This window comes from Zhongshania sp. (assembly GCF_041623545.1).
GTDB lineage: Bacteria > Pseudomonadota > Gammaproteobacteria > Pseudomonadales > Spongiibacteraceae > Spongiibacter.
The window spans coordinates 1-45134 of record NZ_JBFJWS010000011.1 but is presented as its reverse complement, the minus strand read 5'-3'; the positions used below and the strand labels follow the sequence as shown (position 1 = coordinate 45134).

Genomic DNA, 45134 nt, shown 5'->3' with positions numbered 1-45134 from the left:
GGCGACCATAGAGACATGGTACCACCTGATCCCATCCCGAACTCAGAAGTGAAACGTGTCATCGCCGATGGTAGTTTGGGGTTTCCCCATGCGAGAGTAGGTCATCGCCAGGCTTCTAAATAAAACAAAACCCCAGTAGAGCAATCTACTGGGGTTTTGTTTTATTTAGGACGCGAGAAGCGTCTCTCACTAAATACCGGGCTCATGCGACGCAGCCTGTACCGCAGGTACGGCGGAGGTGCGATGTAGCGCAGCGGAGGCGTCCCGAAGGGATTGGAAGCACTGCTTCCAACACAAAGTAGGTCATCATTACGCACCGCACTCAATTAACAACCGCAGACTGCTGTAAGTCTTTTTAACGCCCGCACTACCCCCAACCGCGCCACGCTAGACGGGAGACGGAAGACGCAAAAGATAAAACCAACACCAAGCCGAGCGATCTTCTAATTTCACAAAAAAAAAAGCCCCAGTAGGAAACCTACTGGGGCTTTTAAGTCTTGGCGTTCACCGCCTCCCGTCTAGCGTCTCCCAGACACCTAGCGTTCAACGTCTCGCTTCGAGCGTCTCCCGCTTTAAAATCAAATCCCGCCGAGACACATATACTTAATTTCCATATAGTCTTCGATACCGTATTTAGAACCCTCACGACCGAAGCCCGATTCTTTAATGCCACCGAAGGGTGCCATTTCGTTTGAAATTAAGCCTTCGTTGATGCCGACAATGCCGTACTCGAGGGCTTCGCCAAAACGCCATACTCGACTGATATCGTTGGTGTAGAAATAAGATGCAAGGCCGAACTCGGTATCGTTTGCCGCTGCGAGGACTTCTTCTTCCGTATCGAAAATTGTAATCGCGGCAACTGGGCCAAAGATTTCTTCCCGACTAATTTGCATATTGTTTTTTACGCCGCTTATTAATGTTGGCGGATAAAAATGTGTGTCTGTGTCACCTGGATTAGTGTTGACCTTGGCAACGTACTTTACGCTGGCTCCGTTAGCCACCGCCTCGTCGACTAAGGAGGCAACTTTAGCGACAGCTTTGGTGGTGATTAAAGGGCCGATATTAACGCCGTCGGCGGTGCCGTTGCCAGTGTTGAGCGATTCCATGGCGGCAGTTAATTTCTCGACAAATGTATCGTGGATGTCGCGCTGAACATAAATCCGGTTTGTGCAAACGCAGGTTTGCCCAGCATTGCGGAATTTGGAGGTCATTAAGCCCTTGATAGCCAGATCTAAATTGGCGTCGTTGAAAATAATAAAGGGGGCGTTACCACCTAACTCCATCGACGTCTTTTTGACGGTACCAGCACATTGCTCCAGCAGGGTTTTACCAACCTGGGTTGAGCCGGTAAAACTTAGCTTGCTGACTAATGGGCTACTCGTCATGACTTTGCCAATGGTAGGCGAGCTACTGCTGCAAATTATATTAAAAACACCGGCAGGTATACCTGCTTCCTCGGCAAGAACGGCTAATGCGAGTGCAGAAAGTGGAGTTTCTTTTGCGGGTTTGGCAACAAAGGTGCAACCAGCCGCTAGTGCAGGTGCAGCTTTACGAGCCAGCATTGCATTGGGGAAGTTCCACGGCGTAATCGACGCGACAACGCCGATAGGCTGCTTGATGACAAATAAACGCTGAGAGTTATTTGGCGGCGCGATGATGTCACCGTAAACACGTTTGGCTTCTTCAGCGAACCACTCTATATAGCTGGCGCCGTAAGCGATTTCGCCTTTGGCTTCGGCCAGAGGTTTGCCTTGCTCGGTTGTAAGTATCAGTGCAAGGTCGTCCTGATTTGCCATAATTAAATCAAACCAACGGCGCAATAATTTGGATCGTTCTTTTACCGTTAATGCCGCCCATGCCGGCTGCGCTTTGTGGGCTGCTGCAATTGCGTGTTCGGCGTCAATTGCATTGAGATCCGCGACGTCAATAATTCCTTTGCCAGTGGCCGGATTGTTTACAGTGAAGGCATGGTTATTCTCCGCAGAATGCCAGATACCACCAAAATAAGATTCGCTTCTAAGAAGTTTGGGATTGCGAAGTTGCATAGCAATTGCCTTTCTAAGTCATTTTATATTCAGATGCACATCCTACTGCCAGCTGGCCGCATATTCAATCGCGGCACTGTAATTACAGGCCCTGGCGCTCTATTTCGGATAAATAAACTGTTCGAAATATCGAATGGATTGTCGAGGTCGATTTATATTACCGGCTCAGTCATGTCATATAACTGAAATAGTCTCTTCATATATCTGTCACTAAATCTCCCTAAGATACGACCCATTAATACAATCCAAGAAAACCTTAGAGTCTATTCCGGAGATTAGTTTTTATGAAAAAGATATTCGCATTGACGGCCATGTCATCCGCTTTACTGCTTGCAGCTTGTGGTGGCGGGGATATTAATTTGAGCCCAACCAATATAAATAATAGTGTTGATAATAGTACGAATAATGGCGGTAATGGTGGATCAAACCCGTGCGCTTCGTATGTTGAAGCTGGTCAAACCTACCAAGGTCAAGTCGTTGGCGCAGACTGTTTTTATCCCGCAAGTTTTGTTAGCTCAACAAATCCTATTACTGCAGCGACTGTAAAGTTTCAAACAATCGCTGGTGTCCATGAATTTGCTGATAGCCTTTTTATTGGTGAAGACGTAGATGCCCAAGCAGCTGCCGCTGGAACCCGTATCCCGCAAGAAGGTGAAGGCACCAAATTAATCATCGATGCGGGTGTAACAATGGTGTTCAAGCGCCCCGAAAGCTATATACGTATTGCGCGGGGTTCGCAAATTTTTGCTGAAGGTACATCTGGCTCCCCAATTACATTTACTGCCGATGAAGATATTGATGGTGTAGCAACAGAGGATGATCGCGGCCTGTGGGGCGGCTTGCAAATTAACGGTAACGGTAAAACCAATAAATGCCATGACGGTACACCAACAGGCTCTGGTACCGGCACAGTAAGTGATTTTGTTGCCACTGCTAACAATGTGCACAACTGCAACCAAGAGGCAGAAGGCCAGCCTGCTACTTACGGTGGTAATAATAATGCGGAAAATTCAGGTGTCCTAAAATATGTGGTGGTTAAGCACGCTGGTTTCGAAGTTATCGATGGTAATGAACTCAACGCCGTGACCTTAAACGGCGTTGGTAGTGGTACGACCATCAGTCATGTCCAAGTTTACACCACCAAAGATGATGGTTTTGAAATGTTTGGTGGTGCGGTGAACTTAGATCACATCGTTGTAGTGAATGCCGGTGATGATTCTATCGACTATTCAGAAGGCTACAACGGTAAAATTCAATACGCGGTCGTCGTACACACTTCTGGCGCTAACCGTTGTATCGAAGGTGATAATACCGGTGAGGGACGTGGTGACGCGATAACGCCAACAACGAATCTTATTATCTCTAATATGACCTGTGTCACTTCTAGTATTAAATCGAATGCTGGGGTTAACTCCACTTCAAAAGGTGATTCGGAAGGTCCCTTATTCCGCGAAGGTGTTTACTTCCAAATGTACAACTCTATCGTCACATCAAACGCTGCCGGCATGGCCAGCCAGGAGTGCTTAGAGCTGGATGATACCGAAGGTCCACAGACTATAGATGCTGCCCAAGCCGGAATTAGCAAAGCAAAAAGCAATGTGATCGCTTGCAGTGAAGCTACTAAGGTTAGCACTAGCACCAATGTTGGATTTGACTTAGTGAACTGGCTTGCTGGCGGCGGAATTAATGCGGCTACACCTGCTAATGACAATGAGAAAAACTTCATTATCACTGGTGCTGATCTACCAGCCCAAAGCTTGATCGTCGGCGGTGTTGGTACTCGAGGCTACAAAACAGCGGCAACAATCACCAACGGAGCGGGTACACCGGTATTTGATCAAGCGGCTGACTTGACGGATGTGTCGGCTATTGATGCCTATTTTACAGCGCCTACCTACCTAGGTGGTGCGAATGCAGGTGACGATTGGTTGGCTGGCTGGACAGTTGGCTTGACTGCGCCGCTGAACCCCTAAGTAGTTCTTTTCAACACCCTTATTGTGATGGGGAGGTAGGCTCGCCCTCGGCGGCCTACCAACAGATAGCGCTTGAACGCCCTCGAAGAGCAGGGCATTTATCAGAGCACTTAGGATTATGACTATGTTAATTAAACGATTTTCGCGGACGCCGCTGGCAATAGCTGTTGCCTTGGTGACCAGCGGTTTTACAAGCGCAGCATTGGCTCAGGACGCTGATGGCGATAGCGCTGAAATGTTTTCGCCATCGACCTTAGAGGAAGTGGTGGTGGTTGGCCGTTTACAAAGTGTCGCTGCCTCCTTAGTTGATGAGCGTTTAGAACTTCCTTATTCAGCGGATTTTCTGGGCTTTGAAGCAATTTCCCGCGCCGGTGATAGCGACGTCGGTTCCGCGCTGCGCCGCGTGACCGGTGTTACCTTGATTGATAATAAGTTTATTTATATTCGCGGCTTAGGTGAGCGATATAGTAATGTCACAGTGAACGGCGCAGCGGTACCATCGCCAGACTTGGCTCGGAGTGTAATTCCTCTCGATTTATTTCCCGCTAGTATTGTTGAATCACTGAAAGTGCAAAAATCATGGGGTCCTGATTTACCCGCTAACTTTGGTGGTGGAGCGATCGATATTCGTACCCGTAATGTCCCATCTGGGCCGGTGGCTGCGATTAGTATTGGCACCGGTTTTAATAGCGAAAGTGATGATGGTTTGGGCTATCCAGACGGCGGGTCTAGTGCGATGCCGAGTGCCTTGCGGTCAGCGATAAATCGCTACCAAGGTGACTTGTCGCAAACGAATATTTATGACGTTGAAAATAAATCCGGTAATGCAATCACTCGTAACCAAGCGGAAGAAATTCAGCGCAATTTAATACTGTCATTAAATCGGGATGTAGCGATATCAAAGGGGAGTTTAGATCCTGATCGCGATATTAAAGTAGATCTTGGCAACGCCTGGGATGTTACTGATGAGCTGGTTGTGGGTGCTTCAATAAGTGGTGCTTACGACGAAGAGTTCCGCAATAAGAATCAAACGAAACGCAGTATCGGCAGCCCGGAAACCAGTTTTGCTGATGTAGAGCGCACGGTGCATGAAGAGCGAACTACCTTGGCATTGGTGCTCGGCGCGGAATATCAGCAAGATCAAACTGTGCAATTGAGTCACTACGTGATTCAAAACGATGCAGATGAAGCGCGTATTACCACGAGTTTTAGTAATAACAACCCTGTGGTAGATAATCGTCCCGATCGCAAATATGCGACGCGAATGGAAGAGCGTGAGTTGGTGTTAAGCCAAATAAAAGGCAGTCATCGCTTTGGTGAATTCTCACCGCTGGCGGATTTGGAAATGCTGAGCTTTGACTGGTTTTATTCCGATGCAAAAGCAACAACTGATATCCCTAATGCAACCAGCTTTACGGGTTCACTCGATCGGACGACGGCGGAGCCAACACCCTATATCTCGGCTTCTTCAACGGCGGGGCAATTTGAGTTCTTGTCGCTGGAGGATAGTGTTGAAAGCTGGGGTGGTAAGTTCGCCCTGCCAGTGGATCTTTCAGGGCGGGAATTGAGGCTTTCAGCGGGCTGGTGGAACTCTGAAAAAGCCCGAGAATACTACGGTTATACCGCTAATGTTGGCACCTCCTCAACAGTTGGTACACCGGCAACAGTGTTTACTGATGCTCGTATTAGCGATTTGACTAATAATTTTGACCTTACCATGGGTTCCGGTTTCGGTAACGAAAGCTATATTGCCGCACAGAAAATTGGCGCGGTATTTGGCGAGGCAGATTTTCGCCTAAGTGAAGAGTGGCGTTTAACAGCCGGTGCGCGTTGGGAAGAGTATCAGCAAGCGGTATTGCCCGTGAATTTGCTGGATTATACTGGGGTGTTTAACCAGCAGCTCATTGAAGCGCTGAAAGATCCAAAGCAGACCTTTGCTGTGCAAAATGATGATATTTATTCCAGCGCGGCCCTCACATACTCGGGTGTAGACCTATTAGCTGCCAACGAGTTTCAATTGCGCTTTAGTGTGAGTGAAACAGTGGTGCGTCCTGATTTACGGGAGTTGGCCGATGTCGCTTATATTGATCCAGAATTGAGTGTGCGTGTGTTTGGTAATCCGAACTTAAAGTCCACACAAGTGCGGAACTATGACTTACGCAGTGAGTTCTATTACGACGGTGGCGATAACTTTACGCTCTCCCTTTTCTATAAAGATCTAGAATTACCTATCGAGCAAGTTGAGGGCGCAGGCTCCGATGACGACACGGTGTTACGGTATATCAATGGCGATTCTGGCGAAGTCTACGGTATCGAGTTTGAGGGCCTAAAAACCTTGCCCGCAGGCTTATTCTTGTCGGGTAATGTCACTTTGAGTGATTCTGAAATCACCATAACCAGCAATAATGAAGTGACCAATACTGAACGTCAGCTCACGGGACATTCTAAATATGTTGTTAATGCTTCATTAGGCTACGATTCGCCCAATGAACAGCACAGCGCCTCATTACTTTATAATGTTTCAGGTGAGCGGATTTTCTTTGCGGGAACGTCCGGAAATGATGACGCCTTTGAACAGCCATTTGGATCTTTGGATCTAATTTATAATTACTATCCCTCTGAAAATATTTCTCTTAAAGTCAAGTTTGGCAATGTCCTTAATGCTAAGCGTGAGTTTGAGCAGAAAAACAGTAGTGGCGACAATGTGGTTATATTGCAACAGGATGTGGGTACTAGCTTTGGCTTGAGTCTGAGCTGGAAGTATTGATCCTATACTTTAATAATAAGTGGTATAGCTAAAAAAGACGTCCAAGTGGCGTCTTTTTTTGTTTAGCTGTTACTGTTTGATTTTATTTTAAGCCTCGCCGCTTTGTCGGCGTAATCCGCTGCTAGCTCGCGCTTGCCTTGGCGAAAATAGATTAATGATGCAAAGCGGTAAAAGCGATACTCGTCTTTTTGTAACGAAATTGCTTGTTTAATCGCTTCTAATGCTTTTCCATAATCGCCACTTTCATACTCTGATTTGGCCCGAGTATAGTGCCAGAAAGGGTTTTTCTTGCGAAAGTTGTTCGCTACTTGTTCTAGCGCTCGCGCTTTTTCAATATTGCCTTGCTCTCGGTAAAGTCTGCCTAGGTTGCTAATGGCTACTTGGTCATTGTTATCCAAGTGCAGTGCTTGTCGATAGGCGGTCTCTGCTTCGTCACGCTGGCCAAGACGGCGAAACAAGGTGCCTAAATTTCCCCAAATATGGCCGGCCTGTGGGTTCAAATAGAGCGCGCGGCGAAAATAACGCATTGCTTCGCTATTTTGCCCTTTATTGAGAAGCTCGGCACCACGGTTATTATAATGTTGTGCGGCAGCCTCTTGCTCGCTGAGTCTTTTCTGCGGGTAGTGGTATTCGTAATTGTCTACACTTAAGTCGACGACTTCGTGACCGTCATCACCAAAATCAACCACGACATTAATGTGTTTGTAAAATACCATACTATTGTCGCTGACCATGTCCCAGCTTGGAGGGATAGTCACTTCATTGTAATAAGCATTTAGATTTGCCTCCCTTGCTAAGGCGATAAATAAGGAGCTTAGCGATAGGCAATTGCCTTTTCGCGCGTAAAAGGTTTCGGTGGCGTTGAGGGTAATGCCAGGGTCGTAGCTTAGACCGAGTTGGGATGGTCTCACCATACTGTCTAAAAGATAGCTTAACCGCGCGCGTGGGCTTAATGCAGCGGGCACATTTTCTTCGATGAAATAACGCATGTCGGCGTCAATGGCGAGGATGTTTTCCTCTGGTGACAGTTTAACGCCTTGTCGCGACCCGCTGTTTAACAAAGCTGCGCTGGCTTCTGGTGGTGGCGGGCTTATCTGTAATCGCTGCGTGGTTTGTGGACTAGCACAACCTGCGGCAATGAGAATGACACAAGTGCTTAAAAGCGCGAAAGTATTGGTAGAGTAGGGGTGTCTTATTCGCATGAACATACTTCACATCTGTTTATTATTCCGCAGTACAGGAGTAATTTAGCATGCGGCGGCGTTAAATGCTGTGCAGCGATTGGCTAAATTGCCTATTGCCGAAATATCGAGCGATATTAGGCTTTAAAAACTGCTTGCTCACATCGGAAACTATCCATGAGTGGTATTTCTTATGTATAGCGTTTGTACATCGTACTATTGTATTGGCATAGCGAGGACTATATATGCACGCTTTACCCCATCATTACAGTGTAACGGTTGAGGCTAGCCCCGAAGGCTCGCTAAAAGCTTGCTCAGCGCATTTGCCCTCACTTGCGGTTGACGCGCCGACACAATTCGGCGGTCCAGGGGATCAGTGGTCACCTGAGGAGTTGCTGATGGCTGCTGCGGCGAATTGTTTTGTGCTTTCTTTCCGCACCGTGGCGGCTCTGGCAAAGTTGAATTGGATTTCCATTGAATGCAGTAGTGTTGGGGAGCTAGATAAAGTCGATCGAAATATGTTGTTTACCAAAATTACGACGTCGGTAAAGTTGCTTATATCGGATCCGGCGGGGAAGTCAAAAGCTGAGACGCTGCTGCGAAAAGCAGAAAAAATTTGTATTGTCAGTAATTCACTGATGGCGGAAAAATGCTTGGAAATGACTGTGGTTAGTGAGTGACTCGAACGTGGCGAATGATATGGGGGCCGTGGCGAGGTATTTAGCAGAAATCAAAAATGGCACATTAGTATTGTGGTGTTATTTGATTTGGTATTTAACCACTGTGTTATTTTATTTTGATCCCGCCCCTACAATTTGGGTCAACGCGCTGGGAATAAGCGCCATCATTGGTGTGGGTTTGTCCTTGAGCGTTACATCAAAAGGCGGGCGCTGGCAAACTTTTCGGCTTTTTATGATGCCGTTTGGCGTGTCGAGTTTTTCTGCCTTAATTAAAGGGCAGGGTTTTATGTTTGTTTTTTCTCCCGTGTTAATTGAGCTGCTGACCGGTTTTGGACTTTGTGCTTTGTTTGTGGCGCTAGTGGCTTATTTTCGCTGTAAGTTGTCGAGGCTTATGCGGGAGTAAGGGTATTGCGTCGAATGTTGAGGGCGAATAGGGCGCTCACAGATTTGTGGTATTGATTCGTCAATGTGCCGGCAATAGATTCTGCTTGCAACGGACAGCTGACCTTCAGCATTTTCCAGGCCTGTAGTGGGGCGTTTTCTTTAAGAGCGTGGTTTTTCGGTGGCCTATGTTAAGCCGATAACCCCCCCCCCTAAGTTATTGTTAATAAAATATATTGTGGGGTTTGGTGCTGGTGTTCGCGATCTCCTTACTAACCATCATTGTTGACCAAGAAGGATGCCTTGTAGTAGCCTGTAGCGTACTCAAGTGCGAACATTGATGGCTGCGTTTGCGGCGAATTACGCCAATTCCGTCAATATTTGTGCATTCAAATAACGATATTTACCGATATGTAGCCTCATTAACTGTTTTAAGGCTTAGGAGTGTAAAAGCTTTAGCGGTTCTAGTGTGGCAGCAAATTGGTATGTGTATTTTTCGGAGCCACCTCACGATGAATTTCGATCTTTCCGCAGATCAGCGGATGATGTGCGAGACCTTCGCACGCTTCCTGAATGAGCAGAGCAGCATGTTGCGTGTGCGCGCAGCGGCAGACAATGGTGGTTTTGACAAGGCCATGTGGCAAGGCCTAGCCGAACTGGGAGCCTTTTCTTTGCGGGTTCCCGAAGACCTTGGTGGTCTCGGCTTGGGGGTCATGGATGCCATTGTATTAATGGAAGAAGCGGGCCGCACCCTAGCCTCCGGCCCAGTTGCAGAGACCTTGGCCGCATCGCGTATTTTGGCAGTGCTGGCGGCTGAGTCTCAGGCAGAGCTATTAGAGCGCGTAGTAATGGGCGAGGCGGTGATTAGTCTCGCGCTGCGTGACGTGGCTGAACAAGCTACCCAGTGGGTATCTGGGGGCGCAGTGGCCAACGCGGTAATCGCCCGCAAAGCGGGAAAAATTGTATTAATCAACTTGCCAGAGAGTGAGCAGCGCGGTGAAGCTAGCTTGGCGTCAACACCGATTGCAGAATTAAGACTCGATGGTGAAGACGCCATTGTGTTGGCAGATAATGCCGAAGGCTTGGCGGTATTTGCCCAAGGTTTGGAAGAGTGGAAATTATTCACTGCTGCGGCCCTGTCTGGGTTGTCCCGCGAAGCAGTGCGACTGGCGTCGGAGTATGCTTGCGAGCGCGAAGCTTTTGGGCAGCCAATTGGCGCATATCAGGCTATTTCCCATCCACTTGCGGATTTAATCGTCGAGATCGATGGTGGTAAATTTCTGGTTTGGAAGGCGATTCACGATATTAAGCACGGCGCCGATGATGCCGCCGCCCAAGTGTCTATGGCCTTCTATTGGAATGCCGACACGGCTGCCCGAGCAGTGACTCAGTCCCTGCACACCTTTGGTGGTTACGGTTTGGCCACCGAATATGATATTCATCTTTATAATTTGCGCGCGAAAGCCTGGCCTTTGGTCGCGGGTGATCCAAATCTATTCTTAGAAGAAGCCGGTCGGCGCTTGTTTAATGGCGAAACGGCGGCGTTGCCAGAAGTGGGCGAGTTAACCATCGACTTTGACCTTGGTGATGACGCGCGTGCTATGGCGCAAGAGCTGGACGATCTCTTTAATAAAATCCTCACCCCAGAGTTACGCGCCAAAGCACATTATTCCTTTGACGGTTACGATGCTGGTGTAAACAAAATTCTAGCCGAGAACCGCTTCCTCTTCCCTGCATGGCCAAAAGAGTACGGTGGCCGCGATGCCGAGCCCTATGTGGTGAGTGCGCTTAGTCGAGTTTGGGAAAAACACGGCTGGACTAGCCACCCCGTTGGCACCTCAATGTTGGTCGGTACCATGATCCGCAAGTGCGGTAACGACGAAATGAAAGAAGAGATTCTGACGCGCATCGTAAACGGTGATGCTGTTTGTAGTCTTGGTTACAGTGAGCCTGGTTGTGGTTCCGATGTGTTCGCAGCCAAAACCAAAGCGACGCAGTTGGACGACGGCTCCTGGCGCATCGACGGCGCAAAAATGTGGACGAGTGGCGCGAACATTGCCGATTACGTACTGCTGCTAACCCGCACGAATACCGACGTCGCCAAGCACAAAGGCCTGACCATGTTTGTGGTGCCCTTGAAAACAGATGGCATTGAAATACATCCGGTTTACACCTTCCAAGACGAGCGCACCAACGCGACCTTTTACGACAATGTCCGCATTCCGGACAAGTACCGTTTGGGGCCAGTCGACGGTGGGGTTAAAGTGATGGCGGCGGCCTTGGCACTTGAACACGGCGGTGGATTTATGAAGAGTCAGCGTTCAATGTACGAAGCGGCCGAAGAATTCTGCCGCGAAATTCAGCGCGACGGCAAGCCGTTGATCGAAAATGTCGATGCGCAGAAGCGCCTAGCTCGTGCTCGCCTGCACACCTATATCGGTGAAGTACTCGGTAACCGCGCTCTGTGGACCGGCGTGAATGAATTGGAAAACAAGGCTTATGGCCCTATGACCAAAATGTTCTCATCGGAAAAATTTCAGTCAGACTCTCGTGACCTGTTGGACCTGACTGCGCCTTACTCTCTGTCGAAACGCGACGGCTATGCCGGTGAGTTGAATTTAGCTTATCGCCATGCTCACGGCACGACTATCTATGGCGGCACTAGTGAAGTGCACCGCAGTATGATTGCCGAACGTGCTCTTGGCCTGCCGCGTACCCGCGCTAAATAGGAATTAACTATGTCTGCTCCTCATTTATTAACTGAACAAGACGGCGCGATATTGATCGCGACCCTTAACCGTCCTGAAAAGCTAAACGCGCTTACTGGTCAGACCATGGCTCTGTTTGAGGAAGCGCTGCACCGTTTCCGCGATACGCCAGAATTAAAGGTCATGTTGATTCGCGCGACCGGTCGCTATTTTTGTTCTGGTGCCGATTTGCGTGATGGCTTAGAAGGCGGCCCGCCACCGATTGATCGCACTGGCGTAGCAATTCGTGAAAAACACCGTTTACAACTTCACGGTATGCACCGTATTTACGACGAGATGGAAGCGATTGAAAAGCCAATCGTCGTGGCGCATCAAGGGCCAACTGTTGGCGGCGGTTTGGAGATGTCGTTATCTTGCGACTTCCGGCTTGCCGCTAAGAGCGCGAGCTATGCCTTCCCTGAGGGGAAATTTGGTGTGCTGCCAGCGTCAAACGGTGTTAGCCGACTTACGCGTATAGTAGGTACCCACTGGGCGCGTTACCTGATTATGGCCAATTTACCTGCCGATGCTGATCGTGCATTCACCATGGGCTTGGTGCACGAGGTCTATGCTGACGAAACCTTTGAAAATGATGCCTTAGACTTTTGTCGTCATTTGGCCAAACAGCACGGCGAGCAAATGGGCGCGGCTAAATTGGCAATTGAAATGTCCCGTGACCTTAGCTTGTCGCAGGGGCGGAATGTCGAGCGCATGGCCAATAGCACTTTAATGCTAAATCCGGACTACGTTGCTGGCATTGAAAAGTACATCAATAGTATTGGTGCCAAAAACAAAAGCGAATGAATACGGCGTTCCGCGCCTTAATTTAACCACTACACGGATATCACCCGATGGATTTTAATTGGGACTCGGAACAGCAGCGCTTTCGCGCTACGGTTCGCGCTTTTCTCGACGCGAATTTGCCAGAAAACTGGGAGCATGTTGCCCACGGCCCGGCGTCAAAAGAGCAAACTGTTTTTGCTAAAACCTTTTGCGGAAATCTTGCCGACGCTGGTTTGCTAGTGCCTCATTGGCCTGCGGAGTGGGGCGGCCGCGATGCGGACCCGTGGATTGCGTTTATTCTTGCCGAAGAAATGTGGATGGCCGGTGAACCCCGCGGCGGCCAGTATATGAACGTAAACTGGATTGGGCCAACCCTAATGGTGTTTGGTTCCGAAGCACAAAAGCAGCAATACATTCCGCCCATGGCCCGGGGTGAAACCCTTTGGTGTCAGGGATTTTCTGAGCCGGAGTCGGGTTCTGATCTCGCATCATTGCGTACCAAGGCCGATAAAGACGGTAATGATTACCTCATTAATGGCCAAAAGATTTGGACATCCTATGCCGGTGATGCCGACACTTGTTTTTGTTTGGCGCGCACCAGTCCCGGTAAAAATGGTATTTCTATCTTTTTGATTCCCATGGATACGCCAGGCATTACCGTTCGCGATATTCCCAGTATTATCGGTGAAGGCGATATCCACGAAGTCTTTTTCGACAATGTACGAGTGCCGGAATCGGCCCGCTTGGGAGAAGAAGGACAAGCTTGGGAAATCGTCGGCAAAGCACTGTCTTTAGAGCGGGTTGGAATACCCCGTTTCGCCTTGGCTTCTACCACATTAGCTAAAGCGGTAGCGTTATTGAAAAACCAAGATCGATTTGGCGTGGGTGCGATTGAACAAGCTGCTAAAGCTCATGCAGCCTGTGAAGCGGCGCGGCTCTATAGTTATAGTATTATCGATAAGCGTGCTAAGGGTGGAATTCCCGGTCCCGAAGCCAGCGTCGGTCGCTTTGCGACGGTGAACTGTGAACGCATGGTCGCCGACTTTGTGGTTGAGCACGTACCTGAAGCAATCAGTGGCGAGCACCCAATGCTGCTTGCCCATCACCAGCGCGGTATTGTTGCGGGCATCGCCTCGGGCGCTGCAGAAATACAGCTCAATTTAATCGCCACCCAATACCTTGAATTACCTCGGGAGCCGCGCTAATGGATTTTGCACTAAGCGATGATCAACTTGCGGTTAGCAGCGAACTCGAAAAGCTCGCCAGTCAGTTTTCCAGTACCCCAGTAGACTTTCACGGCTTTGCGCTGGTCAGTAATGAGCTGGAAGAGCAGTTGGCAGAAAACGGTTTTTTTGAGATAGCCGCCATGCCTGAGATGGGCCCGATTACCGCAGCCCTCGCGGTTGAGCGCTTGGCGCGCTTACCGTACACCGCTGAGGTTGCGCTTTCCATGCTATTGCCAATAGCGCTGGACAGTGCATTACCTAGACCCTTCGCGGTAGTTGAAAACGGCCGTCCCGGCCGCTTTGTCGCCACCGCTAAAACCGTGTTTGTGATTGACGGTGATAAGGTCGGTGTTGCGCATCCAAAGGCATCCCAAGTCACTGCAATGCCGGATTCACTGTTTGCATACCCCATGGCTAAAATGAGTGACGATGTCGACATTACACCGTTGAGCGCAGCGCAAGCAGAAAAGCTAAAGACTTGGCTGCGGGTCGCTAATGCGGCAGAAATGGCGGGCTTGCTGCAGGCTGCGGTCGATGCAATTGTTGAACACGTCAGTGTGCGTAAGCAATTCGGTCGACCGCTAGGTACCTTCCAGGCTCTGCGTCATCGGTTGAGTGAATGCACCGTGCTGGCCGGCGGGGTACGTTGGTTGGCCCTTAAAGCGGCGTTTACGGGCGATGCCGGTGATGCTGCGCTAGCGGCCTTGCATGGTCAAGAAAGTGCGACTAGGGTGATTTACGACGTTCACCAGATGGCGGGCGCTATGGGCATGACCCTGGAAATGGACCTGCACCTTTGGACTTACCGAATGAAGGCTCTGCTTTCCGATCTCGGTGGCCGTGGCGGCCAGTCTGCCGCTGTTGCGCAGTATTGTTTTAAGGCTGCCAGTTGACGGTAGTAACGTCAGCGTCCCTTGCCGCTGCAGGTTGGCGTTCTGTCGACGTCGGCGGCTTCACCGGCCACGTTGGCCCATTTTGGATGCGCGGCGATAATGCTGAACGTGCGCTTGGCTTAATTATCGGCGAGCAGCACTGCAATAATCACCTTGGCACGCTTCATGGTGGTGTGGTCATGACTTTTGCCGATATTGCCCTCGGGGCGGGCGTGGCCGCAGTTATGGATGATAAACGCTTAAACTTGGCAACTGTCTCCCTGCAAACGCAATTTGTGTCTGTTGCGCGAATCGGCGAGTTCATCAGCTGTACGCCCGAGGTGATTCGCAAGAGTCGGCAACTGGTTTTTGTTCGAGGCTTGATTCAAGTTGGTGATAAAACGATTGCCAGCGCGGAAGGTATATGGAAATTACTGGGCGATAAGCGTGAGTAAAGACCGAATATGTTGTCATTGTCATTTGAGTCAGCAGCATAATTTTTCGGTGTAGCGGTTCGGTTCAATCTTTAAGTTAAATTTCACTTCACTGTATTTGCTTTAGACGTAGCTTGCGCTGCTCTTTTGTGTGAGTGTTTCATTTTTACGGAAATTCAATAAAGTAAATGGAGATATATGAAGACGACATCCAGTAAGGTAGGGGTAATATTGGTTTTCTTAATGGCGTTAATACAAGGTTTTTACGCCATTTTTTCATATGTAGATCCTATGGCCTTTGCTGTCGTGAGAGGCACTGAGCTGTTCTCGTCGATGGATTCAGATTGGGTGAAAATATATGGTTCGCGAACATTATTCATTACGCTTATTCTTGGATATTTATTGTATGTTCGTAACTACACGGTATTAATGTGGTGTGCTTTGTTTGGTGTCGTTATGCCAATTACGGATGGAATTCTTGCTTATGAAGCAGGGGCACCATTTACAGTTGTCATTAAGCATGTGGCTACAATGGTCTTTTTATTGGTCGCATTCTTTGTGTTAAGGGCGGCTGTTCGTGAAAAAGAATGACTAGTTACTTAATACTATTTTAACCCCAATGTGCGCCTTGGTTTTTTACATGGCGCGCTAGCTGTAAGCAACGTAGAAAAGCATTGAGGTTGTGAAATGCCGTGCTCATTTCCAAAACTTGCTTTGACGTTATCGCCGCCGCTTTTCAATTTTAACCCCACCAAACATATTGTTGCTCAATGGCGTGTCCATCATATTGTGGGGAAAGCAGGTTTCGATTTTGCTTACCGTATCCAGTTTTGCGATTTGATCTTCACTAAAATTGACGTCCAGTGCTTTGAGGTTGTCATTGAATTGTTCAAGCGTACGCGCGCCAATAATAGGGGACACCACCGCAGGATTAAGCAGCGTCCATGCGAGCGCGACTTGCGCTGAGGTACAGTTCAACTCGGCGGCGATACCGCCAACGACGCCAGCAATTTCGAGAGCTTTATCGCTAAGTCGCCCCGTCGCGATATTAATACTCTTGCGCGAATTCATTTGGGTGTTTGCCGTTTCGCCGGTGTTTTGTAAATCACCTTTACTGTATTTTCCAGATAACACACCGCCGGCTAAAGGCGACCACGGCAGTATGCCAAGTCCCATCTCCTGAGCCATGGGCATGAATTCACGTTCGACACTGCGTTCGGTTAAGTTATAGGGAATTTGCAGGGCTACCAGTGGTGTCCAGCCTCGCAGTTCGGCTATGGCTTGCATTCGCGAGATTTGCCACGCAGGGGTGTCGGAGATGCCCGCATAAAGAATCTTTCCCGCTCTTACCAAATCATCAAAAGCGCGCAGAATTTCTTCGACCGGTGTACGACAGTCCCAGACGTGGAGATAGAGTAAATCTAAATAATCGGTTTTCATGCGCTTTAAGCTGGCTTCCACCGATTGCACCATATTTTTGCGGTGATTGCCGCAGGCGTTAGGGTCACCGGCTTGCATGGTTAAAGAGTATTTACTAGCGAGTGCCAATTGATTGCGACGGCCTTGAATGAATTGCCCGAGTAATTGCTCGGAGCCGCCGCTGGCATAAAAATTGGCGGTATCGATAAAGTTGCCGCCAAGTTCGATATAGCGGTCAACCATGTGTTGCGCGTCGCTGTCGGTGCTGCCCCAGCCACTACCGACGCCAAAGGTCATGGTGCCAAGTGAGAGTGGTGATACTCGTAAACCTGAGCGGCCGAGTAAACGGTAATCATCCAGTTGTATGGACATGGCGGCGATACTCCTTAGTATTATTTATTGCACAGTCTACGCACTTGTTAGCAAGGCACAGCGTTTTAATCTGGCGTAATAAAAGCGGCCTGCTATTTATTTTATGAAAACGATAGGTGCGGTTAGCAGAATTTAAAATTTGCGTAAAACACGCCCCTTGCTACAGCGTAGCCAAGGGGCGTCGGAGCAGCTTTTCCTTGCTTAGCCGCCGACTCGTTCACAAGTTAGGGCGTCGTGCTGAAGAAATTTAGTGGTGGACCAACCGCCGTCTAGGGCAATGGTCTGGCCATTTATATAGCTGCCCGCTTTCGACGCGAGAAAGAGAACAGTATTCGCAATGTCTTCAACCGTGCCGTCGCGGTCGAAGGGTGTCATTTCCTGATTGATACGTTTGAATGCAGGTGCATCCCAATAGTCTTTAGTCATGTCGGTTTTGATCACACCCGGGGCAATTAGGTTGGAGCGAATGCCTTGGGAACCATACTGGGCAGCCATAGTTTGGGTGAGGCCGATCAAGCCAGACTTCACTGCGCAGTATGCGCCGCCGTCGAGGCCGCCCAAAATACCAAATGTCGAGCCCACATTAATAATTGACGAACCAGCCTTCATTACGCCCAGTGCTTCTCGGCAAAAACGGAAGGGGGCTTTTAGGCTGATATCGATCACTGAATTGAGCATAGCGTCATCGGTGAGATGAACCGGCGCCCAGGTCCCAGCTCCAGCATTATTAACAAGACAGTCCAGTCGCCCGAAGCTATCCATGGCCAATGCCACGGCCTTTGCAGGGCTATCGTCGGCGGATACGTCGGCGGCAAGAATCGCCACTGTGGCGACACCAGACAGCTCCTCGGCCAGTTTCGCGAGGCGCTCCTTGCGACGTGCAACGGCAACAATATTGTAGCCCTCGGCAGCAAGTAAGCGGACGACCGCGTCACCGATACCAGAGCTTGCACCAGTAACAATGGCTACGGGCTTTTGAGAAGTGTTGGTCATGAAAATCGCCTCCAGGAGGATTGTTATTGTTCTGTTGAGAACATCAAAGTGTATGACAAGGCCCTAGCGAAAAAGGGCAATGTATCGGCAGTGAATATCCTAACCGGATTCGGTATGGGCTTGGCGGAAAACACGAGTTTGGTATCGAGGAGTTCGGTTACAGGCATATCAGTGATCCTGCCCAGACTATTCCGCTGGATGTCAGGCGGATAGGGGCTTAGAGAAATGGCGTATTGCGTTAACTGTATACAGCGTCACACGACAAGTCGGGAACCGGTAGTGGGGGTGTAGTTTATGATTAAGAAAAAATGTCTGATGTCCGACAGGGCAGAGACCGGCCGTATCATTGAGGAAAGCCACGATGTCGTTTGAGTTAAACAAAAGACTTGCTGCCAAGCGCGAGCCACTCGCTACTTCAACAACCATCGACCCGGTGACCGCCAGCATTATTCGCGGCGCTTTGGAGACTGTTTGTTTTGAGGCGGCCACGCATTTGGGGCGAGCTGCGTCATCGCCAATTATCAACCAATCTAATGAACGTAATGCCAGTGTTATTGATGCCCATGGACGTTTGGCGTCGGGCTCAATTGGCACGCCGCACTTAACCTTTGTATCGCAGCTCGCCGTGCGTTACGGCTTAGAAAAGTTTGATGAATACGACTGGGGTCCCGGTGATGTGTTCGTGGGTAATGACCCCGATTTTGGCGGTGGCCATTTGCCAGATTATAACGTTTACGCGCCGGTGTTTGACGATAATGGTGAGCTTATTTTGGTGCAGGCTTTGCAGGCGCATCAAGGCGATACCGGCGGTAAAGATCCCGGTGGTTTTACTCTTGAGGCGACCGATATTTTTACCGAAGGGCTGGCTATTCCCTGTGTGAAGCTGGTTCATCGCGGTGAAAAACGCCGGGATATTATTAAATTAATCGAGCGCAATAATCGCTTCTCTTCCTTTGCCGGTGATTTGGCCGCCATGATTAGTGGGGTGCAATTATCAGTACGCCTACTGGAGGAAGTGATTCGTAAGTGGGGCGCCGACGTGGTGAAGGCGGCGGTCAATTACAATATCGACCACACTGAAAAATGCTTCCGCGATGAAGTGGCAAAGTGGCCTGACGGCAAATACGAAGCGGATGTATTTATCGATCATGACACCCAGGGCACCAAGGATGTCAAAGTTCACGTTGCCTGCATCATTGAAGGAAACCAGCTAACGGTAGATTTGACTGGCACTGATGATCGCCAAGAGCTGGTTGGGGTGTGGAATACCTTTGCCAATAGCCGCAGCTATATCATGACCCAGCTCGCTGCTGCGGTAGACCCCAGTATCGTCAAAAATGAAGGTATGTTTCACGCCGTGGAGATGGTCATTCCCGAAGGCACAATTGCCCACCCGCCTATTAATAAGCCTGCGGCGCTGGGTTCATTTCACCCCGCCTGTGAAATTACTGAAGCAGTGTGTCTTGCGCTATCAGCGGTGGTGCCTGAGCGGTCTGCGCCCCAGGTTTACAAAATCGGTATGCCTAACGCAGTAATCGGTTTTGACCAATACGGCATGTGGATGGATCAGGGCGTAGATGCCCGCTCAATGGACGTGTCAGCGGTGCAAGGTATCGATGGCTGGGGTTCCTGCCCGGCAGCGCTAGGTAATTTATTGCTGTCTGAGGCCGAAGACGCTGAAAGTCGTTTCCCCATTATTAATATCAGCCGTGAAATGACTATGGACGCCGGTGGCGCTGGTCAGTGGCGGGGGCAACCGGGCAGCTTGAATGTTAAAAAAGTTTTGGAGCCCACCATGGCAATGGCCTGGATGGTATCGGCAGATCACCCCATGCGCGGGGTCTGTGGTGGCGATGACGCCAGTGCTTATTCAAATCATTTTGAAGTGGGCACGCCCAATGAATACAAAATCGACCTTACCGTGAAAGCCCAATTGCCTGCAGGCGCCGTCATTGCCTATCAGCACGGCGGAGGCGCAGGATTTGGCTCTGCACTATTGCGTGATCCAGAAGCGGTTAAAGAAGATGCACTCGACGAATACATAAGTATTGCTGGGGCGCGGGAGCGTTATGGTGTGGTGTTGACGGGCTCATTAGATGAATACGATATTGAAGTGGATGTTGCGGCGACCGAAGCATTGCGACAAGAAATGAAAGCTGCCCGCGCAGCACAGGGAGCAAATTAATGACTTATCGAGTAGGTATTGATATCGGTGGCACATTCACGGACTTTGCGCTTCTCAAGGGGGCGGAAGTAATACTTCATAAAAACTTAAGTACGCCAGAAGACCGTTCAATCGGGGTAATGAATGGCTTGCAAAAATTGGCGGAAAAAGAAAGTTTGACGCTGGCGAATTTTTTTGCGCAGTGCGACGCTATTGTTCACGGCACCACCATTGCGGATAACACTTTAATTGAAATGAACGGAGCGGTAACCGGTTTAATAACAACCGAGGGATTCCGCGATGAGGTGGAGTATCGCCGTGGCTTTAAAGAAGATATTTGGGACGTTAGGCTGGCGCCGCCTAAGCAAATTACTCCTAGGCGTCGCCGTTTAACGGTACCTGAGCGGATTCTGTTTGATGGCTCGGTATACAAAGAGCTCGACGAAGATGCGGTCCGTGCCTGTTGTCGCCGTTTGAAAAAACAAAATGTCGAGTCAGTTGCGATTTCGCTGTTGTTTTCCTTTGTGAACCCAGCGCACGAGAAACGCGTTGCGGCCATCGTAGCTGAAGAAATGCCCGGCGTGTATATATCGGTTTCTCATGAGGTGCTGCCACGTGCGCCGGAATACGACCGTACGAGCACGACGGTCGTGAACGCCTACGTCGCACCGCGGGTGACTTCCTACCTAGAGAAGTTAGTGTCACGTCTGCAGGAAGGCGGCTACAGCAAACAGCTGATGGTGATGCAGGCCAGTGGCGGCGTAATGACAAAGGAATACATCAACGGTTCACCCATTCGCGTGTTGGCCTCTGGGCCGGCTGGTGGGGTGATGGGCTCAGCCCATGTTGGCGCTGCCAAGGGCTACCCGAACCTCTTGTGTGTGGATATGGGCGGTACCTCCTACGATATGTCAATGGTGTTAAATGGCGCTGCGCCGGCAGTTGCCGGTTGGAATATGCATCACCGCAATTTGGTGGGCGTGCCAATGGTTCAAGTCGAAACGCTCGGTGCTGGCGGTGGCTCAATTTGCCATGTTCATAAGGGCGAGTTACATGTCGGTCCGTCGTCAGCAGGATCAGAGCCGGGGCCAATTTGCTATGGTCGCGGAGGCACTCAGCCCACGGTAACCGATGCGCTGCTCATGCTGGGCATGTTATCTGCGGAAGCGGAATTTGCAGGCGGCAGCTTCTCACTAAATAAAGCCGGTGTAGAGGAGGCCTTCCACGCGATCGGCGAGCAAATGGGCTATAGCGCTGAAGACGCCGCTTTTGACTGCTGGCGCATGGTTAACGCCAATATGATTCAAGCGGTAAGGCGCACCACAGCCGGCAAGGGTATCGACCCCCAGGACATGGTAATGCTTGCCTACGGTGGTAACGGCCCCGCTTTTGCGGCGGTACACGCGGATGCATTAGGTATTAGCAAAGTGTTGGTGCCTAAGGCTTCGCCAACCTTCTCTGCACTTGGTACTCTCGTCGCTAAGCCGGGTATAGATGAAGAGCGCTCCTTTATCTGCTCCACTGAAAATCCCGATTTAGCCAAACTCCGAGAGTTGTGGCAGGACTTGGCCATACGCGCAGAAAAGTATTTTGCACAGGCGAATTTTGCGCAGGCTGACATCACTGCCAGCTACCAAATTAATATGCGTTATCGCGGCCAAAACTGGGCGCTGACCTTTGATATGAATACCAGTCAGGGTGAGTGGGACTTCTCCTTTGTTGACGATAGCTTTGGCGCCAAGGCGATAGCCGCCTTCAATGCGCGTCACATGGCGGAATACGGTCACATCCGCGAAGAAGAATTGCCAGAGATTATTGGGGTGCGTTTGGCGACGTCAGTGGATACGCCATCACCGCAAATAGCCAAGGGGTTTACTGCGTCGGCTACTGCTGCGACGCCAGTGAAAACGCGACGGGCCAATTTGGGTCAAGGTTATAGCGATACCCCAGTGTATCGCGGTGCAGATTTAAAGCCTGGCCATGAAATTAGCGGCCCCGCGATTGTCGAAGAGACTTTTACGACGATTGTGGTCTATCCCGATTGGTGCGCTTATGTCGACGATGCCGGGGATTATGAGTTGCGCCGGGTATAGCTGACGAGCGGTGGCGCCTTCAGTCTAGGGGCGCTGGTTTGACCTCAGCTTGTGTCTCTTCTGTTTCCGGGTGGGCAGCAACACCAAAATCGCGGCGGTAGAGTTTGGGGGTCATACCGGTCCAGCGCTTAAAGGCGCGGCCAAAGCTCGATTGCTCGGAATAGCCAAGATTTGCAGCGACGTCGTCTAAGCTAAATTGTTCTTGCTTGAGATAGGCTTTGGCGAGGTCGATGCGCTGATGTTCTAAAATATCGGAGAACATTAAATCAGCATCGCCCAGCTTTGCTTGTAGGGTGCGGACTGACATTCCCAATTTTTGGGCGCAGCGTTCTATTGAACAATTACCTGTGGGCAGCGAGCCCCGCACATAATCCTGCACCCTTTCGGTGAGGCTGGTGCGCGAGGCCATTTTAACTCGCTCTAAATAGCCGCCCAGTAGTTTGAATAGCAGGCGGCTGGCGCTGCTTACTGGGTGGTCAAGCATTGCCATCGGAAAAGCGATGGCATTTTCGGTGTGGGTGGGGTGGAAGCGGCAACCAATGCGGCGCTCCAGTTCCATAATATCTTTGTGGCGTGCGTCAACGGCGAGGTTTACATAGCTCGGGTGAAAGCCAGTCCCGCCAAGCTGTTTCAAAAGCTTTAGATTCAGCATGACCGCTTGATAATTGGCTTGGGTATTCATGCCAAGGTCGGTGCGCACATACCAGCGCAATTCCGCCACGTCGTCACCCTCGATCAGTTCCATTATTGCCGTGGGCGAGTGGGTACAGGGCAGATAGGCAATAAAGCTATTTATTGCTTCGCGGAAACTTGGTGCAGCACGGCACAGCGCGGTGACACAGCCAAAAACGTCAGGTTCTTGGAGTTGGGCGAGATCAATACCAAACAGCGGGCTGTGCAAAGACGTACTGCAATACTCCAGCAAATCGACGAGCGATTGGCAGTTGATATATTGATCGGGATCGCGGAGTAGGCGGGGATCTATATGAAAGCGTTCGAGTAAGGCGCGGGGGTCACCGCCAAGACTGCGAACAAGGCCGGAGAAGGCGTTGAGATTGGCACTGCGCATCTGGCTTTCGGTGGGCATCGCCTCCAACGGGCCGTCTAGGCTATAAAAATAATTGTCTTCCACTGCGCCCCGCTCCTTATTTTGCGCGTGACTAATCGTTTTTTCGTGCAATAGTCTCGGCGAATTTGCACCAACAGTACATCTTATCACGCGATATGTCAGGAATTAAGTTGTAGCCTATGGAAAAATCGATGGGCTATACAAAGGCTGATTTTAAAATAAACCTCATGAGAGGGATGTCAGTTAAGGTTCAAGTCAGTTCCGCGCTAGCCTTAAGTAGGCTGGCTCACTAACGTAACAATTCAAAAAAAATCAGTTAGCCGGGGTAGAGATGATCAATATTAACGATCTGAAAGAAGAAGCTAAAAAATATATTCGCTATGAAAAAAATCCCGAGACTAAAATCGCTTATCTGACTTTTAATCGGCCGGATAATCTTAACGCGACTACCGTAGGGATGCGGCAGTTGTACGCAGATTTAATTTTTCAGGCCAATGTCGACGACGATGTAAAAGTGCTTGTTATTCGCGGTGAGGGCGACAGCTTCGGCAGTGGTGGCGACTTGGGTGAGCAGGCTGATATGTTTTCTGATTCCGACGAAGACATGTCCCTGCTACATGAGTTTGGCATTACCGACCCATCGGTAAAATACCCGCCCAAGGGTTCATACCGTTTTCTTCACAGCATGACCGATCACTACGCCAAAGCGGCTGCTGGTAATCGCCCGCTGCAAGAGTTTAAAAAAATCAGCATTATCGAAGCCAAGGGCTACTGCTACGGCTGGCATTTTTATCAGGCGGCAGATGCCGATTTGTTGGTGTGTTCAGACGATACCCTGTTTGGTCATCCCGCCTTTCGCTATGCAGGCTGGGGCCCGCGGCTGTGGACGTGGATCGAAACCATGGGGCTGCGCAAATTCCAAGAGATGCTATTCACCGGCAGACCGTTTACCGCGAAAGAGATGCAGGACTGCAATTTTATTAATAGCGTTGTACCTCGCGACCAACTTGAGGCAGAAGTATCAAAGTATGCCAAGGCGTGTGCCCGCACCCGTCCTACCGATGTTATTCAAGTGCAAAAAACCTATATCGAACTGTATAAGCAATACCGTGGTGAATACCTTGGTAGTCTGCTCACGGGTTTTGTCGAAGGCATGTTGCCGATGATGAAAAGTGATCGCAAAGGTGAGGCTGAGGTTGGCGATGACACCTTTGAGAAGGGCTTGAACAACGTCGTTAAAGATATTGATATGGACTATCCGCCGGAGTGGCGCTTAGGTCGCTCTAACCGCAAAAAGCCGTAAGCGAGGCTTTCGCGTATCAGTAATACTCTGCCCAGCTCGGTGCTAACACGAGTTGGTGCAGGAAATAATCGCCAATAAAAGTCGAGAGTTGTATGTCTGCCTTACGTGGAATCAGAGTGCTAGAGCTGTCTGAAAGTGTCTGCGGTGAATACTGCGGCAAGCTGCTTGCTGATTTTGGTGCTGAAATCATCAAAATTGAAAAGCCAGGGTGTGGCAGTCCAACGCGTCGATTCGGGCCATTTGCGGGTAATGAAGCGGGCGATGAACGCAGTGGCTTATTCGCTTACCTCAATACTAATAAACAGTCGCTGGCATTGGATTGTACTGCTAGCGAAAATCGTGCGACCTTGTCGGCGCTATTTGCGCGAGTAGACGTTGTTGTCGATGATCATTCTCTCAGTTTTCTGCAAGGCTTGGGTTTAGATCCGGACACGTTAGCGAATGATTATCCCGGTTTAGTTCTATGCTCAATCAGCCCCTACGGTTTAAATCCGCCGGATGAGCGTCGCCACGCCGAGGATATTAATGTCTTCCACAGTAGCGGTTGGGGCTACCACACCCCCAGCAACGCCCCCGTGGATCAGCCGCCATTAAGTGGCGCCGGACGCTTTATGCCCAGCTACGAGGCGGGGGTGGAGGCGGCGATGTGTGTCGCGGCGGCGCTCTACGACAAGCAAGACTCGGGTCTTGGTCAGTTTATTGAAATCGCGATGCAGGAGGTCTTGGCCTCCCGCGTTGACTATGTGCTTGGGCAAATGATTGCTGGCGATATGGACGTGAGTACAGAGCGTAGTGCTTTTGATCTGTTTGGCCCCGCAGGTATTTTTGCCTGCCAAGATGGCTATGCCTATATTTGGATGTCAGCGCCTGCGCACTGGGACGGCCTTCGGCAATTGCTTGGTGATCCGGCGTGGATGGCTAGTTTTCCGGAGCGCTGGTTGGAGCGCGAATGCACGCCGGAGCGCGTTGCCCAGTGTCGCCTGCATATCGGTGAGTGGCTGAAAACCCAGAATAAACATGAAGTGGCCGAGGCCGCGCAAAAGCTGGGTTTGATTTTGGTGGCGGTGAACAATGCTGGGGATCTTATGGCGTCGCCGCAATATCAATTCCGTAAGTTCTTTGCGGAGTTAGACCACCCCGTGCTGGGTAAAGTGAGCTATCCCACAGTGCCCTATAAGCTAAGTGCAACACCCGCGGCCTTAACCTCACCAGCGCCCCTGTTGGGTCGTCATTCGGCGGAACAGTTGGCGGCTTGGCTGAGTGAGCAGGCGAATACGACGGAGGCGACGAAATGACTAGTGTTAAGCGCGGCGGTCCGCTGCAAGGTGTTCGTGTTATCGAATTAACCAAGGTCTGGGCGGGGCCTTATATCGGTAAATTACTGGCATTTCTGGGTGCTGAAGTTATTCGCATTGAGAGTGATGGCTCCCTCGATGTCACCCGTACTTTCGGTGTGGATGACATCAACAAGGCGCCGGGTTTTATGGCCGTGAACCCGCAAAAGCTCAGCATGCAGATTGATGTTAAAACCGAAGCTGGTGTCGGGCTGTTAATGGATTTGCTCAAAGAGTCGGATATCTTAATCGAGAATTTACGGCCCGGTGCCGCTAAGCGGCTAGGTTTTGGCTATGAGCAAGTAAAGGCGGTGAAGCCGGATATTATCTGCGTTTCAATGGGAATGCATGGCACAGAGGGTCCTCTGAGCTACCAAACTGGTTATGCACCTTGTTTTGCCGCTTTAGGTGGTTTGAGTTCGCTGGTGGGCTACGAAGGTGGTCCACCAGCGGGCATGAATGTGCGCTATGCAGATTCCACCTTTGGCGCAGTGGCCGCGTATGCGGCGGTTATAGCCTTAAATCACCGGCGCCGCACCGGCGAAGGCCAGTTTGTTGATGTGTCTGCCGTAGAAAGCATGAGTAGCATGATTGGCGACGCGATTATGGATTATTCGCTTAATGGCACCGTGCGCGAATGTGACAACAATAAGCATCCGGAAATGGCGCCCCACGGCGTATATCCTTGTCGCGACGGCGAGTGGCTCAGCCTCGCTGTCAGTGAGGCCAATTGGCCGGTGCTGCTTGAGAAAATGGATCGCCAAGCATGGCGCGATGATTCACGGTTTGCCAATTTGGCGGCGCGCAAAGCCAATGAGCAAGCGTTGAATACCCTGATTGCAGAGTGGACTTTGAGTCGTGATGCCCAAGCTGTGAGTGAGCTATTGCAAGCCGCAGGCATCGCCGCGACCAAAAGTGCCAGCTCGGTAGACTTGATTTCAGATCAGCATTTGTGGGCGCGTGGCTTTTACCACGACGTCACTAGCGGCGACGGTGAGTCGCGGCCAATACTGGGGCCGGGCTGGCATATGTCCAGAGGGGCAGACATTAACGCCGCTGCGCCGCGCCTCGGGGAGCACAATGCCTATGTGCTGGGTGAAATCCTTGGCTTATCGGCAGAAGAGCAAGAAAAACTAGGGAGTTCGGGGGTGGTACGCTGAGGGCCGCTCGTGGAGTGCGCGAAATGTACATGGATTAACATAAAGTGGCGAGATAGTGGGGCCTTGGCGGGATATTGTTGATCATCACTGTTGAGTGTTGCTAGACTGCTTTGCGGTTTATAGTGCGGTCCCCAGTGTGAGCGCAATCCGGCTCCTGGCTGGAGAGCAGAAAGTTACTATAATTAAGGGGAATAACAAGTGACTGAAACTCTCTTTGCATTCGATGAACGTAACTATCACGAATGCCAAACCGCGTTTCGCGGTGACAATAATCAGGAATACTACCTCGGCGATTACACCATCGAGGCGGGATCGATCATTGACGTTCGCGCTGAAAAAAAGGCGGTGGGCGCTTGCTCTATTATTCTTTTGCGCTCCAAGTCGAAACTTAGTTTTCGGCGCTCTATAAATCATATTCGCGAAGACGCCACAGATGTCACTGTGCTTTGGTTTGTAAAGCGCGGTAGTCTCTGCGTGACTCATCAGAGCGGTAATAGTATTGCTCGCGCCGGCGACTTTGCCATTACTAAATCCATGTCGCCCTTCACCATCGAATGTAAAACCGACGATGAAGGTGTGCATGAGGTAATGCATGTCATCATACCGACTCATATATTTAGGCGTTTTATTCCAAGTGAAATCAACGCCGGTTTTACCGTGGCGGCGGAAGGGCGCGAGTTCTTAATCGCCGAGCGTATACTCACCGATGTCTTTGAAGATGCCGACGAGCTTGCCGAGCATATAGAGCAGCTCCTAGTCGACAGCGCCCTGTCGGTATTAACCGATGCGATAAAAGATTGTGATAACTGTACTCAGGAACGCCAATCACTGTCTGAACGCCGCTTACAAGATGTGTTGCGCTATATTGAAATTCATCTTTCCGATCCAAAGCTCAATGCGGCAATGGTCGCCGAAGCCAGTGGTATTTCACCGCGCTATTTGTCCCATTTACTGCGTCAACATGGCACGTCCTTTTCAACCATGGTTTGGGACTGGCGCTTAAAAACTGCGCATCAGTGGTTATCGACGACCAAAGCCAGCGATATTTCTATCGCTGAAATCGCTTTTCGGGTTGGCTTCAAAAGCCCAGCGCATTTTAGCCGCTTGTTTAAACGGGTATACAAACAGGGGCCCCGGGAATACCGCACCAGTCGCGCCGATGAGATAGCAAGTCCGCCAGCGCCAAAATTGCAGCCACCAAAATTTATAAGCAGCGGCCCGAGTTCGCTGCAGTAATTTTTACACACCAATAAAATCGTATTGCGAGGCAAGAAATGAGTTCCAGTGAATCAGAAGTAAAAACGGGCTGCCCAGTGGCACACAAAGTTGTGCTTTCAGAGGCCTCGCTGACCGATCCGATCATTCAAGCCTACCCGCAGGATTTTTATCAAACGCTGCGTAGCGAAGAACCTGTTCATTTTGATGAGAAGCTCGGTATGTGGCTGGTGTCGCGTTACGAAGATATTGTGACGCTGCTTCGCGATCCAGACACCTATTCAGATAAGCATGGCTATGAGGCGCAGTACGCTAGCGGTCACTTTGACGAGTTTAAAGAAATCATTGAGCGCGACGGCGGCGGATTTTTTGCTGACGCAATTAAAAGTGACCCGCCGTACCACACTCGTATCAGAAAACTTTTAGAGCAGGCATTCACTGCCCACCGCGTTAAAACATTAGAGCCAGGTATTACCAAAATTGTATCTGACCTCGCTGATAAGTTTGCAGAAAAGGCGGCAAATGGCAATGTCGTTGATGGCGTGAAAGAGTTTGCTATCCCTCTCACGATCGCAGTGATTTGCGAACAAATGGGTATAGATCAATACAACGGCGAAAAGATATCGCGTTGGTCGGTGGCGATTACCGCCCAGATTGGTCGTATGCAGAATCGCGAGTCAATGATCGAGAACGCCAAGGAAATTTGCGATCTGCAAAACTTCATCATTGCGCAGATGAAAGACCGTGAAGAAAACCCCCGCGAAGATATGATATCTGACTTGGTTCACGCGGTGACTGACGATGGTGAAAAGCTCACTTTTGCTGAAGCGGTATCACTTGTTCGTGCCTTAATTATTGCTGGCAACGACACCACGGCAACAGCGATTGGTAACTTGCTGTTTATCCTTGCCACCAAGCCGGAGATCGCGCAAGAGCTTTACGATAATGTCGATGACAGCCGCTACATGAATCGCTTTGTCGAGGAGCTGTTGCGCTACGCACCGCCGGTCCGGGGTTTGGCGAAAATGACCACCTGTGAGACTGAACTGGGTGGCCAGAAACTTCCCAAAGGCGCGCATATGTTGGTTTTATATGCGTCAGGTAATGCTGATGAAACTCGCTTTGAGTGTCCTCAGCAGTTTGACACCAGTCGCGGTAATATCGGTTCGCATGTTGCTTTTGGTGTGGGCATCCACCGCTGTATTGGCGCTTCGTTAGCGCGCATGGAAATTAATGTCGCTGCGAAGGAACTGATCAAACGGGTTAAAAATATCAAACTCGCTGTTCCTGCATCTGAACTTAAATACCAGCCGACCGTGGCGACGCACACAATAGAAAGTTTGCCGATGTTATTAGAGCGCAGAGGCTAGAGCTTAGCTCGTGAAAACAGGCAGATGCCTAGGAATTGGTGGAGAGTGAGATGAGTCAAGAGTTAGCGGGCAAAGTTGCCATTATCACCGGTGGCGGCAGTGGTATTGGTGAAGCAACAGCTGAGCTGTTTGTAGCGCAGGGCGCTAAAGTCGTTATCGCGGATATTAATGAAGAAACTGGACAGGCACTTGCAAAGCGGCTTGGTGACAATGCTCGATTTCAGCGTACCGACACGGCAAGCAAAGAAGATGTGGAAAGTCTTGTTGAATATACGATAGCGACCTTTAATGGTCTCGATATCATGTTTAATAACGCCGGGATTTCTGGTGCGCAATATCCGCGTTTTCTAGATGATGACATGGCGGATTTCGATAAAGTTATTGGCGTTAATTTGCGCGGTGTCATGATGGGAACCCACTGCGCGGGCCGTTATATGTCGAAAAACGGCGGCGGTGTTATTTTAAATAACGCCTCTATTGCCGGTATTCTGCCGGGCCAGGCATTAATGAGTTATCGCGTTTCCAAAGCCGCCGTGATTCATTTCACCAAGTGCTCGGCAATCGACTTTGCGGAGTATGGCATTCGCGTTTGTGCAATGGCGCCGGGCCATATTAGAACACCATTAACGGCGTTCACCATTCCAGGTATGAGCAGTGAGCAGATGGTTAAAATCCGCGAAGCATTGGCACCGGTGTGGGATTCGAATCAGCCGTTGAAGCGTCACGGTCGGCCAATTGACGTTGCGCAAACGGCCTTGTTCTTATGCAGTGATAAGGCGGCGCAGATTACCGGTGCGGTAATGCCAATTGATGGCGGCATTACCGCCGGCGACCCGGTCAATCACTTACAAGAGTTGTTTGATGTAAGAGCCGCTGCAATTGCGTCGTTTGAGTAAAATTAAAGACGTGTTTTTAACGCGACAAAAATAAAAGGGCGCAATCGCGCGAGTAAGTTTGTGTTAGCTGTGATCGGAGATATCGCAATGAATAATAAGAGAAAACACAAGATAACCGCCACTGGCGGTTTATTGGTTTCGGCATTACTGGTAGGCCCAGTTCATGCGGCAGCGGCCAGTGACGAGAGCGGACAATCTGCCAGAGCGGAAATAGAAGAAGTAATGGTGACGGCGCGTCGCCGCGATGAAAGCTTGGCGAATGTACCCATCGCGGTATCCGCGATAGGCGGCGAGCAGCTTAATGAGCGCCAAGTGCGCACTGATTCCGACTTGCAACTGGCCGTACCGGGTCTGACTATTCGGCAGACCCAAGGCAATAACTCCCTAACCTATTCCATACGCGGTCAGTCGGCAGACACTTTTAGCGGTTCGCCGTCTGCTGTTATTGCCTATATGAATGAAGTGCCACTGACCATTGGCAGTGCCTCGTCATTTTACGATTTAGCATCAGTGCAGGCTTTAAAAGGACCACAGGGAACCTTGTTTGGTCGCAACGCCACAGGCGGCGCGGTGCTTTACACCAGTGCTAAGCCGAGTATTGAGTCAGAGGCAATGCTCAAGGCGCGGCTGGGCAATTTTAATCTGCGCGAATTGGAAGGCATGGTCAATATCCCCCTCGTTGGTGATACCGTTTTGCTGCGAATTGCCGCCAATGCCTTAGAGCGCGATGGCTACATTGATAATTTATATAACGGTGACGAATTAGGCGAGCTAGACCGCCAAAGTGGCCGTGTGTCTTTGAGCTTTGCCCCGAATGATCGCTATCAAAATACCACGGTTGCGCAGTATTCCCGTATTGGCGGCACCAATACCGGTGCGTCCTATACCTATAGCGTCTACTCCTGTGGTGATACCAATAATGGCGTACCGCTTAATTGTGGGGCAGGCTTATTATTTGGTCCCGGTTTAGATTCAATTTCCTATGCCGGCGCGTGGAATGACTATTTGGCAGCGCATCCTAAAGCCTACGCGCCGGGTTTAATTGCCTATGTCGACGAGCAGCGTCGCATGGGGCCATATAAAACTCGTCATGCTGGCGACGCCAATCACGATGGCCGCGACTGGCTAATCAGCAATACCACGACCTTTGAAATCAGCGACACCTTGAGTTTGAAAAATATTCTCGGCGCATCGCACTCCTCTACTGATTCGGAACAGCCGCAATCAGGTGCGCCATTTGTCACCATTCTCACCGCCAATGCCGCGGCGGGGCAATCGGGTAATGAGTTAGTGGTCGACTCTTTTTCTGAAGAGTTTCAGCTACAGGGTACGGCCTTCAACGAACGGCTTGATTATATCGTCGGTGTTTATCTTCAGCGTATGACCAGCGATACCCTGTGGCCCCAGACGTATTTTGATGTGGCGCCGGTAATTCAGCCAGCCTACGTGACGAATGCCTTTAGTATTAGCAATGAGACTGATGCGCTTTACGCGCAGGGTAGCTATGACCTTGCTGGCTTGACGGGCGTGGAATCACTGACCCTAACAGCAGGTTTGCGTTATACCTGGGAGCGAGTAGAGATAGAGCAACTCGATGAGGCAACCTACACAGCGACGTTGCCAAATCAAAAATCCCATTTTCACGACCCCAGCTGGGAACTTGGCTTGGAGTATCAAGCCAGCGATAGCACGCTGGCTTACTTGAAAACCCGTGGCAGTTTCCGCAGCGGTGGTTTTAATGGCGCGGCACCGCCAGTGAATGCCAACGCTACCGGCGGCGGCAACGAGTTTGAGTCTGAACATGTAAAAGATATTGAACTCGGTTTTAAATTCCGTGGTTCCGTGGCTGATATGCCGGCAATGCTAAATATCGCACTATACCAGCAGTGGGTAGACGATGTGCAGCGCGTAGAATTTCCGGACCCAGATGGCCCAGGCGGCTTGGCCTCAATTGCGGTTACCGCAAACGTGCCAGAAGAGGTGGTTAAAGGCGTGGAAGTCGAAGCCTCTATTTTACCGGTCTCATGGCTAGAACTTGGCCTGTCGGGTGCGTTTACGGACGCGGAATTTACCGACGGTAAAATAAATTTATTCGGCACGCCCTACAGCTATGGCCCAGTGGGTGATACTCCAGAAAGTTCGGGTGTTGCTTACGTGCAAATCAATGTGCCGACCAGCGATACCATTGGTCAAATTAGCATTCGCAGTGAAGTGTACGCCCAGAGTGCTCAGTATTTTTCTAATGCCGCAGACTCGGTGGCACCGGGCACCAAATTGCCAAGCTATGAGCTAGTGAACGCCAGGTTAAGTTGGGAGGCCATAATGGGCAGCCCATTTAATGCTGCGCTGTTTGGTAAAAACTTGGCCGACGAAGAGTACTTTGCCGGTGGTATGACCTTGGCCGCAGCGCTGGGGCATAACGCCGCCGCCGTTGGTGAACCGCGTACTTTTGGAATGGAAGTGAGCTATCAGTTTTAATTGATCGTTTCACATTCAACTTGTGAGTACTCGAACGTTTGTTGTGTGTCTGGCGCTAAGACCAGGCATTGAAGTGAGTGTATGGAGATAAAAGGCGTAATGAGTGCGATCAAGATAACCTTCGTAGAATTGGATGGCGAAGAAAAAGTAATAGAAAACGCGAAACCTGGGACAACGTTAATGGAATTAGCGAAGGCCCATGGCGTAGACGGCATCTTAGCTGATTGTGGTGGCGGCTGTGCCTGTGCAACCTGTCATGTATACGTAGACGCCGAGTGGCAGGATGTACTCGGTGCACCAGACGAAATAGAAGAAATGACCTTAGACATGGTGGCCGAAATTACCAAGCCCAATAGCCGCCTGAGTTGCCAAGTGATCGTCAGCGACAAAATGAATGGTCTAAAGGTGTCTGTGGCACCCTGTGATTTTTAAATAAAAACCTAAACTAGCCGGTGCTGAACTGGGAGAAGCAAAATGAGTGGAACTGAGAGCTATGACCTGATTGTTGTCGGCTCGGGATCAGCAGGGGCCATGGCGGCACTGCGTGCTGCGGAGTTGGGCCTGTCGGTGCTGATTGTTGAAAAAGCCCATAAATACGGCGGCACCTCGGCAACCTCGGGCGGCGTTTTGTGGATTCCCAATAATCAGTTAGATCCAAGCAGCGACGATAGCCGTGAGAAATCACTGGAGTACATCGACAGTCTGCTCAAAGGCCCAGTGCAGCGTGACCGCCTAGAAGCCTATGTCGATCAAGCGGCGGATATGACCCAGTTCATGAAAAAGATCGGCATTCCCGTAGCGCTAGCAATGTGGCCCGACTACTTTACTGAGGCACCGAGCGCCCGCAATGATCGCTCGGTGGTATGCGATACCTTTGACGGGCGTGAGCTTGGCGAGCACTTCATCACTATGCGCGAGCAGTACACGCGATTTAAATTATTAAACCGCTACTCAATGGACCTCCCTGAATTTTTCTCAATATCCACTCGCGGGCCGGGCTATATAAAAGCCTTTATGAAAATATTGTGGCGGTACTGGACCGATATCAGTACCCGCAAAATTGGGCGCCGCGATCGCCGCTTTACTAATGGGGGTGCCCTTATGGGTCATCTCTATAAGCAGATTTTTGCGCGTGGTGTAGAAGTGCGTTTAGACACCAAATTAGAAGAACTGTTACTCACCGATGGCGAAGTTAGTGGCGTAAAAGTTTCTCACTTTGGCCGCAACTATGAAATTCACGCTAAGCACGGTGTTGTCTTGGGCGCAGGCGGTTTTGAGTGGAATCAGGAATTACGTGACCGCTTCTTTGCGGTGCCTGGCCTCACCCGTCACAGCAGTACACCAGAAGACGCTAACCGTGGCGAAACCTTAATTGCCGGGATGAAGATCGGTGCGGCTACTGAGCACACAGAAAGCGGCTGGTGGATACCTACCATGCATATGCCCATGCCCAAGGTCTCTAATTTTGAAGAAATTCACCAAGCTGCCTTCGATGTTGGTCGTCCCCACAGCGTGTGTGTAAACCGCAAAGGCCTTCGTTTTGTTGACGAAGCCTGCAGTTACGACGAATTTGGCGAGGCAATGGTAAAAGATCAATTAGCGACAGGTGATAACTCACCATGCTGGCTAGTGTTCGATGCCACCTTCCGCAGCAAGTTTACCGCTGGTGGTTTTATGCCCACAGCCATTATGCCTGACTGGATGATTTCGGCAGATTGCTGGGATCACTATATATTTAAGGCTGACACCCTCGCCGGCCTGGCAGATAAAATTCACATTCCCTACGACACCCTCAGCACCACCGTCGCCAATATGAATAACTACGCTAAATCCGGTGTCGATCCCGAGTTTGGTCGCGGTAGTAATGCCTATGACCAGATGTTCGGTGACCCATCAGTCACGCCCAACCCCTGTCTTGGTGAAATTGGCAAAGCGCCGTTTTATGCAGTGCCAATTAATCTTGGTGACCTTGGTACTAAAGGCGGCTTAAAGGCCGATGCTAAAGGTCGCGTAGTTGATGCGGCGGATAAGCCCATTCCAAAACTGTACGCGGCGGGTAATAACTCTGGCAGTCCTTTCGGAAATCTCTACCCTGGTGCGGGTGCTACCATTGGCCCAGCAATGACTTTTGGTTATATTGCAGCCAACGATGTTGCTGAGCGCGCTGCCAAAGCGGCGGATGCAAAACCAAAAGAGAGTGTTACCTGATATGCCAGAGAGCGATAAGGCCGGTTTGCCGGCCTATGAAACCCTATTACTCAGCCGTGCTGGACGGCGGCTGACCATCAGTTTTAACCGCCCCGACTTTATGAATGCGGTTAACCTAAAGATGCATGAAGAGCTGGCGCAAGTGTTTAGCTTTGCCAATGCCGACAAACAATCAGATGTAATCGTGCTTACCGGGGAAGGTCGCGCTTTTTCGGCGGGTGGCGATCTCGACCACATCACCAATAGCGCTAATAATCCGGACTCCTTTGATGAAGAGTGCCGGCTGGCCAAGCGCATTGTATTTGCCCTGCTTGACCTTGATAAACCCCTAATTTGTCGCCTCAATGGTCACGCAGTTGGCCTTGGTGCCACACTCGCCCTGTTCTGTGATGTTATCTTTGCCAGCGAAAAAGCCAAAATAGGCGACCCTCATGTCTCAATCGGTTTAGTTGCCGGTGACGGCGGCGCGGTTATTTGGCCCCAGCTCATTGGCCTGAACCGCGCCAAGGAGTATCTGCTGGCGGGCGACTTACTCACTGCACCCCAAGCGGCGAGCATTGGCTTGATTAACCACAGCCTGCCCTTAGATGAACTTGATGTGGCGGTAGATGCCTACTGCAATAAACTGCTGGCAGGTGCAACCAAAGCGATTTCTTGGACCAAGGTATTGCTGAATCAAGAACTGAAACGCACTGCGCAATCGCTAATGGATGCGGGCCTCGCCTATGAAGCCTTGGCTGTGCGCTCTGCTGATCATCGCGAGGCAATCACTGCGCTGAAGGAAAAGCGCAAGCCCGTGTTTGGGGGGAAGTGAGTAGAAAAGATTAACTTTAGGGTGGCTATCTTGCTACCCGACAGTTTAATGGCGGACTGAGTCCTACAGAAAATACGCACCCCTCCAATCCGTTTGCCTCATCAAGTCACTAAACCTCAGTTATTACGCAGCCCCAATAGCGCATTAAACTCGCTTCGGAAATGGCGTAATGCCTCAGCGGGGATCTTCATCCCCTGATGTTAAATTTCTCGCAGTTTTCGGTGGTGTAATGATCCATGTTGTAATGTTGTCAAATACGCCAAGCGCTAAGGCTTTTTGACACTGATGTTTTGTTTGCACCACGTGTACTTAGGATTACTGAAATGGATTTTCAAACAATACCCATTATGCGTATCTTTGACGAAGAAAAAGCCAAGGATTTCTATCTTGGCTACCTGGGTATGCAGCTCGATTGGGCGCATCGCTTCGCAGCCGAATTACCGAATTACCGATTTACATGCAGGCGACAAAAGATAATTTTGTCCTGCACTTGAGTGAGCACTCCGGCGACTGTACGCCGGGAAGTAAGGTTTTCGTGAATGTCAGTGACATCCAAAAACTTTATGATGAGCTGACTGCCAAGAATTACAGCTACTGTCGACCAAATCTGGAGACTGCGCCATGGGGTGGCCGATGTTTTACCGTGACAGATCCCTTCTCAAATAAGATACTGTTCAATGAATCTCAGCCGAAATAACACAATAAGAAGGAAAGCATAATGAGTGCAAACACAGACCTAATCTCCCAGTTCATCGGTAGTTTTCAGGACAAAGACGTCGACAAAATTCTTGAGTATTTTACCGAAGACGCCGTGTATACTAATATCCCAATGGATCCGCCAAACCGTGGTAAAGCTGAGATTCGCGTCATACTTGAGATGTTTATGGGCATGGCTGAAGCCATGGAATTTGTCGTGCATCATCAATCCGAGACGGCGGACGGAGTGGTAATGAATGAGCGATCAGATCGTTTTTTTGTGAATGGCCAGTGGATCACTTTGCCGGTAATGGGCGTGTTTGAAATAGATAACGGCAAAATTAAAGCATGGCGAGATTACTTTGATCTAAACCAATTCACCAGTCAGATGGCTAGCTGAATAATATCGGTGGGCGTGTTCGCAACACCAAGTAAGCTACAAGGAATCCGCGAATGAGAACAACAACAAAAAGCAGCTTGATCCTCGTGCTGTGTTCGCTGAGTGCCTGCGCCAGCGTAATGGGCCCAAGTCAGGAAGAAATTGACCGGGAACGGGCTTTCCAGGAACAAGTCAGGGCCGAGAACACCGATCGTCTGGTTGAGCTATTCGTCGACAGTGTCTGGAGCAAGTCCGGCAGGGAGCTCTTCGAACACCGAAAGTTCCACGAGTCATTTTCGGCGTTCTCCGACAAGAACTTCTTGTATGCAAACGGGGAGCGTCGGTGTCAGCCCGATCGGTATCCCGAGGGGTATAACAGTTCCAAAAGGGACCAGTATGGGGAAGCGCCACCACACTTGTATGTAAAGAAAACGGGGGGGGAGCCAACCGTCATTCAAGGCGAGTTTGGATTCAGGGGCGTGGGTTGCACGCCTGGATTCCTCGGTCCCTACAATGCGAAAACAGAATTTTCTGTCGAGGATGCAGATACGTTCAGGGAAAGAATGATTGCGGCGGGCGTGCCGCTGCTGTATTGCGTTGAAAATCCCCAGGACCGGCTTCAGTGGGTCGGAGAAACACTTGAGTTCTCTGATGATGACAGGCTGAAAACCTTAACGTGTTTGTTGCCTGACCATCCCAAGAACGAATGGGGGAACTGGGTGCGAATCAAGGTTGGGAACAACGTGCTGGGACTGTTCGACTTCCATTTGTATTTGCACAGAAGCCAACTTGAAAGACCCATCGGCGATGAAATCGACCGGATGCTTTCTGATCAAAAAACTCTGAAGGACCTCCAGCTCAGACATACCATGGTGAGCGCGGCGACAATCAAGGACGCAGAGGACGTGAGGACGAGACACAACAGAGAGAACGCCGAAGTTCAAGCGTATCTTCGTGCGTATCAACGTCGAGTGGATGCCGCCGGCAGGGAGATGCTTGGCGAGGCGGTGATGTCTTCGCTGGCCGAGTCCAATGCTGATCATGCGAAGTTTGACAGCATCCAGAGCCAGACCATGAAGGATATCCGTAGCTACCAGGCCGCCCGTGCAACAACGGGCGAGCGAGCAAGCTCCGGATACAAACCGCGCGACAGGACGAAAGCCAACGCCGCTGGATCCGGGTCTGGAGCTGCGTCCGGTCCAAAAAGCGGGACTACGAACGGTGCAGGTGCAGAGGGAGGGAAGCTCTCCAACTACGAGGCCGAGAAGCAAAACTGCCTGAATGCCGGGAAGAAGTGGGACAAGGGCTGCGACTACAGCACCACGGTAGAGATTCAGGGATGGAAGGACGGCAATCGCGCCGTCGTCCAGCCAACCGGGCAAGGAACAAGGTCAACGACTGGCGGCGCCACCGGCAGCAGAACCAATACCACCGATCCCACCGGTAGCACCGCTACAGGCAGCCCACAAGGCACGGGTGGCGGTTCTACCGGAACCAGTTATGTCACCAACAAAACAGCCGAGGCACTCTGCCGCAAGACCAAGTCGGGCAACTTTGCCTGTGACGGGCCGATGCACAGGGACCTGTCTTCATGGTCCACGATTGAGCAGGCATTGAAGTCGGTGGACTGTGTAGGTGGCCGACGCATTCAGGGCACGGACTGGTATGACTGCGGAAGACTGCTGAAAACCCATGACCGGGATGTTCGTGATCTGGTGACGCGGTACGAATAAAGGGGGCAGAGCCCTTTTTTGCTCTGTTTGCGCCCGAGGGAATCGGACGCTCAAAGCTGGTGGTAAACCTTGAGCGGTGCGTGGGAGTTGCCGCGACGGGCCGGAATCTTAATACCATCCATAAAATACAAGAAATGCTGGCAGAATAAAGCTATTCCCATTTGGGAGCTGCGGCAGGGCGTCGTCATTCGCTACAGTGATAAACGTATAAATTGCTTTTGGTCGAGTGCCGGCCAATAAAAATAAATTAGTAAAATAGGACGGAAGCAATGCAACAGCAATCAAACAGTAAAACGCCGAAACGCTACCGAGTAGTGCAGTGGGCAACGGGCAATGTCGGCTCTAGGTCGCTGCGCCGCGCGATTGAACACCCCGATTTGGAGTTGGTTGGTGTCTTAGTTCACAATCCAGAAAAGCTTGGCCGTGACGCTGGCGAGCTTGTTGGCATCGCGCCAGTGGGTGTTGCTGCGATTAGCAGTATTGACGAGGTTGTCGCCCTTAAACCTGACTGCGTCTTGTATATGCCCCATGTTTGTAACTTCGATGAGATCTGCCAGATCCTCGCCTCCGGCGCAAATATTGTAACAACCCGCATGGAACTACAGAATCCGGCGGCGCTGGATGCCGCGACTTGCGCACGGGTAGAGGCGGCATGCCAACAGGGCAATAGTTCGATACATGCAACCGGTTCCAGTCCGGGTTTTATTACGGAAGCGCTGCCGATTGTGCTGGCATCAATACAGCGTCGCTTAGACACACTCACCATTAACGAGTTCGCCGATTGCTCCTCGCGCAATTCACCAGAAATGCTATTTCAGATGATGGGCTTTGGTCGGCCCGCCGGCCCCGCACATCCCGCCCAGCTTGAGCATACTAAAAATAGTTTTGGGCCATCACTGCAGATGGTGGCGACCGCACTGGGTTTGCCAATGGATGATTTTGACGTAGTTGGCGAGGTGGGCTTGGCCCGCAATGATGTGCATATTGCCGCGGGCGTCGTGCCAGCCGGTACCGTCGCGGCCATGAAAACAACCCTAACCGGCATGCGTAATGGCAAACCGCTAATGAGCTTTACCTCCACTTGGTTTGTGTCAACGGACGTGGAAACCAGCGACGGCAAAGAGTGGAAGTTTGTCTCACCCTCGGGCTGGCACGTGGTGTTGCAGGGTGACTGCCCGCTGGACGTGTTGATTACCTTCCCCGTAGAGGCTGAAGATTACGCCGACATGACCCCGGGTTTAACCGCACATCGTCCCATTAACGCAGTGCCTTATGTTTGCGAAGCGCCTGCGGGCATTCGCACTACGGCAGACCTACCGCAGATCATTGCTAGACTCGGTTGAATTGTTTTCACTCAAACTAATCGTCGATGACCTTATTGGTCGTCGACCTAGGTCATCAAGAGCATAGTTTGTCAGTAGCGGCAGATAGTGCCTTTCTTGTCACGATTTCGGTCCTGTTTAAATCTGAATGCCCGAGAAGCGCTGGGGGTGTGGTACGACCATATCTAGACTCGAGTCGGTGCGTCACAAAATTATGCGTGAAACGCGGCGATTTGAAGAGTTTAAGAGCGCCCCGAGGATCTTGACCAATTCGGGGTGAGAGTAGTCAGCAATGCCAGGCGTTTTCCTCTTGCCTTACTCCCATTGGCATAAATCAATAGTTTACATCGTATAATATACGTCGTAATATCTATTGATGCCAAGAAAGCCACTGACCGACATTGATATTGAAAATTTCCGCAAGTCCTACTGCGAGCAGGCCTATGCGCTCTATCAGCAAGAGGACTACGATGCGGTGACGATACGCGGAATCGCTAAGGCTATGGGCTGTAGCCCGATGATGGCTTACCGATATTTCGAAAACAAAGAAGCCGTCTTTGCCCTCCTGCGCGCGACCTTGTTCCACCGTCTAGCCGATGCGCTGGAAGCTGTTCCGCTCACCTTGCCGCCGCTGGAGTACCTTACTGCATTGGTCGTGGCCTATGCTGGGTTTGCGCACGACGAACCCCATGCCTACCGCTTGCTCTACATGATTCATGTCCACCAGGCGCAGGACTACCCAGAGACAGAACTCGCCCAGAAACGCACACGCAAAATTCTATTCGATGCGACCCGCAAGGCCATCGACGTTGGCGATCTTCAGGGTGACGCGACATTGATCGCTCATTCCATCTGGGCTTGCGTGCACGGACTGGTATCTTTGGAACTTGCAAACCAACTCACTCAGGGCGCTGGGTTCGATCAGTTATTTCCAGTGATGCTGGAAAACATTTTGAAAAGACACAATCCGAGAAATTTAGCATGAATCAATTTGCAGGAAAGACCGCAGTTATCAGTGGTGGAGCCGAAGGTATTGGCTTTGCTATCGCAACAGCCTTGGGTGAAGAAGGAATGAATATCGTTCTGGCCGACATTGACCCCAACAGTCTTGCAAAAGCGACGGAAGTGCTAGAGCGCTCAGGTGTCGCGGTGTTAGCCGTCGCACTGGATGTCGCCTCTGAGGCCCAATGGCAGCTGGTGGCTGAACAGGCTTTGGCTCGATTCGGCAAAGTTCATATGCTCGTGAACAATGCAGGCATCGGCGGCGAGCCAGGGCCCCTTGAAAAGCAAAACGCCAAAGCGTGGCAATGGACTCTTGATGTGAACCTTATGGGGGTCGTTTACGGCGCCAAGACGATGGTGCCGCTAATCAAAGAACACGGTGAAGGCGGCTGGATTGTCAACGTTGCCTCCATGGCCGGTATGGGCGGTGTTCCATACAACAGCGCTTACAGCGCTACGAAAACGGCAGTAGTCGCTCTATCAGAAGGCTGGGCTGGCGAGCTTGAAAAGGAAGATATAGCTGTATCAGTATTATGCCCTGCGTTTGTTCAAACCCGAATTTACGAATCGCACCGAAATCGTCAGGACATTTATCGTTCGGAAAGTGCGAGCCACGGCGGAGTGAGCCAAGTGGCAATCAATATGATCAAAGCAGTGGAAAATGGCATTGATCCTGCGATTGTAGGCAAGCGAGTGGTAGAGGCCCTTAACGCTGGCGAGCTCTACATTTTTACCCATCCAAATTATCGCCGCGTACTTCAACATCGCGCTAAAAAAATCGACGAGGCATTTGAGCGGGCGGCACAAAGTCCCTTGTTACAAGATATCGTCAATCAAAAAATCGACATGCTTTGAAAGACTCACTATGACAAAAGAAGGAGACCTCAATGCCTGAGATTACATTGCTTGGTTGGATACACACCATAATCGCAATCGTTGCCCTACTGGCTGGTTTTTACACACTGGCGATTCACAAAGTGATAACGCCCGAACACAAAACAGGCCAATTGTATCTGGTTTGTACATTAATCGCGGCGGTAACGGCGCTGATGATATACAAGCATGGCGGCTTCGGCGCTGCACATTTTCTTGCTGTGCTGACTTTGCTGGCGTTGATCGCTGGTTATTTCGTTACGAAAATTACGGCGCTCTCCCCGATAGCAGATTACTTTCAAGCTTTCTGCTTCTCGGGGACTTTGCTGTTTCATATGATTCCGGCCATCACCGATGGACTGCTACGCCTTCCGGTATCAGATCCAATACTGACGAGCCATGAAGCCCCTTTACTTAAACAATTCTATTTAAGTTTTCTTGTGATTTTTTTCGTGGGCTACATATGTCAGTTTTTCTGGCTTAAAAATCGCAAACAATCAAACGCAGTCTAAATCAGTATTCATCATTAAGGATATTTAGAACTATGAAAAAAAAATCGTGAATTAGACATCGTCGTATACGGCGCAACCGGATATACCGGAAAACTGGTTGCTGAATATCTGCACGCACAATATGGCGTCGGTGGTGAAGTGTCCTGGGCAATGGCCGGCCGCAGCCAGGAAAAGCTAGAAGCTGTGCGCAAGGACCTGGGCATACCTGATAGCCTACCTTTGCTTGTGGCTGACGCGAGTGACCCAATGTCAGTTACCGCCATGGTAGAGCGCACTTCAGTTGTGCTCACCACGGTTGGGCCTTATCAGCTTTACGGTTCTGATCTGGTTGCTGCCTGTGTTAAAGCGGGCACAGACTACGTCGATCTATGCGGCGAGCCCAACTGGATGAACGAAATGATTGAGGCACACAACGAAGCGGCTCAGAAGAGCGGTGCGAGAATCGTTTTTTCCTGCGGCTTCGACTCAATTCCTTTCGATCTGGGCGTGCTCTTTTTGCAAGAAAGGGCACAGGCGCAATTTGGGAAGGTACTTCCCAGAGTCAGAGGCAGAGTCCGCAGCATGAAGGGCGTGTGGTCAGGCGGTACCTTAGCTAGCTTCAAAGCAACCATGGCCGCAGCCGCAGCAAACCCCGAGCTCGTAGCCGTTCTCACAAACCCCTTCGCCCTTACCCCTGGTTTTACTGGCGCAGAGCAGCCTACCGGGATGAAGCCCATGTACGACGAGGTACTGAAAAGCTGGGTTGCGCCCTTCATGATGGCGACCATCAACACCAAGAATATTCACCGCTCCAACTTCCTGCAAGATCACGGCTACGGTGAAGATTTCGTCTACGACGAAATGTTGCTAACAGGCCCCGGTGAGGAAGGTGAAGCGATCGCGAAAGCTGTGGCCGCCGATACATCAATGGCCACCGACCAAACACAACCAGGCGAGGGCCCGACAAAAGAGCAGCGGGAAACTGGCCACTACGACATATTGTTTGTTGGCGAGGCAGCGGGTGGCGAAACATTGCGTGCAGCCGTCAAAGGCGACATGGATCCCGGCTACGGTTCAACCTCTAAAATGATCGCGGAAGCTGCCGTATGCCTTGTTAAAAACCCAACCTTGGGTGGAGGTGGCGTCACGACACCTGCTGCGGCCTTGGGCAGTCATCTTATTGAGCGATTGCAGCGTAATGCAGGGCTCACTTTTCAACTAGAGGCGAATTGATCGCGAGTCGAACCTGATAGCCAGATAGGACGGGTGTTCAATACTAACTTATACGCAGTCGCTCTTGTTCTACTGGCTATATTTCAGAATTTTGTTTAGGTCATGTATTTCCGGGCGAAGTGCCTAGGAGCTAAGCGCGTCATTCAGCTATGCTTTACGTAGGAGAGTATAGTCGCGCCAGTCGAACTCGAACCAGCGGCCCAATAATTAACAGTTATCAGCCCCAACAATCGGTTCCGAATCGGCGTGTGAGTCGGTCAGTACGCCCAAGGCCAACAGGGAGCAAATTTTTTGAAATTGACTAGCATTGAGCAGGTGCAGAAGCGGGTTGGCAGATTGCCGGCGCCTCGTGACCTTAAAGTTATCGATCATATCGACGAACATGCTAGGCGCTGGCTGTCATATACCTGCTTCGGATTTTTAGGGTTTGGTAGGGCGGGACATATTACGATGTCACCTGTGGGCGGTGAAGAAAACGTCATTACTGTTTTCGACACTAAGCATTTGCACATACCTTTACGTGCCTTAGACGCTGGAAGTATTGTTGAGATAGGCGCATCTTTTGGCGCTTTATTTATCGTCAGCGGTATGGACGAAACACTGCGCGTTAATGGCACGGTCTCTGATATATCAGACGGGCGGCTAAGCTTAAAAGTTGATGAGTGTTATCTGCATTGTGCCAAGGCGTTCCGCCGCGCGAATTTTTGGTTGCCCTGCTCGCCTGACCAATCTAACGACGACCTATCGAAATATGTAAAGCAATCGACATTTTTAGCATTGGCGACCATTAATAGTAACGGAGAAGCGGATATCAGTCCTAAGGGCGATCCGGAAAACTTCCTAATCCAAGAGCACGAAGGCTTTATTTTTTTAGCGGATCGACCCGGTAATCGGCGAATTGATAGTTTTCGCAATATTATTGAGCAGCCAGAAGTGGCCATTATAGCCATGGTGCCCGGCGCTAAGAGCATACTCACGTTACAAGGCACTGCCGAGCTTTGTATTGATGAAGATCTACTGCAACGATTCAGCGTCCAAGGTAAGGAGCCAATGATCGTTACAAAAATCAAACCTAACGCTATGCAAATAAAGTCGAGCATGGCACTTGCTAAATCTCCATTGTGGCCGCCAAAGCAAACGCCTAAGGATTTGATTCCTTCAGAAATATTTAAGTCCCATATAAAACAAAGTAAAGAGAGTTCCATACAAGCAAAAATTGCTCGGGCCGCGGTATCGTTGCCCGGTGCAATGGCGAAAGGTTTGGACGCGGACTATAAAAACAACATGTATTGAGGTGCTAGTGTCGCGCAGTCCGAATGCCGCCTATTAACTTGGCCTTGGGCCGATAAAACAAGCTACGCACTAAATTTACCAAATTAATCTTGGCTACAAAGCGCTGCAATCTCCTGCATTTGCTCGCCACTCAAT

General features: G+C 50.5%; 38 protein-coding genes and 1 rRNA gene. 33 read left to right on the top strand and 6 right to left on the bottom strand.

What is annotated here, in order from left to right:
* Positions 1-113, top strand: a 5S ribosomal RNA gene (gene rrf / locus ABYT30_RS03205); the annotation flags it as partial.
* 465 nt (positions 114-578) lie between these two features.
* Here the strand turns inward: rrf and ABYT30_RS03200 are convergent.
* A complete protein-coding gene (locus ABYT30_RS03200) occupies positions 579-2045 on the bottom strand; it encodes an NAD-dependent succinate-semialdehyde dehydrogenase (protein ID WP_373077722.1) in 1467 nt (488 codons plus the stop codon).
* Between the two features lie 284 nt (positions 2046-2329).
* On the opposite strand from ABYT30_RS03200, the gene ABYT30_RS03195 reads away from it, so the two are divergent.
* Together ABYT30_RS03195 and ABYT30_RS03190 are read left to right on the top strand one after the other, a co-directional pair.
* Complete coding sequence (locus ABYT30_RS03195; protein ID WP_373077721.1) at positions 2330-4018, top strand: hypothetical protein; 1689 nt, start codon at positions 2330-2332, stop codon at positions 4016-4018.
* Between the two features lie 124 nt (positions 4019-4142).
* A complete protein-coding gene (locus ABYT30_RS03190) occupies positions 4143-6785 on the top strand; it encodes a TonB-dependent receptor domain-containing protein (protein ID WP_373077719.1) in 2643 nt (880 codons plus the stop codon).
* 62 nt (positions 6786-6847) lie between these two features.
* Here the strand turns inward: ABYT30_RS03190 and ABYT30_RS03185 are convergent, their stop codons facing one another.
* A complete protein-coding gene (locus ABYT30_RS03185; protein WP_373095208.1) occupies positions 6848-7993 on the bottom strand; it encodes a tetratricopeptide repeat protein in 1146 nt (381 codons plus the stop codon).
* Positions 7994-8211: 218 nt separating this feature from the next.
* Between ABYT30_RS03185 and ABYT30_RS03180 the strand changes: the two genes are divergently transcribed.
* The 8 genes from ABYT30_RS03180 to ABYT30_RS03145 all read left to right on the top strand — a co-directional run bounded on the left by ABYT30_RS03180 (position 8212) and on the right by ABYT30_RS03145 (position 15680).
* Complete coding sequence (locus ABYT30_RS03180; protein WP_373077715.1) at positions 8212-8646, top strand: OsmC family protein; 435 nt, start codon at positions 8212-8214, stop codon at positions 8644-8646.
* On the top strand, positions 8639-9049 hold the full coding sequence (locus ABYT30_RS03175; protein WP_373077713.1) for a hypothetical protein: 411 nt from the start codon (positions 8639-8641) through the stop codon (positions 9047-9049). The genes ABYT30_RS03180 and ABYT30_RS03175 overlap by 8 nt, the downstream gene beginning before the upstream one ends.
* Positions 9050-9539: 490 nt before the next feature.
* Positions 9540-11756: an acyl-CoA dehydrogenase family protein gene (locus ABYT30_RS03170; RefSeq protein ID WP_373077710.1), complete on the top strand. Its 2217-nt coding sequence runs from the start codon at positions 9540-9542 to the stop codon at positions 11754-11756.
* Positions 11757-11765: 9 nt separating this feature from the next.
* Positions 11766-12578 (top strand): enoyl-CoA hydratase/isomerase family protein, encoded by an 813-nt coding sequence (locus ABYT30_RS03165; RefSeq protein ID WP_373077708.1) that lies wholly within the window; start codon positions 11766-11768, stop codon positions 12576-12578.
* Between the two features lie 47 nt (positions 12579-12625).
* Positions 12626-13762 (top strand): acyl-CoA dehydrogenase family protein, encoded by a 1137-nt coding sequence (locus ABYT30_RS03160; RefSeq protein ID WP_373077705.1) that lies wholly within the window; start codon positions 12626-12628, stop codon positions 13760-13762.
* Positions 13762-14676, top strand: a complete 915-nt coding sequence (locus ABYT30_RS03155) for an acyl-CoA dehydrogenase family protein (protein WP_373077703.1) — start codon at positions 13762-13764, stop codon at positions 14674-14676. The genes ABYT30_RS03160 and ABYT30_RS03155 overlap by 1 nt, the downstream gene beginning before the upstream one ends.
* The gene (locus ABYT30_RS03150) at positions 14673-15110 is read left to right on the top strand and encodes a PaaI family thioesterase (RefSeq protein WP_373077701.1); all 438 of its coding nucleotides are present in this window, start codon (positions 14673-14675) and stop codon (positions 15108-15110) included. The genes ABYT30_RS03155 and ABYT30_RS03150 overlap by 4 nt, the downstream gene beginning before the upstream one ends.
* Positions 15111-15287: 177 nt before the next feature.
* Positions 15288-15680: a DUF4267 domain-containing protein gene (locus ABYT30_RS03145; protein ID WP_373077698.1), complete on the top strand. Its 393-nt coding sequence runs from the start codon at positions 15288-15290 to the stop codon at positions 15678-15680.
* Between the two features lie 129 nt (positions 15681-15809).
* On the opposite strand, the gene ABYT30_RS03140 is transcribed toward ABYT30_RS03145, so the two are convergent.
* The 3 genes from ABYT30_RS03140 to ABYT30_RS03130 form a co-directional block, all read right to left on the bottom strand.
* Entirely contained in the window at positions 15810-16880 is a 1071-nt protein-coding gene (locus ABYT30_RS03140) for an aldo/keto reductase (RefSeq protein WP_373077695.1), read from the bottom strand.
* A gap of 201 nt (positions 16881-17081) precedes the next feature.
* Positions 17082-17873 carry an SDR family NAD(P)-dependent oxidoreductase gene (locus ABYT30_RS03135; protein WP_373077693.1) on the bottom strand — a complete coding sequence of 264 codons (792 nt, stop codon included), beginning with the start codon at positions 17871-17873 and terminating at the stop codon, positions 17082-17084.
* A gap of 23 nt (positions 17874-17896) precedes the next feature.
* Positions 17897-18040, bottom strand: coding sequence for a hypothetical protein (locus ABYT30_RS03130; protein WP_373077691.1), 144 nt, complete (start codon positions 18038-18040; stop codon positions 17897-17899).
* 194 nt (positions 18041-18234) lie between these two features.
* Here ABYT30_RS03130 and ABYT30_RS03125 point away from each other — a divergent pair, with 194 nt between their 5' ends.
* Positions 18235-20058, top strand: coding sequence for a hydantoinase B/oxoprolinase family protein (locus ABYT30_RS03125; RefSeq protein ID WP_373077689.1), 1824 nt, complete (start codon positions 18235-18237; stop codon positions 20056-20058).
* Entirely contained in the window at positions 20058-22130 is a 2073-nt protein-coding gene (locus ABYT30_RS03120) for a hydantoinase/oxoprolinase family protein (RefSeq protein ID WP_373077687.1), read from the top strand. The genes ABYT30_RS03125 and ABYT30_RS03120 overlap by 1 nt, the downstream gene beginning before the upstream one ends.
* A 19-nt stretch (positions 22131-22149) precedes the next feature.
* Here the strand turns inward: ABYT30_RS03120 and ABYT30_RS03115 are convergent, their stop codons facing one another.
* The gene (locus tag ABYT30_RS03115) at positions 22150-23262 is read right to left on the bottom strand and encodes an AraC family transcriptional regulator ligand-binding domain-containing protein (RefSeq protein WP_373077684.1); all 1113 of its coding nucleotides are present in this window, start codon (positions 23260-23262) and stop codon (positions 22150-22152) included.
* A gap of 268 nt (positions 23263-23530) precedes the next feature.
* On the opposite strand from ABYT30_RS03115, the gene ABYT30_RS03110 reads away from it, so the two are divergent.
* The 20 genes from ABYT30_RS03110 to ABYT30_RS03015 all read left to right on the top strand — a co-directional run bounded on the left by ABYT30_RS03110 (position 23531) and on the right by ABYT30_RS03015 (position 44999).
* Entirely contained in the window at positions 23531-24502 is a 972-nt protein-coding gene (locus tag ABYT30_RS03110) for an enoyl-CoA hydratase/isomerase family protein (protein ID WP_373077682.1), read from the top strand.
* A 92-nt stretch (positions 24503-24594) separates the two neighbouring features.
* Positions 24595-25797 (top strand): CaiB/BaiF CoA transferase family protein, encoded by a 1203-nt coding sequence (locus ABYT30_RS03105; RefSeq protein WP_373077679.1) that lies wholly within the window; start codon positions 24595-24597, stop codon positions 25795-25797.
* Entirely contained in the window at positions 25794-26996 is a 1203-nt protein-coding gene (locus ABYT30_RS03100; RefSeq protein ID WP_373095206.1) for a CaiB/BaiF CoA transferase family protein, read from the top strand. The genes ABYT30_RS03105 and ABYT30_RS03100 overlap by 4 nt, the downstream gene beginning before the upstream one ends.
* A gap of 198 nt (positions 26997-27194) precedes the next feature.
* Complete coding sequence (locus ABYT30_RS03095; RefSeq protein ID WP_373077673.1) at positions 27195-28232, top strand: helix-turn-helix transcriptional regulator; 1038 nt, start codon at positions 27195-27197, stop codon at positions 28230-28232.
* Positions 28233-28270: 38 nt separating this feature from the next.
* Positions 28271-29581, top strand: a complete 1311-nt coding sequence (locus tag ABYT30_RS03090; RefSeq protein WP_373077671.1) for a cytochrome P450 — start codon at positions 28271-28273, stop codon at positions 29579-29581.
* Between the two features lie 50 nt (positions 29582-29631).
* Positions 29632-30477, top strand: a complete 846-nt coding sequence (locus tag ABYT30_RS03085; RefSeq protein ID WP_373077669.1) for an SDR family NAD(P)-dependent oxidoreductase — start codon at positions 29632-29634, stop codon at positions 30475-30477.
* Positions 30478-30564: 87 nt separating this feature from the next.
* On the top strand, positions 30565-32955 hold the full coding sequence (locus ABYT30_RS03080; RefSeq protein ID WP_373077666.1) for a TonB-dependent receptor: 2391 nt from the start codon (positions 30565-30567) through the stop codon (positions 32953-32955).
* A 99-nt stretch (positions 32956-33054) separates the two neighbouring features.
* A complete protein-coding gene (locus ABYT30_RS03075; protein WP_373077664.1) occupies positions 33055-33387 on the top strand; it encodes a 2Fe-2S iron-sulfur cluster-binding protein in 333 nt (110 codons plus the stop codon).
* 42 nt (positions 33388-33429) lie between these two features.
* Positions 33430-35163: an FAD-dependent oxidoreductase gene (locus tag ABYT30_RS03070; RefSeq protein ID WP_373077662.1), complete on the top strand. Its 1734-nt coding sequence runs from the start codon at positions 33430-33432 to the stop codon at positions 35161-35163.
* Position 35164: 1 nt separating this feature from the next.
* Complete coding sequence (locus ABYT30_RS03065; RefSeq protein WP_373077659.1) at positions 35165-35977, top strand: enoyl-CoA hydratase/isomerase family protein; 813 nt, start codon at positions 35165-35167, stop codon at positions 35975-35977.
* Positions 35978-36300: 323 nt separating this feature from the next.
* Positions 36301-36471, top strand: coding sequence for a glyoxalase superfamily protein (locus ABYT30_RS03060; protein WP_373095204.1), 171 nt, complete (start codon positions 36301-36303; stop codon positions 36469-36471).
* Positions 36390-36674, top strand: coding sequence for a glyoxalase superfamily protein (locus tag ABYT30_RS03055; protein WP_373095203.1), 285 nt, complete (start codon positions 36390-36392; stop codon positions 36672-36674). Before ABYT30_RS03060 ends, ABYT30_RS03055 begins: the two co-directional genes overlap by 82 nt.
* A 21-nt stretch (positions 36675-36695) precedes the next feature.
* Complete coding sequence (locus ABYT30_RS03050) at positions 36696-37073, top strand: limonene-1,2-epoxide hydrolase family protein (RefSeq protein WP_373077653.1); 378 nt, start codon at positions 36696-36698, stop codon at positions 37071-37073.
* A gap of 53 nt (positions 37074-37126) precedes the next feature.
* Positions 37127-38785: a hypothetical protein gene (locus ABYT30_RS03045; RefSeq protein WP_373077652.1), complete on the top strand. Its 1659-nt coding sequence runs from the start codon at positions 37127-37129 to the stop codon at positions 38783-38785.
* A gap of 269 nt (positions 38786-39054) precedes the next feature.
* On the top strand, positions 39055-40128 hold the full coding sequence (locus ABYT30_RS03040) for a hypothetical protein (RefSeq protein WP_373095201.1): 1074 nt from the start codon (positions 39055-39057) through the stop codon (positions 40126-40128).
* A 355-nt stretch (positions 40129-40483) separates the two neighbouring features.
* Complete coding sequence (locus tag ABYT30_RS03035; protein ID WP_373077648.1) at positions 40484-41092, top strand: TetR/AcrR family transcriptional regulator; 609 nt, start codon at positions 40484-40486, stop codon at positions 41090-41092.
* Positions 41089-41964 carry an SDR family NAD(P)-dependent oxidoreductase gene (locus tag ABYT30_RS03030; protein ID WP_373095199.1) on the top strand — a complete coding sequence of 292 codons (876 nt, stop codon included), beginning with the start codon at positions 41089-41091 and terminating at the stop codon, positions 41962-41964. Before ABYT30_RS03035 ends, ABYT30_RS03030 begins: the two co-directional genes overlap by 4 nt.
* A 32-nt stretch (positions 41965-41996) precedes the next feature.
* Complete coding sequence (locus ABYT30_RS03025) at positions 41997-42494, top strand: hypothetical protein (protein WP_373077645.1); 498 nt, start codon at positions 41997-41999, stop codon at positions 42492-42494.
* Between the two features lie 57 nt (positions 42495-42551).
* A complete protein-coding gene (locus tag ABYT30_RS03020) occupies positions 42552-43706 on the top strand; it encodes a trans-acting enoyl reductase family protein (protein ID WP_373095210.1) in 1155 nt (384 codons plus the stop codon).
* A 291-nt stretch (positions 43707-43997) separates the two neighbouring features.
* Positions 43998-44999, top strand: a complete 1002-nt coding sequence (locus tag ABYT30_RS03015; RefSeq protein ID WP_373077640.1) for a pyridoxamine 5'-phosphate oxidase family protein — start codon at positions 43998-44000, stop codon at positions 44997-44999.
* Positions 45000-45134 lie beyond the last annotated feature (135 nt).

Excerpts from the sequence above, each read along its gene's own strand:
- ABYT30_RS03145 (WP_373077698.1), top strand. The coding sequence starts at position 15,288 with ATGAAGACGACATCCAGTAAGGTAGGGGTAATATTGGTTTTCTTAATG.
- ABYT30_RS03065 (WP_373077659.1), top strand. The coding sequence starts at position 35,165 with ATGCCAGAGAGCGATAAGGCCGGTTTGCCGGCCTATGAAACCCTATTA.
- ABYT30_RS03195 (WP_373077721.1), top strand. The coding sequence starts at position 2,330 with ATGAAAAAGATATTCGCATTGACGGCCATGTCATCCGCTTTACTGCTT.
- ABYT30_RS03160 (WP_373077705.1), top strand. The coding sequence starts at position 12,626 with ATGGATTTTAATTGGGACTCGGAACAGCAGCGCTTTCGCGCTACGGTT.
- ABYT30_RS03085 (WP_373077669.1), top strand. The coding sequence starts at position 29,632 with ATGAGTCAAGAGTTAGCGGGCAAAGTTGCCATTATCACCGGTGGCGGC.
- ABYT30_RS03125 (WP_373077689.1), top strand. The coding sequence starts at position 18,235 with ATGTCGTTTGAGTTAAACAAAAGACTTGCTGCCAAGCGCGAGCCACTC.
- ABYT30_RS03140 (WP_373077695.1), bottom strand. The coding sequence starts at position 16,880 with ATGTCCATACAACTGGATGATTACCGTTTACTCGGCCGCTCAGGTTTA.
- ABYT30_RS03080 (WP_373077666.1), top strand. The coding sequence starts at position 30,565 with ATGAATAATAAGAGAAAACACAAGATAACCGCCACTGGCGGTTTATTG.
- ABYT30_RS03110 (WP_373077682.1), top strand. The coding sequence starts at position 23,531 with ATGATCAATATTAACGATCTGAAAGAAGAAGCTAAAAAATATATTCGC.
- ABYT30_RS03165 (WP_373077708.1), top strand. The coding sequence starts at position 11,766 with ATGTCTGCTCCTCATTTATTAACTGAACAAGACGGCGCGATATTGATC.
- ABYT30_RS03135 (WP_373077693.1), bottom strand. The coding sequence starts at position 17,873 with ATGACCAACACTTCTCAAAAGCCCGTAGCCATTGTTACTGGTGCAAGC.
- ABYT30_RS03100 (WP_373095206.1), top strand. The coding sequence starts at position 25,794 with ATGACTAGTGTTAAGCGCGGCGGTCCGCTGCAAGGTGTTCGTGTTATC.
- ABYT30_RS03035 (WP_373077648.1), top strand. The coding sequence starts at position 40,484 with ATGCCAAGAAAGCCACTGACCGACATTGATATTGAAAATTTCCGCAAG.
- ABYT30_RS03130 (WP_373077691.1), bottom strand. The coding sequence starts at position 18,040 with ATGCCTGTAACCGAACTCCTCGATACCAAACTCGTGTTTTCCGCCAAG.
- ABYT30_RS03070 (WP_373077662.1), top strand. The coding sequence starts at position 33,430 with ATGAGTGGAACTGAGAGCTATGACCTGATTGTTGTCGGCTCGGGATCA.
- ABYT30_RS03185 (WP_373095208.1), bottom strand. The coding sequence starts at position 7,993 with ATGTTCATGCGAATAAGACACCCCTACTCTACCAATACTTTCGCGCTT.
- ABYT30_RS03170 (WP_373077710.1), top strand. The coding sequence starts at position 9,540 with ATGAATTTCGATCTTTCCGCAGATCAGCGGATGATGTGCGAGACCTTC.
- ABYT30_RS03200 (WP_373077722.1), bottom strand. The coding sequence starts at position 2,045 with ATGCAACTTCGCAATCCCAAACTTCTTAGAAGCGAATCTTATTTTGGT.
- ABYT30_RS03155 (WP_373077703.1), top strand. The coding sequence starts at position 13,762 with ATGGATTTTGCACTAAGCGATGATCAACTTGCGGTTAGCAGCGAACTC.
- ABYT30_RS03120 (WP_373077687.1), top strand. The coding sequence starts at position 20,058 with ATGACTTATCGAGTAGGTATTGATATCGGTGGCACATTCACGGACTTT.
- ABYT30_RS03180 (WP_373077715.1), top strand. The coding sequence starts at position 8,212 with ATGCACGCTTTACCCCATCATTACAGTGTAACGGTTGAGGCTAGCCCC.
- ABYT30_RS03075 (WP_373077664.1), top strand. The coding sequence starts at position 33,055 with ATGAGTGCGATCAAGATAACCTTCGTAGAATTGGATGGCGAAGAAAAA.
- ABYT30_RS03105 (WP_373077679.1), top strand. The coding sequence starts at position 24,595 with ATGTCTGCCTTACGTGGAATCAGAGTGCTAGAGCTGTCTGAAAGTGTC.
- ABYT30_RS03040 (WP_373095201.1), top strand. The coding sequence starts at position 39,055 with ATGCAACAGCAATCAAACAGTAAAACGCCGAAACGCTACCGAGTAGTG.
- ABYT30_RS03050 (WP_373077653.1), top strand. The coding sequence starts at position 36,696 with ATGAGTGCAAACACAGACCTAATCTCCCAGTTCATCGGTAGTTTTCAG.
- ABYT30_RS03190 (WP_373077719.1), top strand. The coding sequence starts at position 4,143 with ATGTTAATTAAACGATTTTCGCGGACGCCGCTGGCAATAGCTGTTGCC.
- ABYT30_RS03060 (WP_373095204.1), top strand. The coding sequence starts at position 36,301 with ATGGATTTTCAAACAATACCCATTATGCGTATCTTTGACGAAGAAAAA.
- ABYT30_RS03030 (WP_373095199.1), top strand. The coding sequence starts at position 41,089 with ATGAATCAATTTGCAGGAAAGACCGCAGTTATCAGTGGTGGAGCCGAA.
- ABYT30_RS03090 (WP_373077671.1), top strand. The coding sequence starts at position 28,271 with ATGAGTTCCAGTGAATCAGAAGTAAAAACGGGCTGCCCAGTGGCACAC.
- ABYT30_RS03045 (WP_373077652.1), top strand. The coding sequence starts at position 37,127 with ATGAGAACAACAACAAAAAGCAGCTTGATCCTCGTGCTGTGTTCGCTG.
- ABYT30_RS03025 (WP_373077645.1), top strand. The coding sequence starts at position 41,997 with ATGCCTGAGATTACATTGCTTGGTTGGATACACACCATAATCGCAATC.